Raw genomic sequence first — 57,202 nt, 5'->3', positions numbered from 1 at the left:
ACCCAGCAGGTTGCCTTGCGCGTGCGCGGGCGCGGCGTTGGCGCCACCGATGGCCCTGTCCGCGGGGACTTCGATCTTCAACTTTCGTCTAAACACGAAACGCCGCAGCGCTTCGGCGAACAGCTCGGCGTGGTGGTCGGGCAGCACCAGCCACACGCGGTCCTCGGCCAGCCTGGCCAGCGCGAACACCGCGATCACGCGCCCTTTGGGCGTCAACCACGCGTTCCACTGCCAGCATCCCGGCGCCAGCGCGGCGACATCGTTGGCGAACTGGGCGTGGGCGAAAGCCACGGCATCCGGGCCTTCCAGCGTCACCAGCGCATGGTCGGGCAGGCTGAAAACCGGCGGAGTGGTAGGGGAAAGGTTGTAAGCCAAGGGGGCGAGGATTAAAATTTTGTGCGTTGCGAGACCACCATGATAGGTCAAACACCCCCGACTCCCGACCCCGATCCCGGAACACAGCCGTCCGATACCTCACCGCCGACACCGGGCGAAGGGGCAGCAGACACGGCCGTGCAGAAGGAGATCGGCGGCCGCGACGGGCCCGAGCCCACGCGTTACGGGGATTGGGAAAAGAACGGGCGCTGCATCGATTTCTGAGCAGTGCGCGTAAAGCCAACGCGGTCCTGACCGCCCAGCCGAGACAACGAGCGCAACGCATGGCGACTCCACAACGTCCGCTTTCCCCCCATCTGCAGGTCTACCGTTGGCAGATCCAGATGGTGACCTCCATCCTGCATCGCGCCACCGGCATCGTCCTGGCCGCGGGCGCCCTGCTGATCACGGCGGGGCTGGTGGGGCTGATGATCGGCCCGGATGCCTGGAACTGCTTCACCGGACATGCGGGCGCCTGGTACGGCCAGTTGTTCCTGTTCGGCTGGACCTGGGCCTTCGCCTACCACCTGTGCAACGGCATCCGCCACATCGTGCAGGACTTCGCCATCGGCTACCGCATCGCCACGTTCGTGCGCAACAGCTGGCTGTCGGTGATCGGCAGCCTGGTCATCACCGCCCTGGTGTGGGGCTACGTGCTGCTGGGAGGTGGCGCATGAGCGACTTCCGTACCCCCATCAAGACCGCGCGCGGCCTCGGCTCGGCGAAGACCGGTACCGAACATTTCGTCCACCAGCGCCTGACCGCCCCCGCGCTGGTCGCGCTGACCATCTGGTTCCTGGTGTTCGTGCTGAGCCTGTCCGGCGCCGACTACGTCACCGCCACGGCGGCCATCGCCCAGCCCTGGAACGCCATGCTGCTGGTCGGCTTCCTGGTCGCCATGTTCTGGCACGCCCAGCTCGGCCTGCAGGTCGTACTGGAAGACTACGTGCACAACTCGCTGCTCGCCCTCGCGGTGCAGACCACCGTCAAATTCATCGCCGTGCTGGGCGCCATCGTGAGCGTCTTCGCCGTGGCCCGCATCGCGCTGGGGAACTGAGCCACATGTCCGCTTACAAGATCACCGAACACAAGTACGACATGGTCGTGGTGGGCGCCGGCGGCGCCGGCCTGCGCGCGACCTTCGGCCTGGCCGCCAAGGGCCTGCAGACCGTATGCCTGACCAAGGTCTTCCCGACCCGCTCGCACACCGTGGCGGCGCAGGGCGGCATCTCCGCCGCGCTGGGCAACATGGGCGAGGACGACTGGCGCTACCACTTCTACGACACCATCAAGGGCTCGGACTGGCTGGGCGCCCAGGACGCCATCGAGTACATGTGCCGCGAGGCCATCCCGGCCATCATTGAGCTGGAGCACTACGGCGTGCCGTTCTCCCGCACCGAGGACGGCAAGATCTACCAGCGTCCGTTCGGCGGCATGACCACCAAGTTCGGTGAAGGCCCGCCGGCCCAGCGTACCTGCGCCGCGGCCGACCGTACCGGCCACGCCATGCTGCACACGCTGTACCAGCAGTCGCTGGCGCACGATGCGCGCTTCATGGTCGAGTACTTCGCGCTGGACCTGATCTTCGACGAAGAGGGCGCCTGCCGCGGCGTGCTCGCCCTGGACATGGCCACCGGCACGCTGCACCTGTTCCGCGCCCACGGCGTGGTGCTGGCCACCGGCGGCTACGGCCGCGCCTACTTCTCGGCGACGTCTGCCCATACCTGCACCGGCGACGGTGGCGGCATGGTGATGCGCGCCGGCCTGCCGATGCAGGACATGGAGTTCGTGCAGTTCCACCCGACCGGTATCTACGGCGCGGGCTGCCTGATCACCGAGGGCGTGCGCGGCGAAGGCGGCATCCTGCGCAACAGCAACGGCGAGCGCTTCATGGAGCGCTATGCGCCGCACTACAAGGACCTGGCCTCGCGCGACGTGGTCAGCCGTTCGATGACCATCGAGATCCGCGAAGGCCGCGGCGTGGGCGAGCACAAGGACCACATCCTGCTCGACCTGACCCACCTGGGCCCCGAAGTCATCAACGAGAAGCTGCCCGGCATCGCCGAGAGCGCCCACATCTTTGCCGGCGTGGACGTGACCAAGCAGCCCATCCCGGTCATCCCGACCGTGCACTACAACATGGGCGGCATCCCGACCAATTACCACGGTGAAGTGGTGCGCAAGGTCGGCGACAACCCGGACGCGGTCGTGCCGGGCCTGTACGCGATCGGCGAAGCCGCCTGCGTGTCCGTGCATGGCGCCAACCGCCTGGGCTCGAACTCGCTGCTGGACTTGGTGGTGTTCGGTCGCGCGGTGGCCAACCGCTGCGCCGAGACGATCAAGAGCGGTTCGTCGCACAAGCCGCTGGCGGGCGACGCCTGCGACAAGGCGCTGTCGCACCTGGACAAGCTGCGCAACGCCAACGGCGATACGCCCACGGCGGTCATCCGCGACAACATGCAGCGCACGATGCAGGCCGACGCCGCCGTGTTCCGCACCAGCAAGACGCTGAAGGAAGGCTGCGACAAGATGGCCGACATCTTCTCCAGCTTCCAGGACGTGAAGGGCAGCGACCGTTCGCTGGTCTGGAATTCGGACCTGATCGAAACCTACGAGTTGCACAACCTGTTGCTCAATGCCGTGGCCACGATCAACTCGGCCGAACAGCGCCACGAGAGCCGCGGCGCGCACGCGCACGAGGACTTCCCGGAGCGCGACGACGTCAACTGGCAGAAGCACACGCTGGTCAATGTCGCAGACGACGGCACCTGCAGCTTCGATTCCCGCCCCGTGCACATGTACACGCTCAGCAAGGACGTGGATGTGGTGCCGCCCAAGCCGCGCGTTTACTGAGCCGGGAGACCCGACACATGGCTGAATTTTCCCTCCCGAAGAACTCGCGCATCACCCAGGGCAAGCACTTCCCCGCGAAGGGCGCCAAAAACGTGCGCACCTTCAAGGTGTACCGCTGGAACCCGGACGACGGCGCCAATCCGCGCACCGACACCTACGAGATCGACCTCGACAAGTGCGGCCCGATGGTCCTGGACGCGCTGATCAAGATCAAGAACGAGATCGATCCCACGCTGACGTTCCGCCGTTCGTGCCGCGAGGGCATCTGCGGTTCGTGCGCCATGAACATCGATGGCACCAACACGCTGGCCTGCACCAAGGCCATCGGCGACTGCACCAAGGCGGAAGTGCCGATCTATCCGCTGCCGCACATGGACGTGGTGAAGGACCTGGTTCCGGACCTGACCCACTTCTACGCGCAGTACGCCTCGATCAAGCCGTGGATCCGCACGCAGACCCCGGCACCGCCGGACCGCGAGCGCCTGCAGTCGCCGGAAGACCGCAAGAAGCTGGACGGCCTGTACGAGTGCATCCTGTGCGCCTGCTGCTCGACCAGCTGCCCCAGCTATTGGTGGAACGGCGAGCGTTACCTCGGCCCGGCGATCCTGCTGCAGGCCTATCGTTGGATCATCGACTCGCGCGATGAGGACACGGGTGCGCGCCTGGACGATCTGGAAGATCCGTTCAAGCTGTACCGCTGCCACACCATCATGAACTGCGCCCGCACCTGTCCGAAGGGCCTGAACCCGGCGCTGGCGATCGCCGAGATCAAGAAGCTGATGATGGCGCGTCGCGCCTGACCGCATGGGTGCCGCACCTGTCACGGCGATCCTCTGGCCCGCGGTGGCGATGGCTGGCCTGACCTTCCTGGTGTGGGTCAGGCTGTACCAGTTGCGCCTGGGTGAGATGGCCCGCAAGCGCATCCACGCGCAGGCCTTGGCGAGTGCGGCCGATTCGGTGCGCCTGCTGTCCGATACCCGCGCGTCGGACAACTTCCGCAACCTGTTCGAGTTGCCGGTGCTGTTCTACGCCGGTGTGCTGCTGGCGGCCCACATCGGCATGTCGGACATGGTCTCGCTTGCCCTCGCGTGGGCCTTCGTCGGGTTGCGGGCCGTGCACAGTGCGGTCCACTGCACCTTCAACCACGTCATGACGCGCTTCGTCGCCTATGCGCTGGCGACACTGGTACTGATCGCCTTCTGGGCGCGCCTGGCCTTCGCACTGGCAGCGGCATGAGCGACGATCCCGAACTCAAGCGTATCCGCTGGCGCTGCCGGCGCGGCATGCGCGAACTGGACCAGTTGTTCGACCGTTACCTGGCGCGCTGCTGGGCGACCGAATCCGAACCGCAACGGGTGGTTTTCCTACGCCTGCTCGATTGCGAGGACGATAAGCTCTGGCGCTGGTTCATGGGCTACGAGCACTGTCCCGATGCGGAACTCGCCGCGCTGGTCGAAAGGATCCGTCAACTGCCGGCTTGAGTGGCGTCCCTCGCGCCTGCTGCAGGCGGTGCTGATCCTGCTGGGGGCGCTGGGTGCGGCCTCCGTCCTGGCGAGCGAAATGCCCCGTCCATGGGCCTGGCCTGTCGCGGTCGCGGCGCTGGCCTGGGGCGGATGGCAGGCACGCAGCGAGGGGAGGAGGCCTCGGCGCGCCTTCTGGTTTCCGGGAAACGACCGCCTGCCCACCGTCGACGGTACGCCGATGCAGGACGCGCACGTCCTCTGGCGTGGCCCGCTGGCGTTCCTGCGGTGGCGCGAGGGTGCAGGGCGGCGCTGGCAGCATGCCGCGTGGTGGCCCGATACGCTGCCGGCACAGCAGCGGCGTGAACTCCGGCTTGCTGCGGGCGCCGGGGACGCTGGGCGGCACCGGGGGGATCGGGCACCATAGGCGCATGTTCAAGCCCATCCCCGTCGCCATCGGCCTGCGCTATCTCCGCGCCAAGCGCCGCAACGGTTTCATCTCCTTCATCTCGCTGGCCTCGGTCGTCGGCATCGCGCTGGGCGTGATGATCCTGATCACCACGTTGTCGGTGATGAGCGGCTTCCAGCGCGAGATCCGCGACCGCCTGTTGCAGGCCACCGCGCACGCCACCGTGATGGGGGCGGGCGAGGCCATGCAGGACTGGCCGCATGCCACCAAGATCGCGATGGATGATCCCCGCGTGTCCGGGGCCGCCCCCTTCATCCACGTGCAGGCCATGCTGACCGGCAACGCCGACCCGCAGGGCGCGCTGGTCACCGGCATCCTGCCGGGCGAGGAGCCCAAGGTCTCCGTCATCGGCGACAAGATGAAGGCGGGCACGCTGGATTCGCTGAAGCCGGGCGAGTTCCACATCCTGCTGGGACAGGAACTGGCGGCCTGGCTGCGGGTCGGTGTGGGCGACAGCGTTATGGTGACGACGAGCGAATTGCAGAGCACTGCATTCACCGTGTCTCCAAGGATCAAACGCTTCACCGTCACCGGCATCTTCGCGGTCGGTCACAACGATGTGGACCGCAACCTGGCGCTCGTGCACATGGGCGACCTGCAGCGCGTGCTGCGGATGGGCGAGGGCGTGACCGGCGTGCGCCTGAAGCTGCACGACATGTACCAGTCCTGGGACGTGGCGCGGGATCTCGCGCTGCGGCTGCAGGGGCCGTACCGCATCAGCGACTGGACCAGCGAGAACGCCAACCTCTACCACTCGCTGAAAATGGAGAAGACGGTGATGGGCATCCTGCTGTCCTTCATCATCCTGATGGGCGCCTTTTCGCTGGTGAACTCGCAGGTCATGCTGGTCACCGACAAGCAGGCCGACATCGCCATCCTGCGCACGCTGGGCCTGACGCCGCGCGGCGTGATGCAGGTCTTCATGGTGCAGGGCGTGCTGATCGGCGTGATGGGCACCGTACTGGGCGTGATCGGTGGCATCCTGCTGACGATCAATCTGGAGCACATCCTCGCGGCCATCGAAGCGGTGTTCAACGTCACCCTGCTGCCGTCGGATGTCTACTACATCACGGGCCTGCCCTACGAACTGGATGCGGGCGAGGTGGTGCTGATCGCAACGGTCGCGCTGACCATGAGCTTCCTGGCTACGTTGTATCCCGCGTGGCGCGCCGCCCGCACACAGCCCGCGGAGGCGCTGCGCTATGAATGAGTCCATCCGTTCCGCGGTCATCCACGCCGAAGCACTGGGCAAGACCTACGCCGAAGGCAAGCTGCGCACCCCCGTGTTCGACGGCCTCGAACTGAACGTGCAGCCCGGCGAGACCGTGGCCATCGTCGGTGCCTCGGGTGCCGGCAAGAGCACGCTGCTGCATCTGCTGGGTGGCCTAGACACGCCCACGTCCGGCGAGGTCTACGTGGCCGGCAAGAAGATGTCGTCGCTGTCGGACGCCGCGCGCGGGCAGCTTCGCAATACGTCGCTCGGCTTCGTCTACCAGTTCCATCACCTGCTGCCCGAGTTCACCGCGCTGGAGAACGTGATGATGCCGGTGATGCTGGGCGGCACCGGTGCGGCCGACGCCGCCGCACGCGCGAAGGCATTGCTGGAATCCGTGGGCCTGGGGCACCGCCTCGAGCACAAGCCCGGCGAGCTGTCCGGCGGTGAAAGGCAGCGCGCCGCGGTCGCTCGTGCCCTGGTCAACCAGCCTGCCTGCGTGCTCGGCGACGAACCGACCGGCAACCTGGACGAGAAGACGGCGGCGACGGTGTTCGACCTGATGCTGGAGCTCAATCGCGCCCAGAAGACCAGCCTGGTGCTGGTCACCCACGACCGGCGCCTGGCACGCCGGCTGGACCGAGTGCTCGAACTGCACGAGGGCAAGTTGCGCGAGCTGGCGCCCGACGCAGTGTGAGCGGACGCAGGCTGGTCAGCCGTCCGATGCGTCAGTCGTCCGCACTCACCCCGGCGCGAACGGAGCTAAGCGGCCCGGGAAGCGGATTCGGCTTGAAAGAAGTGCTAGGCGGCATTAGTAAGCGCCGCCGTCCTGTTTAAAGAAGACCAGGTCCTGGCGAATCTTGTCGTGCGCCACGTCCTGAGTACGGGCAAAGCCAATTCGCCCGTCATGCCGAATGGTTGTAGCCCGACGCAAGTAGCCTGCGAGAGCGTCACGCTCGGCAGCAGGGCTGAAGATGATCTGATCGCCCTGCAGTTGCCAAGAGCCTGTCGCCTCTCCGTAGACACCCAAGCAACCCTGCCAGTCGCTAGCAAAGGTCCCATCGGGGCGAAGGGTGATGTATACCAAGCGGCCAAGGCCGTCACCGCTGTAGTAGGTGCCGGCCAATTCACTGTCATGCGTGCGCACGGTTGCATCTGTGGCGCAGCCAGTGAGGAACGCAAGGAGCATCGCTACTACTGCGATTATCTTTGACATTTCGCCTGACACCTGAATTAAGCCGACCCGCGAAGCGGGTTCGGCTTGAATGATTTGTTAGGCGGCGTCCCGGGCAAGCCATGCGCTGATGGGACCAAAGGCCGCCTCAAATGTGGGTACCACCTGCTCTGAGATGAAATCATCGTCCGGGTGTCCATACCAGTACTCAATTACTAAAGCCTTGTCTATGCGTCGGAAGTCAACGGAATGGGACTTCTTGGTACCGAGCGCAAAGAGCAAAGGGGTGGCGCCATCATGTCTGATATAGGCATGGAAGTCGTTTGCCAAGAGCCTATCAGCAATGTCTCTCAGACTAGCCTCGTCGCTACTCTCCATAGCCGCCTAACACCTGAGTTAAGCCGACCCGCGAAGCGGGTTCGGCTTGAATGAATTGTTAGGCCCCAGTACTAGCAACCGGAGCCTCTTTACCGTGATAAGCAGAGTATGCCAATAGTACGTCTGCGGGATCGAGCGGGGCACCGCTAGCCAAGCGGCTGAGAACTGGCCCAAGCCATGTCTTAACCAAGCCATAGTGCTCGGGCCAATCGCCTAGAAGCTCACCAGCAGAGATGCGCGCAGCGTGCGTGTGGTAACCAACACCGGACCACACCCAGAATGGCCGCGCTGGGTCGTCAGGAGCAAAGTCCACTCCGATGAACTCGGAACCCGATACGGTGCGATCTTTTCAATCTCGTGGCTGAGCTTTGTCATGGGGCCTAACACCAGAATTAAGCCGACCCGCGAAGCGGGTTCGGCTTGAATGAATTGTTAGGCCCCAAAGCGAGTCTCTGAGGCCGCTAAAAAATGATCTTGCAGGCTGCCGGAAACCAAGGAGCCTTCATAGGAAAGCTGAAACTCGCCAGCCAGGTTGTCCACCCCAGTCGATCCATCGATCACCCCCAAGATTATGGAGGCTGTGTCAGTGATGACAACTCCGAGAAATGCAGCTATTGCGGCTTGGTCTTGGGGTGCGAGGTGCTGAAAAGCGCGAATAGCTGCCCCAAAGACCGGCGCGGCTTTGTCCGGGTCGTACTTAGAAAGAATCTTTCTATATCTATCCAGATGGGAGCCAAGTAGATCTTTGGCGAGTTCCTCTGCGACTAGCTTGGAAGCATCCATTGGGGCCTAACACCAGAATTAAGCCGACCCGCGAAGCGGGTTCGGCTTGAATGAATTGTTAGGCCGCATGCGTATACCGAGCGAGCGACCTGATGTCTGGCGACAGAAGATTGTCATGCCATTCAATTTCTTCCGCAGCACAAACGATGCCTTGCTTTGGGCGAAGTGCTTGAATGAGCCTATGAAATAGTAAGTTCGTCTTCTCTAGATCTGTCTGTAGCGCGAATGGTCCTGTTGCTGGAAGCTGCACAATAAAGTTGTTGCCTACATGCGGCAATACGCACCCAATATGAGTGGAAAGACTGTAGGCAGCTTCATCTTGGCCGCCTGACCATAGGCTCATTGAGAATCCAAGCTCTGCAATGATGCTGCGATCAATGTCTCTGCGATTCACTCCATTTCTGAGCAGTGCAAGAATTGTGTCAGCTGAAGGAGTGAAAGCCGTTGATTCTGCATCTCTACGAGCGCGCGCTTTTTGGAACCATCGCTCTAGGCCAGCATCCTCTAAAGCGTGAAATGCTACTAGTAGTTGTTGTGCGGCCTCTTCAACAGATGCGGCACGCTGCTCCCAATACAACGCAATGATTACGGGGGTCAATGGATTCATGCGGCCTAACACCAGAATTAAGCCGACCCGCGAAGCGGGTTCGGCTTGAATGAATTGTTAGGCGGCAAGCATGCCATAGCGAATCGACCGAACAAGTGCTAGAGCCCACAGGAGTAGAAGGGGCGATGATGCCAGCAGCCCAAGAGCGCTCTCCCCAAGTCTCCGGCGAATTAAGACGTTGCGAACTCCAAGACCAGCTCCGATCGCGGGCCCAAAGAAGGTGAGGGGCACAATAGTGACTGCCAATAGGTCACTGGATGTGCTGCCGGGAATCAGGTCACCTCGAAGCACCGCGTCTTGCGCCAGCAGCGAGGCAATCGCTGCTAAATAGCCAAGAGCAACGAATAAGATCGGCGATGAGAAGAGCTTCCGTAGGATATGGGGAAGGTTCATTGCCGCCTAACACCGGAATTAAGCCGACTTGGCCGCGTCAGCGGACAAGTTCGGCTTGAATGAATTGTTAGGCCGCACCGAGCGCGCTCCGGATTGCGGCCATTTGCTCATCGGTGTGTCCGACACCTGATAAAGCATCCCAATAAACACCCTCAACTCTTTTGAAATATATCCGGGCCTGTGAGGAGTCCGGCCAGTTAACGAGCAAACCGTCTGTGGTTGGAGTGACTGTAGTGGGGCGGACATTTGGCCTAAGTGGGAGCCATCCCTCCACGGCAAGCTCCGAGTGCTTACTGTGGAAATAAATGGCGGTCACGTACATCTCGCCACGAAGGGGCGAATGATCGAAATGCCAACGACCAGCGACAGTCCAGGCGTTCAGCTCGACTATCTCAACTTGCACCGGTCTCTCCCTGCGGCCTAACGCCTGAATTAAGCCGACCCGCGAAGCGGGTTCGGCTTGAATGAATTGTTAGGCGCCGTTCCGCAGCGCCGTCCATATAAACACGATAGCGAAGCCCACAGGCGGTGATAGTCCAAACAAAACATAGAAGCGATTCTCGCCCGTGCGGGCATCAGGATTTCTACTTATGAAACGAGCCGCAGAAAACGCAGCTGGTAGGCCAATGCCCGTGTACAGCAAGCCAGCCCAGAAGATCGGCACAGCTGCATGTCGGGGGGTTGACTGGGAAGCAATGATGAATCCAGCGGCAAAGGACAACAGCAAGGCGAGCGTCGGTAAAGTTATCAGAGCCTTTGTGAGGCGATCTACTTTCATGCGGCGCCTAACACCTGAGTTAAGCCGACCCGCGAAGCGGGTTCGGCTTGGACGAACTGTTATGCGCGCCAAGGTAAACCCGAAGCCAGCAGCTCGCAACGGGGTGGGCAGAGTGGGGAGCACGGACAAAGCATCCGAAGGCACGGAGCAGGTCGAGGCCAGCAAGGGCCGAAGCCAACAGCGCCGCCAATCCGTAAGCCATGAAGCCATCCTTGTGCCGAGCGGCGCGAACGTAATGCGTCCGAAGCCGAGTGAAGCGAAGCCGGGAGGCGCGAGCGAACCTGGCAGGTCAGCGACCGATCAACGCCGAAGTCTGTGATGCGGCAGGAATCGCAGCACCACCGAAGCCGACAACACCAACACACCTACCCACGCATAACGCCAGAATTAAGCCGACCCGCGAAGCGGGTTCGGCTTGAATGAACTGTTAGGCGCCAACCGAGGCGCCTGGGATAAACGCTAAGCAGAGAACAGAGGTGGCGAACCACGCCACGCACCCGACGGCCCAGTACTTGAAAGGTGCATCTCTGACCGCGGCGACCCACAGGTTAGCTGACGCGGCAACGCCGAGCCAAGCGAGTGCAATGTGCGAAGCCAAGGCGGGCACAAGATACGACAGAACTAGAGCCCCAACTGGCTGGAGCAATAATGCAGCGAGACGAACGCGATACTTGCTCAGGGCAGCCCGAAAAGGAAGTGGCGGAGTGTCATTGAAGATTGCCATTAGGGCCTAACGCCTGAATTAAGCCGACCCGCGAAGCGGGTTCGGCTTGAATGAATTGTTAGGCCTCAAGCTACACCCGCGGCTTGCGTGCGACAAGCCAGATGCCGAGGGCCAAAAAGGCCACGCCGACTGCGACGTGAAGTAATAGCTGGCCAGTCTGAGGTGGCGCCCCAAAAGGATCTGAGTCATTGGCTAGCTGCACGCCTTGTGGATCAGCAAGGGCCAATAAACCAAAGATCACGACACCTAGGCCGAGTGCGGAAACCAAGTAGCCGATTGCCCTGACAGAAAATCTCATGGTGCTTGCTCTTGAGGCCTAACACCAGAATTAAGCCGACCCGCAAAGCGGGTTCGGCTTGAATGAATTGTTAGGCTGCACCCAGCACCTCTGACCATACCGCAGGCGCGAGGGCCAGCACGAGAACGATAGTAGGTCCGACTGCCGCAGCGAGCCACAGGGGAATGCGCTTATGCCGATAGACCGCAACCGCAGCCAGCATGCTCCCCAAGATGACCGCTCCCCAGAAAATTGAATTGCCTCGGGCAAGCGGGGCGTCGGGAAATACAAGGCGAACCGTAAGGTAGAGGATCAAAGGCGGCACTACTAGTCCGGAAGCAAACGCCGTGAACGAATGGCCGAAGCGCCAAGCTCGAGGGACAGCTGAGGGCGTCGCTTGTGGAGGCTGGTACGGATTTCTCATGTGCAGCCTAACACCTGAATTAAGCCGACCCGCGAAGCGGGTTCGGCTTGAATGAATTGTTAGGTGCCAGTCGATCGCTTGTAATCAAGCGAAGTACAAAGCACCCACCCTTCAACTCCATTGGCTGTGCGAACGTAGCACGCCCAATAGTCCTTGCCATAAGCATCGTGTAGAACGTTGACACTAGCGCCGCGACTCAACGTTACGAGAGGAACTTGAGCCGGGTGATTGATTGAGCCCTCATATGCGGCCATCTCCTCAGAGCCGAAAACACTGGCCTGCTCGATCGCGCGTGATGAAACGCCGTTGGAGCAGCCGGCGAGAGTGGCAACCAAGCAAGCAGCCGTTGATTTTATAACCTTGCGATTGGCTTGCATGGCACCTAACACCTGAGTTAAGCCGACCCGCGAAGCGCGTTCGGCTTGAACGAACTGTTATGCGCGCCAAGGTAAACCCGAAGCCAGGGGCCCGCAACGGGTCTGGGAAGACAGGGGGCGCGGAAGAAGCCTCCGTCAGCACGGAGCAGGTCGAGGCCAGCAAAGACCGAAGCCAGGAGCGCCGCCAATCCGCAAGCCATGAAGCCATCCTTTGCCGAGCGGCGCGAACGCGATACGTCCGAAGCCTACTGAAGCGAAGCCGTGTGATGAGACCAGCCCGGCTGCGTCAGCGACCGATCAACGCCGAAGCCAGCGTCGGAGCGGAATCCAGCACATTACCGAAGCCGACAACACCAACACACTTACCCACGCATAACACCGGAATTAAGCCGGCCCGCGAAGCGGGTTCGGCTTGAATGAATTGTTAGCCCCCACACACGATCTACCAAATTGGCTCACGGCGAATCGGATACTCAATCATGAGAGCGGGGACAGTGACTTGTTGTGCGTTACTGATAGGAACGAGCAATGGTAAAGAGTACTCAGTGCTGGTGTAGGCGGAAACTGAAACTTGGCTAAGCGTTTCATCGCACTCGTCGCCCCATAGAAGCGAGTGCCCAGAGTAAGTGTCGAACCAGACCGGTATCGAGTATTTCCCGTTGCGATCGGTCAAAGACATGGCTGGCCCACCCGGTACGGAGTGGGCCAGCCATGATGCTCCGACCAAGGCGCCGGACACAGGGGCACCATCAGAATCAAGAGCCACCCCTGTAACAAGGAATAGTTGCGTCGCGCACTTGGCAGAAGCTCCAGGAGAAAAGGCAACTAAAAGTAGGAACGCAATGATTGCTCGCATGGGGGCTAACACCTGAATTAAGCCGCGCCGCGAAGCGGCGTCGGCTTGAATGAATTGTTAGCGGGCATAAGTGCGCCAGTGAAGCACCCGCTGTCCATCTGCCCTGACACCAACGAACGTAAAGTCTGTTGCATCGGCCGGGCATTTATAGAAAGCATAAGACTCGCGGAGCTCCTTTTCGTTTGGCCACCAGCGGCGCTGGATGTAAGCCGGGACGGTGCCTTTGAAATCTGTCGGAATGCAGCTTTCTGGAAGCGACAGCGAGTCTCTACTAGGGATTGAGAAAGACAACTCACTGGCATTTGAGTCAATGTTGTGGGTCTCCTGGAGATTGATGGCGTCCGAAGGCAGCCAGCGGGGAATCCATCCTTTCTCCAAGTAGCCGCTATCAATGACTTCTTTGGCTGTTGAGTAAGAAGCGTCGGTTGTCTCCCAGAAGCAACCAGAAGTAAGCAGGCAAGTTACGGCAATCAATGACTGGCGGAAGTGTTTGCTCATGCCCGCTAACGCCTGAGTTAAGCCGCGCCGCGAAGCGGCGTCGGCTTGAACGAACTGTTAGACCTGAGCGGATAGCCGATCCAGAGGGGCATAGAAGATATCCAGCTGTTCTTTGGGGCATCTGGAAGAAAGATCAATTGGCAGCATTTGTTCGCTTGTAGGATTTTTACGCGCAACATGTACAACCACTGATATGAGTTTGGACGTCTCAAGATTGAAAAGGAGGCTGAACTTTGGAGCCGGCCATGATCCGGGATCTACTCCAGGATCGAAGAACGAAACATTGAGGTAAGGCGGAAGTGTCGATCTGGTGTGGTACCAAGAAGCTGATGCTCTGACTTCACTCATCGAGCGAGACGCGATGATTGCAGATGCGCAAGACGGAACCACGGTGTTGACACCAGAAACACTAAGCTCTATAGACTCAATATAGGAGTTCTCAGGTGTCCTTTTGAAGTTTACGTTTAGCTTTGCAGGGGCATAAGCGTCGGGAAGGCCCTCAAGCCTGCCGTCCTGCTTGATGTCGATCTGCCTGTCTTGATGGGCCTGTGCACTAGCACTTGCCGCAATGATCAGAAGCGTAACAAGTCGGCAAGCTCTCATAAGGTCTAACACCTGAGTTAAGCCGACCCGCGAAGCGGGTTCGGCTTGGACGAACTGTTATGCGCGCCAAGGTAAACCCGAAGCCGATGGTCCGCAACCGGGCGGGCAGAGTGGGGAGCACGGACAAAGCATCCGCAAGCACGGAGCAGGTCGAGGCCATCAAAGGCCGAAGTCGAGAGCGCCGCCAATCCGAAAGTCATGAAGCCGTCCTTGTGCCGAGCGGCGCGAACAAGGTGCGTCCGAAGCCGATTGAAGCGAAGCCGGGGAGCGCGAGTGAGTCGGACAGATCAGTGGCCGATCAACGCCGAAGTCGATGGCGTGGCGGCATCCAGCACATCACCGAAGCCGACAACACCAACACACCTACCCACGCATAACACCAGAATTAAGCCGACCCGCGAAGCGGGTTCGGCTTGAATGAATTGTTAGACCTGCCAGCCGTGGGGCTGGAGCCCTCAAAGTGAAACTCTACCGGAACCTGGTGGCGGCAGGCTTGCTCTCGCAACGGATAGCGCCACTCTGCTACAGCAGAAAGAATGGCGTCGTTGTAGCCAACTGGCTTGCCGCGACTGCGTCCGATCGGTTGCCACTCCGCAGAGACAATGACTGGGGATTGCACATGCCCGTTAGGCCGAATGACAAAGGCGACTTGGGCTTTGCCAGAAAACTCGTTGTGTAGCCGGGGTGGCAGCCTAGGTACAACCGTAGCTGTAGGGGCAAGCTCGGATGAGCAGCGTGGGAGCGGCGCAGCCGCAGCGCACGCGCACAGCGCGATGCCGAGAGAAAAAACCACTGAGCTGTAGATTTCTCTCATGGCAGGTCTAACACCTGAATTAAGCCGACCCGCGAAGCGGGTTCGGCTTGAATGAATTGTTAGGTCTTGAGTGCACCATAAGTCAGCCCGGAAAGCACGAAGACCAAGAAGATTGTGGCCGCAACGTAGAGTAGCCGAAAACAGCTATCTCCTAGCGCATTGAGATGAGCGTCGTCGATCTCTCGATAGGCACGCTGTGTGACGAATCTGGTCGCCGGAGCGGAAAGGGAGGGCTCGGAGAGTGAGTCTGGCGCGATCTTGGCCCAGGTGCTCGGGTGCCTTTGCCGCAGGTAGCTGTTTAAGCGGCTAGAGCAATGGATGGATGCCGCGAATGCAGGCAGCACCGCGAGCGCGGAAAGCAGGAATACGATGCCCACGAAGGTTTCCATCAAGGCCTAACACCTGAGTTGACCGGACCCGCCATGGGTCCGCTCCGACGCCGATGATAGCCGGATCCCTGCCGAAGACGCGGGCCCCGATGCGGGTTCCGGTTGAACGACTAGTTATGCGGCAGCGGTCCGGATGCCTGCAATGCGGAGCGTCACTCCTGGCCATGCCTGCTACCTGAAACCCCTCCGCGGAAGCGCCCGGTAAAAGCGGCTGACCGGAGCACCGCAAGCCCCGGCTTGTGGCGCGCCGGTTGCGCCGCTTTTGTAGCAGGTGAGCGAAGCGGCTGACAATCGGAAAGCGGCGCGCAGTGATGTCAGACCTTGCCCATGCCAAAGGGATCTGATTCCGCCCTGCCGTATAACACCTAGTAGACCCCAAAAAGGGGTAATAGCGCCGAGTATTCAGGTCGTGCCGGTGGGCGTCAATCGGGGTTTTCCTATGCGAGTTCAGTGCCTTGCCTGATGGCGGGTGTTGCCGGCGGGTGCGAGCGTGGGGGCGTTATTCGCAGGGAATGCGGCGGTCATGGAATATCAGCCGAAGGTCGGGGCGGTATCGGAGGCGGGCGAGGGCGGGGTACGTGGGCGCTTGTTGGAGGACGTTGTCCGGCGTTTGCGGGTCGGTCACTACAGCTTGCGTACCGAGCGGGCATATCTGGGATGGATACGACGGTTCATCCTGGCCAATGGGACACGTCATCCCCGTGAGTTGGGGGCGACGCACGTCGAGGCGTTCCTGACCGGTCTGGCGGTGGAGGGGCACGTGGCGGCCAGCACCCAGAACCAGGCCCTGTCGGCCATCCTGTTCCTCTATCGCGACGTGCTGGGCATGAAGCTGGCCTGGATGGACGACGTGGTACGCGCCAAGCGGCCGCGGCGTATTCCCACGGTCCTGTCGCGAACCGAAGTGCGCACGTTGCTGGCCAACATGGAGGGGCGCATGGCGGTGCTGGCGCGGCTGCTGTACGGCACCGGGATGCGGCTGATGGAAGGCGTCCGCCTGCGGGTGAAGGACGTGGATTTCGCCCGCAACGAGATCACGGTGCGGGAGGGCAAGGGCGGCAAGGATCGCCGGACCGTGTTGCCGGCGTCGCTGGTGCCGGCGTTGCAGGCGGAGGTGGAGCGCGTACACGTCCTGCACCAGTGCGATCTCGGGCGGGGCGCGGGCGAGGTGTGGCTGCCGCATGCGCTGTCGCGCAAGTATCCCAAGGCGTCAAGGGAACTCGGGTGGCAGTACGTGTTCCCTGCGCGGAACTTGAGCCTGAACCCGCGCGATGGCCGGTGGCGGCGGCATCACCTGGACGAGGCGATGCTGTCGCGGGCGCTGAAGCGTGCGCAGCTTGCCGCGGGCATCAACAAGCCGGTGACGGCGCATACGCTGCGCCATTCCTTCGCCACCCATCTCATCGAAGCAGGCTACGACATTCGCACCGTGCAGGAACTGCTGGGGCACAAGGACGTCGCCACCACCCAGATCTACACCCATGTCCTGAACCGCGGCGCGGGCGCGGTGCTCAGTCCGCTAGACCGCTGACATGACGGCCGCCGCCCGTCCGGCACGATATCCGCTGCCGCCTTTCGGCCTGACATGTACCGCAGCGGTCTTGCTGGGCATGGTGGCTCTGCTGTGGTCTCCTGTACTGCCTCCGGTCGCCGTTCTGTGGGTCGGGCTGGTCGCAGGGATAGGTGGCTGGTGCGCAGGCGCACGTTGGCGTTGGACGGGGGCGATGCTGGCGGGGGGGGCCTGGGCTGGCCTGCATGCCACGTGGAGCTTCAGTGCGCAGTTGCCGCTCGCCTGGGAGGGGCGCGATGTCATCGTCAGTGGACGCGTGGTGGGCTTGCCGGAACCGCAGGCCCGGCGCACGCGCTTCCTGCTGCGGGTGGACGATGCCGACACACAGCCGGCGCCGCTGCGCGGGAAACTGGTCCGGCTGGCGTGGTACGACGACTTCGGTGCCGAGGTGGCCGGTCCCCGCACACGGCTGGGTGCGGGCGAACGCTGGCGGCTGCAGGTGCGCGTGCGTGCGCCGCGGGGATTGGCCAATCCGGGCGGGATGGATGCCGAACGCCATGCGTTGGCGCTGCGTATCGCGGCGACCGGTTACCTCCGCAATGCCGCGCTGGCGCGAGAGCTCGCGCCGCCACGCGGGATCGACGCCTGGCGCGATGCCATGTCCCATCGCATCGCGCGGGAAGTACGCAGCGACGCGGCCCGCTTCGTGCGCGCCCTGGCACTGGGCGACACGCGGGCACTGGACGATGCGGACTGGCAGGTCCTGCGCGCCACGGGCCTGACACATCTCATCGCGATCTCCGGATTCCATGTGGGGCTGGTGGCAGGCGGCTGCGCCCTGATCGGGACCGGACTGTGGTGGCTGTTCCCGGCGCTCGCCCGATGGGTGCCACGTCCGCAGGTGGCCGGCGCGATGGCGTTGGCAGGCGCGGTGGCCTATGCCACCGCCGCCGGGTTCGCGTTGCCGACGGTGCGCACGGTGCTGATGATCGCCGTGGTGGTGCTGGCCCGTCTGGCGCGCCGCCATGTGCGCCTCGTGGACGTGCTCGCGCTGGCGATGCTGGCCGTCCTGGTGTTCGACCCGTTGTCGCTGCTGGCGGCCGGGTTCTGGCTCAGCTTCGGCGGCGTGGCCTGGCTGGCCTGGTGCCTGCCTGCGTCGATGCATTGGGCGAAGGCGTTCCTGCCCGCGCGGGCGGTGGCCACGATAGGCCTGCTGCCGTTCACGGCGGTGCTGTTCGGGCAGACGTCGCTAGCAGGGCCGGTGGCGAATCTGGTGGCGATCCCGTGGTGGAGTCTGGTGGTTGTTCCGTTGGCCTTGCTGGGAACGGCACTGGATACGGTTCATGCGGGGGCAGGCGCGTGGGCGTGGCAGGCCGCGGCCGCGTGTTTCGGGCCCACCTGGCGCCTCTTCGAGGTCGTGGCCGCCCATCCCCACGCCCTGCACTGGTTGCCCGAAAGTCCGGCCTGGACGCTGTGGCTGGCGCTGGCCGGTGGGTTCTGGCTGCTGATGCCGCGCGGCGTGTCGGGCAAGGCATTGGCCGTGCTGCTGTGGCTGCCGCTGGTGTGGCCGGATCGCGAGCGGCCGCGCGCGGGCGAGGTGGAACTGGTGGTGATCGACGTGGGGCAGGGGTTGTCGGCGCTGGTGCGTACCTCGCGCCATGCGTTGCTGTTCGATGCCGGCCCGGCGGTCGAGGACGGATTCGATGCCGGCGAACGGGCCGTCGTGCCGGCCCTGAGAGCGCTGGGCGTGACGCACTTGCACGCCCTGGTGGTCAGTCATGGCGACAACGACCATGCGGGCGGGGTGGATGCGGTGCGCGACAGCCTGTCGGTGCGTACCGTGCTGTCGCCGCTGGGCAGTGGGGTGCCGGCGCGGGCGCCCTGCGTGGCCGGCGCCGCCTGGACGTGGGACGGGGTGCGTTTCCGGTTCCTGCATCCAGGGCGCTACTTCCCCTACCTGGGCAACGAGGCCAGCTGCGTGCTGAAGGTGGAAACGGCGCACGGCAGCCTGCTGTTGCCCGGCGATATCGGCGCCATCGTCGAACGCGGGCTGGTGCATCGCGACGCGGCATCGCTGCGTGCGGACGTGGTGGTGCTGCCGCATCACGGCAGCGCCGGTTCGTCCGATCCGACCTTCGTCGCCGCCACGTCTCCCCGGCTGGTGCTCAACTCCAGCGGCGCCGGCAACCGCTTCGGTCATCCGCGGGCGCCGGTGGTCGCACGCTGGCGCGCCCGCGGCAGCGAACTGCTGGATACGCAGTCCAGCGGTGCGCTGCGGGTGTGGGTGGGCGCGGACGGGCTGCAGGTGCGTGAACGGCGTCACGACCGGCCGCGCTGGTGGGACGCGGTGCGGCGCCAGCGGGCCGGTGGGCTATCCTATCGGCCGGAAGAGGAACGGCCCGATGCGCCGGAGGACTGAACGTGCTGGAACTGGTGAAGGCCGGCGGTTGGCCGATGATCCCGCTGCTGCTGCTCGGCGTGCTGGCCCTGGCCATCGTGGTGGAACGTTTCTGGTCGCTGCGTCGCAAGGAGATCCTGCCGCCGGGACTGGGCGAAGAGGTCCGCGCCTGGGCCACCCGCGGCCAGCTGGAACCGGCCCATATCGACTCGCTGCGCCGCAACTCGCCGCTGGGTGAGCTGCTGGCGGCGGCGCTGGACGTGCGCAACAGGCCACGCGACCAGATCCGCGAGCGCATCGAGGACACCGGTCGCCACGTGGTCCATCGGATGGAGAAGTTCCTCAACGCCTTGGGCAGCATCGCTTCGGCGGGGCCGCTGCTGGGGCTGCTGGGCACCGTGGTCGGCATGATCCAGATGTTCCTGGGCATCCAGGACAGCGGCGTGGGCGACGTCAACGCCCTGGCGGGCGGCATCGGCAAGGCGCTGGGGTGCGCGGCGGCGGGCATGATCGGGGCCATCCCGGCGCTGCTGTTCCACCGCTACTTCCGTGGCCGGGTCACCGGTTACGTGATGGAGATGGAGAAGGAGGCCACGGCGCTGGTGGATGCGCTGGAGGCCCGCCATCCGCGCCCGGTGGTGCGCCCGTCCGGCGCGGCCGCCGCGGCGCCGGCGCCGACCAGCGCCTGAGGCGCCGCATGCGCATCCGCGACGACCGCGCGCAGGAAGAGCCCGAGATCAACCTGGTGCCGTTGATCGACGTGATCCTGGTGCTGATCATCTTCTTCGTCAGCACCACCACCTTCGACGCCCGCTCGATGCTGCAGCTGCAGCTGCCCAGTGCCGCGGGCGAGCCGGTGGCCGCGCAGGTGAAGGCGCTCAGCGTGCTGGTCAATGCCGATGGGCGCTACTTCGTCGATGAACACGAAGTGCTGCGGCCCGACATAGATGCCCTCAAACAGACCCTGCAGCAGGTCGCCGGCAGCGATCGCAGCCGGCCCGTGCTGCTGCGCGCCGATGCGCGCACGCCGCACCAGGCCGTGGTGACCGCGCTGGATGCGCTGGGCCAGCTGGGCTTCCGCAAGGTCAACATCGCCACCGCGCCGGAGGCGCAGAAGTGAGCGGAACCGATTCGCCATGGAAGGTGTATACCCGGCTGCTCGGGTTCGCCAGACCGTACCGGGGGCTGCTGCTGCTGGCCGGAGTCGGCATGCTGCTGGAGGCGGGCGCCGGCGGTGCGTTCGCCAAGTTGATGGAAAGCGTGGTCGACGAGACCTTCATCAAGCGCGACGAAGCCAAGAGCCTGCTGCTGCCCGCCTACATCGTGGGCCTGTTCGTGATCCGCGGCGTGGCCGGCTACATTACCGACATGGGCATGGGCAAGGCGGCGCGCAGCATCGCGCGTGATTTCCGTGTCGAGGTGCTGGGCAAGTACCTGCGGCTGCCCGGCCTGCGCTTCGACACCGAACCCGTCCCGTCGATGCTCGTGCGCCTGGGATCGGACAGCGATCAGGTGGCGCAGGCGGCCGTGGACGCGATGAAGGTGATGATCCAGCAGTCGCTGCAGGTCGTCGCGATGCTGGCCGTGATGCTCTACACCAGCTGGCAGGTGACCATCGCCATCCTGCTGATGGCACCACCCCTGGCATGGATGATGGACCGGGTGGCCAAGCGATACCGCCGCATCAGCCACCGCATCCAGGAGAGCGGGGCGGAGATGATGCAGGCCGCCGACCAGACCCTGTCCAACCAGCAGGAAGTGAAGATCTACGGCGCCCAGCGGACCGAACTGAAGCGCTACGCCGGGCTGGCGGACACCAACCTGAAGCTGGCGATGAAGGTCGAGGCCACGCGCAGCATTTCCTCGGCCATGGTGCAGCTGATGGGCGCGGTGGGCCTGGCGCTGCTGCTGTTCTTCGCCGGTCGCGAGGCGATGGCCGGGCGCCTGACGGCAGGGGGGTTCGTATCGTTGATGGTGTCGATGATGGCCATCATTCCCGCACTGAAACAGCTGACCAACGTGCAGAACATGCTGCAGCGGGGCGTGGCATCGGCGCAGCGCCTGTTCACGGTGCTGGACGCGGACGACGAGCAGGATCACGGCACCCGCCCGCTGGACCGCGCGAAGGGCGTGATCGAATTCCGCGACATCACCGCGCGTTACCCCGGCCAGAGCCGTCCCGCGCTGGAGGGCATCCACTTCACCGCGCGGCCGGGGACCGTCACCGCCATCGTCGGCCGTTCCGGCAGCGGCAAATCCACGCTGATCAAGCTGATACCGCGCTTCTACGAGGCAGAATCAGGCCAGATCCTGCTCGACGGCCATCCCCTGCAGGACTACCGTCTGGCCGACCTGCGCCGGCAGATCGCGCTGGTGGGGCAGCAGGTGATGCTGTTCGACGGCACCGTCGCCGCCAATGTGGCGTACGGCGAGCTGCAGGGCGCGCAGGCCGGCGCCATGGAAGAGGCGGTGCGCGGCGCCAACGCGATGGAGTTCGTCAGCGAGCTGCCGGAAGGGCTGCACGCGCCGATCGGCCACAAGGGTGGGCGCCTGTCCGGTGGCCAGCGGCAGCGCCTGGCGATCGCGCGCGCGATGCTGAAGGACGCGCCCATCCTGATCCTGGACGAAGCCACCGCCGCACTCGACAACGAATCCGAACGGCTGGTGCAGAACGCACTGCAGAAGCTGATGCCCGACCGCACCACGCTGGTCATCGCCCACCGCCTGTCCACCATCGAGCATGCCGACCAGGTGCTGGTGCTGGACCAGGGTCGCCTGGTCGAACAGGGGACCCACGGCGAACTGCTTGCACGTGGCGGCCTTTACGCGCACCTGTACCAGATGCAGTTCCGCGAGGGCGAGGCGGGGTGAGCAGGCGCACGATGCCGCAACCTCCGGGCTACTGGTTCGGCAACGCACCCGTGCCGGCCTGGGCACGCGCGCTGGCGGGCGTGTACGGTGCCGTCATCGCCCTGCGTCGCCGGCTCTACCGGATGGGCGTGCTGCGCCGCCACCGTGTCGGTGTGCCGGTCATCGTGGTGGGCAACATCATCGCCGGGGGCACCGGCAAGACGCCGCTGACCATCGCGCTGGTGGAGCGGCTGCGGGCCGCGGGGTTCCGCCCCGGCGTGGCCAGCCGCGGCTACGGGCGCGGGAACGAAGCGCAGGCACGCTGGGTGGACGCGGGCACGCCGGCCAGCGAAGGCGGCGACGAGCCCGTGCTGATCGCACGCCATACCGGGACCCGGGTGCGCGTGGATCGCGATCGGGTGGCGGCGGCGAAGGCGTTGGTCGCAGCCGGGTGCGATGTCGTCATCTGCGATGACGGATTGCAGCACTACCGCCTGCGGCGCGATATCGAGATCGAGGTGATCGATGGTGCGCGCCGTTACGGCAACGGTCGCCTGATGCCGGCCGGCCCCCTGCGCGAGCCGGCCGCGCGCGCGGCAGAGTGCGACTTTCGCGTGGTCAACCTGCCGGACACCGAAGGCGCCGCGGGATTCGGTGAGTGGCCGCTGCACCTGCAGGCCGACGATGCGCTGCCGTTGCGCGGCGGGCGGCCCAGGCCGTTGTCCGCGTTCGCGGGTCAGCGCGTGCACGCGGTCGCCGGCATCGGTCATCCAGCGCGCTTCTTCGCCATGCTGCGCCGCCACGGCCTGGGCGTGGTGCCGCACGCCTTCGCCGATCACCATGCCTATCGCGCCGAGGATTTCGAGTTCGGCAGCGAACTGCCCGTACTGATGACCGAGAAGGACGCGGTGAAATGCGCGACGTTCGCCAACGGGTGGTTCTACAGCGTGCCGGTGGCGGCCAAGCTGCCGGAAGCCTTCTGGATCGCGTTGCTGGAACGGCTGGCGGAGGCGACGGCCGCCCGGGCCGGCAAGGCCTGAATCCCTTCCTTTAGTGAGTGTTGCCCGATGACCGATTTCATCGTCGCCATTCCCGCCCGGCATGCCGCCTCGCGCCTGCCCGGCAAGCCGCTGCGCCTGCTCGGCGGCACCCCGCTGGTCGTGCACGTGGCCAGGCGCGCGCTGGCGGCCGGCGCGCGCGAGGTGTGGGTGGCCACCGACGACACGCGCATCCGCGACGCCCTGCTGGAAACGGGGGTACGCGTGGCGATGACGTCCGAACGGCATGCTTCCGGCAGCGACCGGCTGGCCGAATGCGCCGACATCGCCGGGTGGGCGGACGACACCATGGTGGTGAACCTGCAGGGCGATGAGCCCTTCGCGCCGCCGGCAGGGATCCGCGCCGTGGCCGATACGCTGGCATCCAGCGGCGCCGACATGGCCACGCTGGCGGTGCCCGTCGAGGACGCGGCGACGCTGTTCGATCCGAATGCGGTCAAGCTGGTGCGCGCCGCGAACGGCGACGCGCTGTACTTCAGTCGCGCGCCCATCCCCTGGCATCGCGACGCCTTCGCGCAGTCCCGCGATGCCTTGCCCGAGGGTCAGTGGCTGCGCCACATCGGCATCTACGCCTATCGCGCCGGTTTCCTGCGCCGGTTCGCGGCCATGCCGCCGGGCAGGCTGGAGCAGGTGGAGTCGCTCGAACAGCTGCGGGTGCTGGAAGCAGGGCATCGCATCGCGGTGTCCCTGACCCCGGCGCCGTTTCCGCCCGGCGTGGACACGCCGGAGGACCTGGCGCGGGCGGAAGCGATCCTGCAGGCGCAGGCGTGAAACTGCTGGTCGTCTGCCTGGGCAACATCTGCCGGTCGCCAATGGCCGAGGGCGCATTGCAGGCGCGCCTGGCGGCGTCGCCGCTGGCCGGCCGGGTGCAGGTGGATTCCGCCGGCACCGGCGGCTGGCATGCCGGCGAACCGCCGGACAGGCGCGCCATCGCCTGCGCCCGCGGCCATGGCGTGGACATCGCGGGGCAACGGGCGCGCCAGCTGCACGCCGCCGACTTCGAGGCGTTCGACTGGATCCTGTGCGCCGACCGCGCCAATGTCCGCGATGTCCTGCGCTTGGCACCCGCGGCACGCCGCGAGCGCGTCGCGCTGCTGCTGGAATGGGCCGGCATCCGGGCCGGAGGCGAGGTGCCCGACCCCTACACGGGTGGGCCGGACGACTTCCAGCGGGTCTGGCGACTGGTCGATTCGGCCGCACAGGCGGTCGTGGCCCGGCTCGCTGCCGGTTGAGACTTGGGCATAATCACGGAAGATGACGGACATGACCCTGGCTCCTGAACTGCCGCGCAGCCTGCAATGGCTGAACGCGCCCGCGACCACGCTGCACGAGCAGCGCGGGCGCATCGTCGCCCTGGCGTTCGTCAATGGCGCTTCGGCCTGGTGTGCGCAACGGCTCAACGACCTGGCCGTGCTGCAGGCGCGTTACCTGGGCCGCCTGCAGGCGCTGGCCATCCACGTCCCGCGCTTCGACAGCGAGCGCGAACCGCAGGCCGCGCTGAAGCGGCTCCGGCGGCACGGCAATGGGCTGCCGCTGGCGCACGATGCCGACTGGGTGGCCTGGCAGCGTTTCGGCGTTGACGCCTGGCCCACTGTCCTGCTGATCGATGGCGAAGGCCACGTGCGTCATCGCGCGGTGGGCGCGGAAGGCCTGGCCGAGCTGGAGCGGCAGATCGCCCGTCTGTGCGACGGCCTGCATGCGCCGCCGGACGACGACCTGCGTGCCTTTCGCGAGGCCCACCCGGAGCCGCGGATGCCCCTGTGCTTCCCCACGGGACTGGTGGCCACGCCGGATCGCCTGTTCGTGGCCGACACCGGCCATCACCGTGTGCTGGAGTGCAACCATCAGGGCCGGGTGATCCGCCAGTTCGGCATGGGTACGCCGGACCTGGCCGACGGCGAACTGAACCACGCCGCGTTCCGTCGGCCCCATGGGCTGGCGCTGGTGCGCGAGTCGCTGTACGTCGCCGACACCGGCAACCACGCCCTGCGCCGCATCAACCTGCCCACCAGCACGGTGGACACGCTGTGCGGCAACGGACGCGCGGGCGAGCCCGCCGAAGGCGTGGTGGTGGCGCCGCGCGATGTCGCGCTGAACCAGCCGCAGGCCCTGGTGGTCAACAACAACCAGGTGTTCCTGGCGATGGCGGGCGACAACCGCATCTGGAGCTACGACCTGGGGACGCGCGAGATCCGTGCCCGCGCCGGCTCGGGCCAGCTGGACGTGCGTGACGGCAGCGGGCCGATGGCCGCATTCGCGCAGCCCGCCAGCTTGGCCGCCGTGCTGCAGACGCTGTACGTGTGCGATGCGGCCGGCTCGGCGATCCGTTCGATGCAATTGCGCGGGGACGTCGTGCAGACGCTGATCGGGCAGGGCGCTTGGACCTTCGGCGCCGACGACGGTCCGCGCGATCGCGCGCGCCTGCAGCATCCGCAGGCCATCGCGCTGGGGCCCGATACGCCGGTCATGTGGATCGCCGACAGCGGCAACGGCAGCCTGCGCACGCTGCGGTTGGGCGGCGGCGAACTGGCGACGGTCGCGCTGCCGCGCGCGCTGCACGGGCCCGCGGGTCTGTCGGTGGCCGCGGGCGCGGTGTGGATCGCCGAAACCGATGCCCATGCGGTGCTGCGCTACGATATCGCCACCGGCGAACTGAGCCACGTGCCCATCGACGAATGAGCGGCAGTCCCCAGGCGGAATTCGACGGCAAGGCCTTCGCGGCCGCGCTGAACACGGCACCTGGCGTGTACCGCATGTATGCGGCGGACGACACGCTGCTGTACGTGGGCAAGGCCGGCGCGCTGCGCAAGCGCGTCACCAGCTACTTCAACAACTCGCCTAAGTCGCCGCGCATCCAGTCGATGCTGTCCCAGGTGGCGCGCATGGACGTGACGGTCACCCGCACCGAGGCCGAGGCGCTGCTGCTGGAGAACCAGCTGATCAAGTCGCTGACGCCGCGCTACAACGTGCTGCTGCGCGACGACAAGAGCTATCCGTATGTGCTGCTCACTCGCGAGGAATGGCCGCGCATCGCGTTCCACCGCGGCGCGCGCGCCGTGCCGGGGCGCTACTTCGGCCCGTACCCCAGCGTCACCGCGGTGCGCGAGACGCTGAACCTGATGCAGAAGCTGTTCCGCATCCGCAACTGCGAGGACAGCGTGTTCCGCAACCGCTCGCGGCCCTGCCTGCAGTACCAGATCGGGCGCTGCAGCGGGCCGTGCGTGGGCCTGGTGGCCGAGGCCGACTACGCCGAATCGGTCCGCCAGGCCACGCTGTTCCTCGACGGCCGCAGCGACGAACTGACCCGCGAACTCGGCGCCGCCATGGAGCAGGCCAGTGCCAGGCTGGAATTCGAGCAGGCCGCGCGCCTGCGCGATCTGGTGGCGTCGATCCGCACGCTGCAGGCGCGCCAGTACGTGGACGGCCACGCCGCCGACCTCGATGTGCTGGCCTGCGCCATGCAGGGCAGCCAGGCCTGCGTGCTGCTGCTGGCGTTCCGCGACGGCCGCAACCTGGGCACGCGCACCTTCTTTCCGAAGACCAATGGCGAGGACTCGGCCGCGGAGGTGCTGGGCGCCTTCGTGTCGCAGTATTACGCCGAGCAGCCGGCGCCGCAGGAGATCGTCCTCGACCGCGAAATCCCGGACGCGGAGCTGATCGAGCACGCACTGGCCGCGTCGGCCGGACGCAAGGTCCAGCTCAAGTGGAACGTGCGCAGCGAACGCGCCGGCTACCTGGACCTGGCCAGGCGCAACGCCGAGATCGCCTTGGCGACCGAACTGACCAGCCGCAACGCGCAGACCGCGCGCAGCGAAGCGCTCAAGGACCTGCTGGGCCTGTCCGAGGTGGCCAAGCGCATCGAGTGCTTCGACATCAGCCACACGATGGGCGAGGCGACGGTCGCCTCGTGCGTGGTGTTCGATGCCAACGGTGCCGTGCGCTCCCAGTACCGTCGCTACAACATCACCGGCATCACGCCGGGCGACGACTTCGCCGCCATGCATCAGGCCATCGAGCGCCGGTTCCGGCGCGCGGTGGAGGAGGGGGGCGTACTGCCCGACGTCCTGCTGATCGACGGCGGCGCGGGCCAGTTGGCGCAGGCGCAGGCCGCGCTGGCCGACCTCGGCGTGGCGGGGGTGACCCTGGTCGGCGTGGCCAAGGGTGTGGAGCGGCGTGCCGGCCACGAGGCGCTGGTGCTGCCCGATGGGCGTGAACTGCGGCCGGGGGCGGCATCGCCGGCGTTGCAGCTGATCCAGCAGGTCCGCGACGAGGCGCACCGCTTCGCCATCACGGGTCATCGCGGCAAGCGGCAGAAGGCCCGCATGACCAGCAGGCTGGAGGACATCCCCGGCATCGGCCCGCGCCGGCGCGCCAGCCTGCTCAAGCACTTCGGCGGCCTGGCGGGCCTGAAGGCCGCCGGTGCCGATGAGATCGCGCGGGTGGAGGGCGTGAACGCCGCGCTCGCCGAGCGAATCTACGCTAACCTGCACGGACTGCCGTCCCCTGAGGCAGGAGCCGAGTAAGCCCGCAATGAAGTTGACCGTTCCCACGTGGCTCACCTTGCTGAGGATCGTGCTGATCCCGGTGCTGGTGCTGGTGTTCTACCTGCCGTATTCGTGGACCAACTTCGCGGCGGCCTTCATCTTCGTGCTGGCGGCGGTCACCGACTGGCTGGATGGCTGGATCGCGCGCCGCTACCACCTGTATTCCGCGTTCGGCGCCTTCCTCGACCCGGTCGCGGACAAGCTGATGGTGGCCGTCTCGCTGTTCCTGATCGTGCAGGACACCCCGACCATGTGGATGGCGATCTGGGCCGCGGTCATCGTGGGGCGCGAAATCGCCGTGTCCGCATTGCGCGAATGGATGGCCGAACTCGGCCAGCGCGCCACGGTGAAGGTGGCGGCGCTGGGCAAGATCAAGACCATCGTGCAGATGGTGGCGCTGTCCTGCCTGCTGTACGCGTCCACCCCTGGCCGGCAGGCGCTGGAGGATATCTGGATGGGCCGCTGGGTCTTCCTGCTCGGGGACTGGCTGCTGGCGATCGCCGCCCTGCTGACCTTGTGGTCCGGCATCCAGTACCTGCTCGCGGCGTGGCCGATCCTGCGCGAAGGCGAAAAAAAGACGGTTGACAGACCCGAACAACACGCTACAATTTCGTCTCTCTCGACGCGGGAATAGCTCAGTTGGTAGAGCACGACCTTGCCAAGGTCGGGGTCGCGAGTTCGAGTCTCGTTTCCCGCTCCAGATTCGCTTCGCAAGAAGCAACGACACAACCCCGCATGCGGGGTTTTGTTTTGCAGGCGCCTTGAAAAAGCGCCTGGATTGCGCCAGTCTGGCGCGGTCGCCATCGGCCTGGTGGCAGAGTGGTTATGCAGCGGACTGCAAATCCGCGTACGCCGGTTCAATTCCGACCCAGGCCTCCAGTACCAGGAAGACGCAACCGCGTCCTCCACGCGGGAATAGCTCAGTTGGTAGAGCACGACCTTGCCAAGGTCGGGGTCGCGAGTTCGAGTCTCGTTTCCCGCTCCATGTCCGCTTCTCCGGAAGCACGTCGAAGCCCCGCATGCGGGGCTTCGCTGTTTCCGGCGCCCGGAAGGGCGCCGCTTTCCAACGCGGTGCGAGTGAGGCAGGCTATCCGCGTGCCCGGATGGCGAAACTGGTAGACGCATCGGACTTAAAATCCGCCGGCCGCAAGGCCATGCCGGTTCGATTCCGGCTCCGGGCACCAGTTCGCCGATGCGCTCAGCGCGGCGGCCGCTTCTCTTCCTCGCGCACCTTCTTGCGCACGAACATCGCGACCGCGAAGGCGATCCCCACCATCACGATGCTGCCGCCGATGGCAAGCCAGCCCACCGGTTCCATCAGGATTTCGCGCAGGACAGGATGCATGTCGGTATCTCCCCGGTTGTGGTGGCGCCAACCTCGCACCCCGGGCGAGGCGGGGCATTGATCAGGATCAAACCCCTGCACCAGACGATCCGCGCCCGCGGCATGCGGTCGCAGGGCATCGCATAGAATCGGGGCAGGCCAACGGGAGACAGACGATGCAGCGATACCTCGCCTACGGCGCCACGCTGCTGCTTGCGGTGACGATGCTCGTGCTGGCCGCGTTCTGGCCGGTCGCCTGGTGGGGCGTGGCGGTCTTCGGCGCCCTGGCGCTGCTGGGGACGTGGGACCTGCTGCAGACCCGCAGCACGCTGCGCCGCAACTATCCGGTGCTGGCGCACTTCCGTTACGGACTGGAGTCGGTCGGCCCGGAGATCCGCCAGTACTTCATCGAGGGCGATACCGCCGAAGTGCCGTTCTCGCGCCAGCAGCGTTCGCTGGTGTACCAGCGCGCCAAGGGCGTGATGGACGTGGTGCCGTTCGGCAGCCAGCAGGACGTGTATGGCGTGGACTACGAATGGATCAACCATTCGATGGCACCGACGCACGTGGATTCGCACGATTTCCGCGTCGTCATCGGTGCGGCCTCGGCGCAGCCGTATTCGGCCAGCGTGTTCAATATCTCGGCGATGAGCTTCGGCGCGCTGTCGGCCAACGCGGTGCGGGCGCTGAACGAGGGCGCGCGGCGGGGTGGTTTCTACCACGACACCGGCGAGGGCTCGATTTCGCCGTATCACCGGGAAAAGGGCGGCGACCTGGTCTGGGAGATCGGCTCCGGCTACTTCGGCTGCCGTGACGGGCAGGGTCGCTTCAGCGAGGAGCGCTTCGTCGAAAACGCATGCTCGCCGCAGGTGAAGATGATCGAGCTGAAGCTGTCCCAGGGGGCCAAGCCCGGCCACGGCGGCGTGCTGCCGGCGGCGAAGGTCAGTGCCGAGATCGCGGCCACCCGCGGCGTACCCATGGGGCATGACTGTGTGTCGCCGGCGACGCATTCGGCGTTCTCCACGCCGGTCGGGCTGCTGCAGTTCATCGCGCGCCTGCGCGAACTGTCCGGTGGCAAGCCGACCGGCTTCAAGCTGGCCATCGGTCACCCGTGGGAGTGGTTCGGCATCGCCAAGGCCATGCACGAAACCGGCCTGCTGCCGGATTTCATCGTGGTCGACGGTGCGGAAGGCGGCACTGGCGCGGCGCCGGCGGAATTCATCGACCATGTGGGCGTGCCGATGCACGAGGCGCTGCTGCTGGTCCACAACACGCTGGTCGGGCTGAACCTGCGCGACCGCGTGCGCGTGGGGGCGGCCGGCAAGATCATCAGCGCCTTCGACATCGCCCGCACAATGGCGATGGGGGCGGACTGGTGCAATGCCGGGCGCGGTTTCATGTTCGCCCTGGGCTGCATCCAGTCGCAGAGCTGCCACAACGACCGCTGCCCCACGGGGGTGGCCACCCAGGACCCGGCACGCTGGAGGCACCTGGACGTGGCCGACAAGTCGGTGCGCGTGCAGCAGTTCCACGACAACACCCTGAAGGCGCTGCGCGACATGCTGTGCGCGGCGGGTCTGGAACATCCCCGGCAACTGGGGCCGGAACACATCCTGCGCCGCGTGTCGCCCATCGAGGTGCGATCGCTGGCGTCCCTCTACCGGTTCCTCGAGCCGGGCGAACTGCTGGACCGGGTGCCCTCGCACGCGGTGTTCCGGGACTTCTGGGCCGAGGCACGCAGCGACGCGTTCGCGCCGCCGCGTCGGGTCAGCGCCCTGTGCGATACCAAGGACCGCTGAGCCCGAGGGTGCGTTGACCGCATCCCCGGTCCCCGTTTATCATGCGCGCCCCGACGAATTCGGGCGGTTAGCTCAGCGGTAGAGCACTGCTTTCACACGGCAGGGGTCACAAGTTCGAAACTTGTACCGCCCACCATATAAGCCCCTGATATTTAGGGGTTTTTTGACACAAAGGCCACCTTAAACGGGTGGCCTTTGTGTTTTCGTCCTGCAAGGGTCCTGCAACGGGTGAATTGCGGGCCCTTCTGGCCTGCGGTGCAGGCTGGTTTGCGCTCCCGCCTTCCCCTAATGTGAACGGCATAGGGGACATTCAGTGGGCTAGGGTGCCCAGGGAGACAGGGATGACCGGAAACAGAGCATTGGGTCGCGGAGCGCTGTTCGTCGTGATCTTGGTCGGACTGGGCGTGACCTGCTGGCGAACGCGCGCACTCGGTTTCGCTGAGGCGACGCAACTGTGGTCTGCCGTGGGAACCGTGGGTGCGGTGGCGGTCGCACTTGCGCTAGCTTTCTTGCAGACCGGCAAGGAGCGGCGTGATGAGGCCAAGAGAGCAGCCGCCGCAGCGATTCTCCTTAGTGGCGATATCTACAACCTTCGCGCGGCCATGAGTTCAGTGGTTGACCACGCCGAGCAAGTGAAGCAAAACCCGTTCGGCTATGGGCAATGGCTGAGTGGCGTATCCCACTACCTGAAGAACTATCCCCCTGTAATTGCGGACAAATACTTGCCGTTTGTGGGAGACCTCCCGCCGGATGCGTTGTTCGATTTGACGATTGCGGATAGATGGCTCGCCAACTTTAAGAAACGCTATGCCTTCGATGAGGGCGTAACGCTACTGGAAGTCGCGAACGGATTTAGCGTGATGATTGACGAAATCGTGGCGGGCTACCGGGTGGTAGTTTCGGCAACTGACCGACTTCATCCGCTCTCACAGGTGCCCGGGCGCGCGCCTTGGAACGCCAACGCACCGTCATGGGCTGTGCCGCCCGAATTGGAAGAATGAGAGGTCGGCGATGGCGAAGCTAAGTACGGATCGGGAAATTCTGCATTGCATCTACGAAATGTACGCGGCGGACTTTCGCGCCAATCAGAAGATGCCGGACGATGACGTCGGGAACCGAATCTATCTGCCAATAGATGTGCGGGCTGTAGCTTCAAAGCTGGGGGATGATCCGCACGTACTTTTTGGGCGTCTGTACTATCACCTTGCCCATGAGTACGGATACAAGAAGGATGACGGAGCAAGGGTCGATCTATTCGCTTTCAAGATCGCCGATCAAATGCATTGCATAAATTATCCTTATCTTGCAGCGATTCTCTCGGATCATCTGTCACAGCACACTGAGAATACAAAAGCATTCTGGTTGTCAATCGCAGCGCTAATCGTCTCCATAGTATCGGCGCTAGCAACTGTCTTGCCGATGTTGAGCGAGTAACAAAGAAAGGCCCCGGTAGCACCTTGGCGCACTACCGGGGCCTTTACCCAACTTGGCCTTGACCACCTTGGGCATGGTGCAGTTTCACGACTCCTAAGTCGGTTCTGCTGGTGCGGTTTTTGTCGCTGCGGCACTCACACCTAATCCGCTTGGGGCACCGTGTTCTAGTCGTTGCGCACCACCGTCAGCTTGGGCGGTGCCTGTCGCGTTGCGAACTTGCTGCGACCGCCACGCGCGATCTTCCGTGCGTTTTCTTTCGTCGTCTCTTTCTTCCCCGTCTCGCCCATGCGGGCGTGCATGTAGGGCATGAGCTTGAACGCTGCATCTGCCCGGACAGCGATAGGCAGGCCATCTAGGTTCATCACGTCCAGCAGGAACGACTTAGGGTCGGTGTACTTGCCACGCGGCATAGTCGGAGCGCCGGTCTTCGTATCCACGCCAGGCGTGACCTTCGTGGCCGCTGCAATGGCCTTGCGGACCGCCGGATGCTTGGCCAACCGATCACCGGCCTGCGCCGCGCTGCCAGGCGCGTAGCCGGCTGCGATGGCGGCATCCCGGTTTGTGCATCCCGCCACCTTGTGCGTCACGAACGCCTGCTGCTTTTTGGTCATTGCGGTCATGTTTGTTGAACCTTCAATGGGGTTTTAATCTCTGAATGAGGGAACGTCCGGTCTAGACGTCAACTGAAACCCAGTGATTTCCGTCAACTGGCCTGTGGTGTAGGTGTAGCGTCAACGCGCCGCGCTGGCAGGTTCTCCAAGCGCCGCGCCTCTTCCGGGTCCATCACGCCACTCTCAATCATGGTCTTGTAGAACTCGGCGCGCTCAGTGGCAGTGCCACGCAGCAGAGCGTCAACAGCGTGTTCCGCATAGAAGCGTTGGCGAGCAATGGGGCCAAGCATCTGCTGCGAGATAGCCGACTCCCACAGCGTCAGCCAACGCGTCAGGCTGAACTTCACGAACTGCGCTCCTAGGCTTTCCACGTTGTTGTAGCTGGCCTGTTCCAACGTCTGCACGAGGATGGGCGGCACCCGGAACATGCGGCACACTTCGGTCACGCTGAAGTTCATGGCCTCCAACCATTGCGCGTCTTCGTTGGACAGTCCGATGTTTTCCAGCTTCAGGCCACGCACGCCCATGATGAGCGTCTTGCCCGCGTTGGCCGGTGTGGAGTAGTTCTCCATCACGCCACGAATCGCCGTCATCTGTTCGGTGGTCAGGTCGCTCTTGCCATCGTTGTAGAGAACAGATGCCGGGCGCGCGCCACGCCCAAAGCTGGCAGCGCCATGCGTCCGCAGCGACAGCGCCAGGCCCAATGCCTCACGGGCGATGGTCACGCGGGACTTGCCGACAATGCTGGCCGGGTCCGTGCGATCGCGCAGGTGCAAGACCTCATCGGCCAGCAGCCGGACCGGGTGGCCCTTGTCGTCGGTGTAGTCGTAGCGATAGCGGCCACTGTCCAGCTTCACGATGGACATGCGGCCAGGATGCAGCGGGTGCAGCGCCGTCACTTCGCCCGCGCCGTTGAACTCCTTACGGGCGTAAGCGTTACCCCACAGCAGGACGGTGGCGGTCTGCGACTCCCGGAACTCCATGCCCGTCTGATAGTCATTCGGGCGTTCCAGCACGCGAGACAGCCAATGGTTATCTGCACGCTCCCGGCTGCCGTCGTCGTTGCGACGGTACGTGTGCAGCGGCAGGCAGGCCGTGGATTCGCTCAGGGCCTGCACACAGGCGAAGACGGTAGAGATTGACTCAGCGCTGCGACTGTCCACGTATGCGCCCGCTACTGTGTTGTTGCCACCATTTGCCAGGGCGTTCCAGGAAGGGTCTTCAGCACGGCGCTCAGTGCGGCCGCGCAACATGTCCAGGATTTTCATGGGCGGCAGGTCTCCAACCAGTAATGCAGCAGTGAGCGTTGGGCGTCAGGGCGAAGGCTGCGCAGGTTCACGGTGGTGTCCGCGTAAGCCGGACGGCTCTGGACGATGGACACTTCATCCAGCACCACATTGCGCAGTTCGCGCGTATCGCCGTTCCAGTGGTCGCCACCGGCCGGCACGTTGAAGGCAAAGGAACAGCCGCCCAGGTCGCCACGCTGCGCCAACGCGGCCAGGTCACGCCCGGCTTGTGTGTCGGGCAGTTCCAGCGAGAACGCCAGGCCCGTGTCGTCCTCTGCCAGCGTCAGCGTGCCGCTACGCGTGCGGCCCAACACTCGGCTGTAGTCGTGGTCCGCCAGCGCCAGGATGTCAGCACCGGAGGCCAGCGAGGCCGCGAAAGCTCCCCGCCGGATGATTTCGGTGAAGTCACCGATGGTGGTGGGGCTGTCGAACTTGGCGATATAGCCCGTCAGCTTGCGGCCGTTGGCGGTCACGCCGGCCGTGGCACGTTTCTCGATGGTCATGGGCGTCTCCAAAGATGCAGCCCGCCACATGGACGGGCTGCACATTGCTGGCAGTTACAGGGCGATGTCGGAAGCGACAACGAACGCCTGCGGGTGACGCACCGCCACGTCCACGGTGGACATCGCGCGGACCAGCACGCCGCCGCGACCGTAGGCCGGCTGGGCGTAGGGGTTCACCAGGATGTCAATCTCGGACCACAGGCCAAGCAGCACCTGCGACCAGTCGCCCAGGATGGCAATGCCGGCGTCCGGGTCAGGCGTGGTGTTGTTGGGAACCTGATTGGTGCTGTAGGACTGGATGCCCGCCATGCGGCCTTCGTCGTTCAGCAGGTAGATGCCCGTACCGGTGGACTTCTCCGTGCCGGCGAACTTGGCCGCGACGCTGGGATTGAACAGCCAGGACGACGCGTCCACGTTCGCCAGTTCGGCCTTGGCCTTCATCGCCAGCACGTTCGCCCAGTTGAGCGTTGCGAGGTTCGCGGTCTGGATGCCGACGGTGGACAGCACGCCCGTGGGTTCGTTGGCACCGCCGCCCTTGATGAGCGCCGAGTCGATGGCCTGAGCCAGCACGGCCGCGAAGTCATCGCGCACCAGCTGTTCCACGTCCGGGCTGGACTGCATGATGAGCTGGCGCGACAGTTCGGTCACGCCGCCGGCATGCTTCGGCGACAGGGTGATGTTGGACGGGTTCACGTCCGAATCCGGCACCGCGCCGTTCTCGGCCACCCAGCCAACGGACACGCCGGTGCCGTGCTTGGGGATGGTGACGTTGCCATGCAGGCCGGATAGCACCCGCACGCCCAGGCGACGCGCCAGCAGACGGTTACGCAGCGGCTGGATGTAGAGGTCCGCCCGGTGATCGGTCGGCACCAGTTCCGGCGCGGTGCCGGTGGTGTTGACGCGACGTTCCAGCGCGGACATCGGCACGAACACACCCTGCGCCTTGCGGCCGGTGCGGCGTTCGGTTTCCTGCGCGTATTCCAGTTCCGCACCGGACAGCGCGCGGCCCTCAACGCCAGCCTGCAGGACGCGCATGATGGACACGCGGCCTTCCAGGGCGGCGATGGTGTCACCACCGTTGCCGGCAACGACAGTCACGCCAGCGGCGCGGCGCTCCTGGTCGTCAACGAACTGTTGGCGGGACTCGGCCGCTTCCAGGTCGGTGATTTCACCTTTGAGCTTGTCGAACGCGGCCGATTCATCGGCGGTGAGGTTACGGTTTTCCGATTGGGCCTTGGCGAGCATCGCGCGCTGTTCGGCCACCTTGGCAGCTTTGCGCTGCCGGATTTCTGCGAGGGTCATAGCTAACTCCGGGTTGTGTTTGGGACAGTCCCGGTTGCCCATTGAATGGGGTTGCGGCGTGATGTAAAGCAATACGTCTTGCGACTCGTGGCGCACCCCTCGCGATAGCTGCGGCAATCGCGGCGAGGGATGAAACTGCGCGAACTCAGTAGCCGGACACGTCCAGCATCAGGCATCGTCCGGGGATGCTCACGGCGGCGGGCATGGTGTTGTCTGCGTGGTACGCCTGAAAGTTCGCCGATGTCATCGTCACGACGTTGGCCGCGACCTTCCAGTAACCCCAAAAGTTGTAGCTCCACCAATCCACGTCCCCAGGAATGGGCGACTGATTGACGTTGCGGTTGGCTGCTGCACGGTTGAGCGTGGCAACCGCGTAGGTCTTTCCGGCGGATAACGTGGTGCTATTGGTGTCGGTGCCGTTAGTGCTCGGCACTCCTTCAAACTGACCCGCAACGCGCATGTAGCGATGGCCCGCATGAAAGACAATCTGCCCGGCCGCATTCCTCACCTCAAAACCCTGCGAAGCCACGCCAGGATTGGGCGGAGTGAAAACGTAGTAGCTCACCACCTGTCCGGCCGCGCCCTTGGCGCTTACCGCGATTTCTGCCGTATCGCCTGAGAAGCTTCGAACATAGGCGTATGCCCCGGCGGCATGACTGACTGCAACGATGGGATAGCCGGTAAGCCCTGTTAGCGTGATGGTCGCGTAAGAAGTATCCAGCACCGTCACGCTAGTGGTGACCGTTCCCTTACTGTGAAACGCATAGTTGAAGAACGTATCGTCTATCTGGATGTGTCCAGATTCATTGCGTACAAGGAAATAGGAAGACATCACCACACTCCCGTGATTAGAACAACATCGACTGCGGTGGCCCCCGGAAGCAACGCCCCAGGAGAATAGGAAAGCAGGTTGCTGCCGTTGACGGTCACGGTGGGTGCGTAGCCGGTAAGCTGGCTGCCAGGCGTGTACGCCGAACCCGTGTACCAAAAGGGTCGGCCTTCAGGCAGTTGAATGCTTCCGCTCGCGCCAGCCGGTATGGTGCTGATTGAAACGATGCGGGTCAGACTGTCCGTAACGTCTAGGACAATCTGGCCCGCTGCATCGCGAACTTGGAAACCTTGTGGCATTGGCTGTTCCTCCTGCGTTGTAATTTGGTGGTAGGTAACAAGTAGCAGGTAACAAGTGGTTTTTGGCTGGAGCTACAGGACATAAGGCATGTGTTTGCTCTCCAACTACTCTCTCTTATATAAATCCTGTTACTTGTTACCTTTTAGGGTTGAAAGCCTTGTGGCATAAGGGTTTGTCCAGGTAACAAGTGAGGTAACGAGTTGTCCAGTTGTGACCTCACATCCTCTGGCGTGAGTTCAACGCCATCCTTAACCCATACCCGCAACGTCTCACCGCGCCACTTCACCTGCTTGTCCAGCTTGGAGTAGCCAAGCCGGGCCAGCATGAAAGTCAACGCCGTGGTCTTCGGTACGTCATAGCCGCCCGTTGGCGCGCGCTGCGTGAGCAGCCGGCTCAGGTGAGCCGTTGAAACAACCTTGTCTGTGATTCCCGCGCCACCTTCGGCAATGATGGATTCAACGACGCTCTCAACGTCGTCTTTGCTGCTAGCCATCATCCGGCGCTTCTCAGGTGTCACCGGTGCGGAGCCATTGACGTCGAACGTCGCCGGAATGCTGACGCTTAGGAACCATGCCCGCAGTTCGCCTGCACAGTGATTCTTAGCGTGATCAATTGCATCCGTGCGCGATTTCCAGCCGGCGGCGTCCAAGCCGCAGTAGGTGAGCATTTCGTCAAGCGACGACCACGGAGTAAACACCACCATCCATCGTCTATCGGTCCTTTCCAACGGGATCGCGTCGTTGTGGTTGGTGTTTGCCCAATGGTTGGTGGTGTTGTACGCCTGGTAGGGCTTGGCACCTTTTGGATTGATGTCAACGATGTTGTTGCTGATAAACTCCTTCATAGAGTTATACAGTTGATGCCGCAGCTTTCCGGTCAGCATGATCTCTTCGATCACGTTGACCGCGCCGCGAACACTCCAGTCCGTGAAGTTGCCGCTGTTGGCAATGTTGCTGTTACTGGTGGTGCTGACATTGCGGTAGCCCATTGCAGCGCGAAGGACAGCAGCTGCTAAGGTTTTCCCGTCACCGTGGACTCCCTTCAGGATCGGACTCCACCTGATTTTCACGCCAGGCTTTTGCACGTTGTGCGCCATCCAGCACAGTAGGTTGTGATAGACGTCCACGCGACGACCGCACATATCAAAAAGCAAAAGTTGAAACTGCCTAATTCCCTCTTCGCCGCGCGGAGTGGGTGGCGACTCGGCGGGAAGCGACGTAGGCGAATACAGATTGGCGTAGCTCACGCCATCCCAGGTATAGAACGGGCCGCAGTCGGGGCGATAGCCCACGCGCTCCACGATGGGCATGGACCAGAACTGTGTGCAGCGTTCAGCGGCGCTCAGACGCCTTCCCGATTCGCCAACGGGCATCCTGCGGCCGTACGCAATGTCGAAGCTGCGAAGCGACATGAACTCCGCGTTCTCCGTATTGAAGAATGCGTCTTGCGATGTCACCCAGCAGTAGGGCTTTGCCCAGTCAGGCAATTCGCCGTCCGTGCGTGTCAGCGCGGGAGGGAACAGCAGCGCGCGCAACTTGCTGATTGGGACTTCGTTGTCGGCGAACTTTAGCTTGCGGTGGACGGCCTTGACGATGCTCTCTTGCAGCGCGCCAGGAATGCCCGCCTGTTGGATGCTGGGAATTACCGTGTTGTGTAGCTCGCTGTCGTCTGCGTCTCTGACCCATTCGATGAGCGCTCTGACGCGCGCGAACGTTTCATCTGATAGACGTTGAGCTTCCACCACCGTCACCAGCGATGAGCCGCTATTTGAATCTGTCATTGCCGATCCTTGAAAGAGCTTTTGAGACTCCCCGGCCAAGGTGGAGGGATCGGTGTTACTGCTTCGGTGGGATGTACATGGAGACCAGCGACCACATACCGTGGAAGTGCTCGGCACGCTCTTCGTGGTCATCGCACAGTGTTCCGTGGACGAATAGCGCACGGGCGGCGGTCAGTTCGCGCGGCTCATCAGCCATGACTTGCGCAGGAACCTGCCACCAGCACACGGTTGCGTTGTGCCAACAAGCAACAATGTCATTGCGACTGACATGCGGATACTCACGGCACAGGCTTGCTATGACGCGGGGATCGGGTTCAGGGCGCATTGTTTACCCCCGGATAGAACGCCCTACACAGCGTGTCGATGTTGCGACGGTAGATTTCCTTGTAGTACGCGTCAGGAACCAGGCCGTACAGCGCGAAGAGTTGCGCCACAGCTTCGCGCTCACGCGCGGGCAGCCTTTCCAGGCGGTCGGCGTATGCAACCCCGCCCTCTACCCAGCGCGCGATTTCAGCGTCAGGGGCATGGGGGAGAAGCAACCGGATGCGCTCGTGGATATCCATTAATGGACCTCCCGCGTTGTCAGCCAATCCCGGTAGAGCGTCGTGACGTGAGCATCGCACGCCGCGTATTCGGCAGCGTCTCCGCTTTCCAGTCCTTCCAGCAGCAGTAGCACGGATGCCTTGGCTTCGTCGGGGATCGCTTCGCCGGGAAGTTGTTGGTACATGAGCGAGACTTTTGCAAGCGCCAGCCCGACGTGGAAAATCTTGCGGTGCGTCGGGCACCGCATCTTTTCTTCCAGGAAGTCGTGCAGCTTCGGTGGCAGCAGTTTGTCATTCATGGTCACGCCCTCCGACGCTGCTGCTTGCGCTCGGCTTGTGCGCGTTCCGGCGTGCGGCGCTCATCGGGGTTGCGCGCCATGTAGCGCACCGGACGGCCGGCGTCGCTCTCAGACGCCAGGAAGGCCAGCCATTTCTGTGCGGCGGCAGGAGTTGCGAAGCGCTTGCGGCCGATCACCACGGTGGCAAGGTCGCCGCACGCAATCGCGCGGTCAACGTTGCTCAGTGACTGGCCGGTGATGGCCGGCAGTTCCAGCCGGCTAAACATGAGTTTGTTCGTCATTGCTGCACCCCGTGGTGAGTGTCTGGCGACAGGTCGTCTCCAGTGGGGTGCATTCTGTTTGCGGGCGTTCGGCCTGTATTCCCGCGATGTTTGAAAGATCGCGGTAGTCAGCTAGCCCTCAGTCACTCCGGCCATTTGCATCGCAACTAGGTACGTGTTGGTTCGCTGTTTCTTGTGCTTGTAGAACCAGTCCTGCGCAGTGGTCTTTCCTACGTCGCATGTGGCTCCGGCGGCTTCAAAAATTCCGGCGTCGATGGGCGTTCCTTGTGCATGCAGGCGCAGCACTTCAGCAATTACGTAGATTGCTTTGCTTCCTTCGCTTTGCACTGCGTCTTGGCGTTGGCCTTTCGCGCGTTGCACGCCAAAGGCTTCATCCAATGTTCTGACTTCGAAGTTCCGATAAGCAGCTACTGCGCGGGTTAGCGCGCTTGCAAGCCATGTGGGCATCGCCACGCCAAGCGTTGCGGCAGTCGATACAGCTTCAAGCAATGCGTCACCGTCACCGCGTTCTACGCTGTCACGGAAACGCTCCACCATTGCCATGCGCAAGTCTTCAGCATTCATAGGAATTCAACCTTTGCCAGCTTTTCGCGGGCTGCGCCGTGGACAAGGTGGCCGTAGTGCTTTTCGATCATCGCTAGCGATGTGCCTGCCAGCTTCGCCACCGTCAGCAGGTCCATGCCGCCAACGATGGCGTCAGTGATCCAGCAGTGGCGCAGCGTGTACAACACCACGCCGTCCGGCATGTCTGCTGCCGTGGCCGCTTGCCGCACTTGATCTGCCCAATCGTAGTGTTGCCACTCGGTGCCACCATTGGTGAAGAGGTGCGCGGCGGGCAGCTTCCCCTTAGCCAATCGGTCAAAGAGCGCCTTGGCAGCGGGGGAGAGGGGCACGGTGCGGGTATGGCCCTTCGTGCGGAAGGTCACGGCCGCGTGGCGGGCGTCGTAGTCACGCCGCAGCACCGCCGCCGGGTCGCCAGGACGGCAGCCGGTCAGCGCGATGCACTCCATGACGTTGCGGATGTCATCGCCAGCGTGGGCGAGTAGGGCGCGGCGCTGGTCCCGGTCTAGGTAGAGTTCGCGCCGGGTGCCTACCTTTTCATAGGGTTTGACGTTGGCCCACTCAATCACGCGGTCAGGGGACACCTTCCGGCGCTCCACCGCCCGGTTGAGGGCGGCCACCAGTACCGTGCGCATCCGGTTGACGCTGGCCTTACTGAGCGGCTTGGCGGTGGGCGGTCGGCCCTTCCGGGTGGGGAGTTCGGCCAGGTCGCCGCGTTCCACACGGTCACGCCAGTCCTCAACGTCGTCCTGCGTCAACTTGGCTAGCCGCACCTTACCTATACGGTCGGAATAGACGGTGCGCTCAAACCGGCGCTCTGCGTCGCCGGCCGTGGAGGTCCGGCCGTCCTTCAGTAGAGCGGCCACGTAGTCACGGCAGGCGTCCGCTACGGTGTCCGTGGTGGTCTTCGGGGTAGGGGTGCCATGTTCGGCAGCGGTCGCCAGTTGGGATAGCGCCTGAGTGCGCGCCATGTCCAACGTCATCACTGGAAACGTGCCAATGATTCGCTCTTGTCCACGCCCCCAGGTGATGGCCCATGTCTTCGCGCCTGTTGCGTTTACGCGCAGCAGCAGGCCGGGCACCTTCGCATCACGCAGGCGGTACAGCTTGCCCGTGGCTCTGGCGTCTTTGACACTCTTCTCAGTGAGCGATTCCCGCGTGACCTTAGGCAAAGGTAGTCTCCGTCCTGCAACCGTCCTGCAAAATACAGGAAAACGCGACGCGTCGCAAAACGTCGCTACCTTATAAAAACAGTAACTTAGGTGTAAGTTCCTGAATTTTATTTTGCCTTTACAACCTTCACACGGCAGGGGTCACAAGTTCGAAACTTGTACCGCCCACCAGTTCCAGCGAAAAGCCCGGCCTCGGCCGGGCTTTTTCGTGTCTGGCGTCCGCCGCCGGGGCCTGCCTGCGGCCCGGCCGGCGCAGTCCCGCGCGAACACGCGTTCCATGGCGCCATAAGTGCTTGTTTCCGCGACTGAAAAAGCCGGTCGGGCACGTCCGTTGTGATACCCTCGGCAGGTTGCAGAACCCGCCGGAATCCCCGCCTGTCGCTGCCTCGCCGGCCCACGCCGGCTAGGCCCGTTTGGGCCCGGATCCAGGCCCGAGACAACCAAAGAAACCCGGAACCCGAATGGCCGATACCGCCAAGGAAATCATCCCCGTCAATCTCGAAGACGAGATGCGCCGCAGCTACCTGGATTACGCCATGAGCGTGATCGTGGGGCGCGCGCTCCCGGATGTCCGCGATGGCCTGAAGCCCGTCCACCGGCGCGTCCTGTTCGCGATGAACGAACTGGGCAACCACGCCAACAAGCCGCACGTGAAGTCCGCCCGCATCGTCGGTGACGTGATCGGTAAGTACCACCCGCACGGCGACCAGTCGGTGTACGACACGCTGGTGCGCATGGCGCAGCCGTTCTCGCTGCGCTACATGCTGGTCGATGGCCAGGGCAACTTCGGTTCGGTCGACGGCGACTCCGCGGCCGCGATGCGTTACACCGAAGCGCGCATGGCCAAGCTCACCCATGAGCTGCTGGCCGACATCGACAAGGAAACCGTCGATTTCCAGCCCAACTACGACGAGAAGGAACAGGAGCCGACGGTCCTGCCGACGCGCTTCCCGAACCTGCTGGTCAACGGTTCGGCCGGCATCGCGGTGGGCATGGCCACCAACATCCCGCCGCACAACCTGTCGGAAGTGGTCAACGGCCTGATCGCGCTGATCGACAACCCCGAACTCGACGTCGACGGGTTGATGCAGTACATCCCCGGCCCCGATTTCCCCACCGGCGGCATCATCAACGGCACCGCCGGCATCATCGCCGGCTACCGCACCGGCCGCGGCCGCGTGCGCATGCGCGCCAAGGCCGACATCGAGGTCAACGATGACAACGGCCGCGAGTCGATCATCGTCACCGAGATCCCGTATCAGGTGAACAAGGCCCGCCTGATCGAGAAGATCGCCGAGCTGGTGAAGGAAAAGAAGCTCGAGGGCATCAGCGAGCTGCGCGACGAGTCCGACAAGGACGGCATGCGCATCTACATCGAGGTCAAGCGCGGCGAGTCGGCCGAGGTCGTCCTCAACAACCTGTACCTGCAGACGCCGATGGAATCGGTGTTCGGCATCAACATGGTCGCCCTGGTCGACGGCCGCCCGCAGCAGCTCAACCTGAAGCAGATGCTGGAGGCGTTCGTGCGCCACCGCCGCGAAGTGGTGACCCGCCGGACCATCGTCGAACTGCGCAAGGCGCGCAGCCGCGCCCACATTCTGGAAGGCCTGACGGTCGCGCTCGCCAACATCGACGAGATGATCGAGCTGATCAAGACGTCGGCCAACCCGCAGGAAGCGCGCGAGCGCATGCTGGCCAAGACCTGGGAGCCGGGCCTGGTGGGCGCGCTGCTGGCGGCCGCCGGTGCCGAGGCCTCGCGTCCGGAAGACCTGCCGGCCGCCATCGGGTTCGTCGATGGCCGCTACCAGCTCAGCGAGGCGCAGGCCACGCAGATCCTGGAAATGCGCCTGCATCGCCTGACCGGCCTGGAGCAGGAAAAGCTGACCGAGGAATACCGCCAGCTGTTGGAGACCATCGCCGGCCTGATCCGCATCCTCGAAAACCCCGACGTGCTGCTGCAGGTGATCCGCGACGAACTGCTGAACGTCAAGGCGGAATTCGGCGACGAACGCCGCAGCGAGATCCGCCACAGCGAGGAAGACCTCGACATCCTCGACCTGATCGCGCCGGAAGACATGGTGGTGACGCTGTCGCACGCCGGTTACGCCAAGCGCCAGCCCGCCAGCGCCTATCGCGCGCAGAAGCGCGGTGGCCGTGGTCGCAGCGCGGCGGCGACGAAGGAAGAGGATTTCATCGACCAGTTGTGGCTGGTCAACACCCACGACACGCTGCTCACCTTCACCAGTAGCGGCAAGGTGTTCTGGCTGCCGGTGTACCAGTTGCCGGAAGCGGGCTCCAACGCGCGTGGTCGCCCGATCATCAACTGGATTCCGCTGGAACCCGGCGAGAAGGTCCAGGCCGTGGTGCCGGTGCGCGACTACGAGGAAGGCAAGTTCGTCTTCTTCGCGACGAAGCACGGGACGGTCAAGAAGACCCCGCTCACCGAGTTCGCCTTCAAGCTGGCGCGCGGCAAGATCGCCATCAACCTGGACGAAGGCGATGCGCTGGTCGGCGTCGCCCTGACCGATGGCGACCGCGACGTGATGCTGTTCGCGTCCAACGGCCGCGCAGTGCGCTTCTCCGAGTCGCTGGTCCGCGCGATGGGCCGCACCGCCACCGGCGTGCGCGGCATGCGCCTGGTGGCGGGCGCGGGTGCGGGTGGCGAGGGGGACCAGGACGGGGGGGAGGCTGGCGATGCCGACGGCGTGCCCTCGATCCCCGAAGCAGGCTCCGAGGTCGTCAGCCTGGTCGTGGTGGATGGCGACGGCGACATCCTGACCGCCAGTGAGCGTGGCTACGGCAAGCGCACACCGGTGGCGGACTACCCGCGCAAGGGGCGTGGCACGCGCGGTGTGATCGCGCTGAAGACCACCGAACGCAACGGCCGTCTGGTCGGTGCCATCCAGCTGTCCGACCACCACGAGGTCCTGCTGATCTCGGACGGCGGCACCCTGGTGCGCACCCGCGCAGCGGAAATCTCGCAGGTCGGTCGCAACACCCAGGGCGTCACCCTGATCCGTCTGTCCGACGGCGAAACGCTGCAGGCGGTCGAACGCCTGGATGCCTCGCTGGACGAGGACGAGGCGGGCGACGGCATGGCGGCGACGGGTCCCGCTCCGCCGGAAGCGGTCGACACGCCGCCGGAGGCCTGATCGACGGATGACATGAAAGTGCGCGGGTGTTGACCCCGCCACTTTCACTCCTGCGTTCTATACTGCCGGTACGACCACGGCAGGGAACGGCACATGGGATCGGCAACTCGCAACACCCGAAACGCGCGCACCCGCTGGATGCGCGCGTTTTTCATTGGCCTGATCGCAGCGGCCGCACTGGCCGGCTGCAAGCGCAACGAATCCGGGCAATTGCCCGAAGCCAGCGGCGAGCCGATCAAGGCGCAGGCCACCAAGGTGGAAGGTTTCGCCCTGGTCGGCGCCTATCCCGACCAGCATGACGGCGACCTCGCCATCGCGCTGGAATTCAGCCGTCCCTTGGTCAGCTCGCAGGACTTCGATGCGTTGCTGGTGGTGAAGGACGCCAACGGTGCCGTGGTGAAGGGCAGCTGGGTGCTCGACGACAAGGGTCTGGTGCTGCGCTTCCCCTCGGTGGAGGCGGCAAAGGACTACGAAGTCACCCTGAAGGCCGGCCTGTCCGCCGCCGACGGCACGCGCCTGGGCAAGGACGACACCCGCAAGGTGCACACCGGCGAACTCGATCCGGCCGTGGGCTTCGCCTCGCAAGGCAGCGTGCTGCCGGCGCGCGAAAGCCGGGGCCTGCCCGTGGTGTCGATCAATGTGCCGGAAGTGGACGTGGAATTCCTGCGCGTCAGCGAGAAGCAGCTGCCGAAGTTCTTCGCCGAGTACCAGCGCGGCGGCCGCCGGGGCAGCTGGGACCTGGACAGCGAGTACGGCGACAGCACGCCGCTGGGCAAGCTGGCCGAACCCGTCTACCTCAACCGCTTCGTGCTGGGTGGCAAGCCCAACGAGCGGGTGCTGACCTATCTGCCGATCCAGGACATCCGCGAACTGCAGGATCCGGGTCTGTACTTCGCGGTGATGAAGCGCACCGGCAAGTTCGCCGGCGAGTTCGAGACCGCCTTCTTCACCGTCAGCGACATCGGCCTGCACACGCGCGCCTACAAGGACAAGCTGTTCGTCCACACCGCGTCGCTGCAGGACGGCTCGGCCACCGGCAGCGTGGAACTGAAAGTGCTGGATGCACGGGGCGAAGCCGTCCTGGCCGGCAAGACCGACGGCAATGGCAACGCGTTGCTGAACTACACCCTGGATGCCGGTCATGTGCTGGTCGCCACGCGCGGCAAGGACGTGTCCATGCTGCCGTTCAACCAGCCGGCGCTCGACCTGTCCGAGTTCGCCGTGGCCGGTCGCGAGCAGGCGTGGTTCGACGTGTTCGCATGGTCCGGGCGCGACCTGTACCGCCCGGGCGAAACGGTGCGCATCTCCGCGCTGCTGCGCGACAACGACGGCAGGCCGGTACCGGCGCCGAAGCAGGGCGGCGGCCAGCCGGTGTTCCTGCGCCTGAAGCAACCGGACGGCAAGGTGTTCCGCGAGACGCGCCTGCAGCCCGGTGCGCAGGGCTATTTCAGCTTCGAGCAGGCGATCCCGACGGAAGCGCCGACCGGGCGCTGGCAGGTGGAGTTCCGCACCGACCCGGCCAGCAAGGAGGCGGTGCAGGGCATGACGCTGCGCATCGAGGAGTTCCTGCCCGAGCGAATGAAGCTGGACCTGGACGCGGCGCAACCCGTGCTGAAACCGGGCGAGGCGCTGAAGCTCAAGGCCACCGCGGCCTACCTGTACGGGGCACCCGCCAGCGGCAACCGCTTCACCGCCAAACTCGCCGTCGCGATCGAGCAGCATCCGCTGGACCAGTTGCCGGGTTACTTCTTCGGCGACCCGACGATGGAGCTGCCGAAGGACGCGAAGGACATCATCGACACCACGCTGCCCGAGAACGGTGTGCTGCAGGAAGACATCGCGCTGCCCGCCGAGGCCAAACCGCGCAGTCCCATCGCCGCCATCGTGTCCGGCAGCGTCTACGAGACCGGCGGCCGCACGGTGAACCGCACGCTGAAGCGCGTGCTGTGGCCGGCGAATGCGCTGGTCGGCATCCGCCCGCTGTTCGACGACAAGGACGGCGCCGATGCGAATGCCAACGCCGGCTTCGAAGTGGTGCGCGTCGATGCGGGTGGCAAGCCGCAGCCGGGCAAGGGGCTGAAGGCCACGCTGGTGCGCGAGCTGCGCGACTACCACTGGAACTACGACGAGGACGGTGGCTGGGATTACGACTTCACCCGCCGTTTCGAGAACAAGGACACGCGCACGCTGGACGTGGGCGCGGGTGCATCGAAGATCGATTTCCCGGTGGAGTGGGGCGAATACCGGCTGGACGTGTTCGATCCTGCCACTGGCCTGACCACGCGCTACCCGTTCCGCGCCGGCTGGAGCTGGGACGACCAGAACCGCGGACTGGATGCGCGCCCCGACAAGGTCAAGCTGGCGCTGGACAGGACCGGCTACAAGGCCGGCGACACGCTGAAGGTGACCGTCACGCCGCCGCATGCGGGCAAGGGTCTGCTGATGGTCGAGAGCGACCGCATGCTGTACGTGCAGGCGATCGATGCCAAGCCGGGCAGCACGTTCTCCATTCCGGTGACCAAGGACTGGGAACGGCACGATGTCTACGTCACCGCGCTGGTGTTCCGTGGCGGTTCGGCCCCCAGCAAGATCACGCCTGCACGCGCCGTCGGCGTGGTGCATGTGCCGATGGATCGTCGCGACCGTCGTGTCGCCGTCGGGTTGTCGGTACCGAAGCAGATGCGACCGGAACAGAACCTGCCGGTCACCGTCAGCGTGCCCGAGCTTGCGGGACAGCTGGCGCACGTCACCGTGTCCGCGGTGGACGTGGGCATCCTCAACATCACCCGCTTCCCGGTCCCGGATGCGAACGCGCAGTTCTTCGCGCAGCGCCGGTTTGGGGTCGATGCCTACGACATCTACGGGCGCGTGATCGAGAGTTTCGAAGGCGGCAGCGCGAAGATCCGCTTCGGCGGCGACATGGCATTGTCGGCCTGGCCGCAGGCGAAGCGGCCGACCTCGCGTGTTCAGACCGTGGACCTGTTCTCCGGGCCGGTGAAGCTGGACGGCAAGGGCAATGCGCGCGTCGCGCTGAAGGTGCCGGACTTCAACGGTACGTTGCGCGTCTCGGCGCTGGTGTACTCGGACACGCGTTACGGCAACCGCGATCGCGAGACCGTGGTACGCGCGCCGATCGTGGCCGAGGCCAGCCTGCCGCGCGTGCTCGCACCGGGCGACAGGAGCACGGTGACGCTGGACGTGCAGAACTTCACCGGCAAGGCCGGCGTGTTCAAGGTAATGGTGAACGGTGAGGGTCCGCTCGACATCGGCGAAGGCAGCAGGACCACCGACCTGGCGGTGGACGCCAAGCGCACGCTGACATTCCCGGTCACGGCGGACGAGGGCTACACCACGGCGAAGGTGCGCGTGCGCGTGGAGGGCAACGGCTTCAAGGTCGACCGCCGCTACGACGTGCCGGTACGTGCGGGCTGGCCGGCGGTGCTGCGCTCGCGCACGCAGGTGCTGGACAGCCTGGCGCCTGTGGAGATGGGCGCGGGCTTTGCCGATGGGCTGATGCCGGGCTCGGTGACGGCGCGGATGACGGTCAGCGCGCTGCCGCCGATCCCGTTCGCCAGTGCCCTGAAGGGTGCGCTGGAATACCCATACGGCTGCGCGGAACAGACGACCAGCAAGGGCTATGCGGCGCTGGAACTGGATGACGCCACGGCGAAGATGCTGGGCATCGACGGTCTGGACGCCAAGAAGCGTCGTGAGCGCATGGAGGGCGCGTTCGGGCGCCTGGCCTCGATGCAGGTTTCCAACGGTCACTTCTCGATGTGGGGCGACGACGACTACGTCAACCCGGGCCTGACGCCGTACATCGCCGAGTTCCTGCTGGACGCGCGCGAAGGCGGCTTCGCCGTGCCGGACGCGGTGCTGCAGAAGGCACTCACGCGCCTCAACGAGGATTTGCTGGCCGGTGGCGCGCAGTTCTACGGTTACGACCGGCGCGACCACCTCAAGTTCGCCAACCAGGCGTACGCAGGCTACGTGCTGGCACGCGTGAACCGGGCGCCGCTGGGTACGCTGCGCGCGTTGTACGACAACGAGCGCGGCAAGAGCTTGACCGGCTTGCCGCTGGTGCACCTGGGCATCGCGTTGTCGCTGCAGGGCGACAAGACGCGGGGCGCCAAGGCGATCACCGAAGGCTTCGCCAGGACCGGCGACCGGCCGGATTACCTGGGCGACTACGGCACGAAGCTGCGCGACGACGCCCTGATGATCGCGCTGGTGCACGAACGCAAGCTGGCCAAACCGGAGTTCGACCGTCGCGCCATCTCGTTGGGGCGTGAACTGGATGCGCGCCGCAACAGCGGCTGGCTGTGGCTGAGCACGCAGGAGCAGGTGGCGCTGGCGCGCCTGGGCAAGGCGCTGATGGTCGACCAGAAGAAGCTGGTGTCCGGCCAGTGGAGCATCGGTGGTGATGCGGAAGCCGTCGCACCGGTCCGCCTGTTCGGCCGCAGCGTCGACCACGCCGCGCTGGCCCGTGGCCTGCGCTTCGTGCCCGAGGGTTCGCCGCCGCTGTACGCCTCGCTGGACGTGGCCGGCATCCCGCGCAGCGCGCCGGCGCCGGACAATCGGCAGATCGGCATCGAGCGTCGCTACTACACGACGGATGGCAAGGAGTGGAAAGGCGGCACGCTGAAGGAAGGCGAGGCGCTGATCGTCCGCGTCGGCATCACCGCCAACGTCGCCATGCCGGATGCGCTGTTCACGGACCTGTTGCCGGCGGGGCTGGAGATCGAAAACTTCAACCTGGGCGACGCCAAGCAATGGGCCGAAGTCGTGTTGGATGGCATCGCCATCAGCGACCGTGGCAGCGCCGCGGACGTCAAGCACGAGGAGTTCCGCGACGACCGCTACGTGGCCGCTCTGAAACTGGATCGTGGCGACACCGCCAAGGTGTTCTACCTGGTCCGCGCGGTGACGCCCGGTACCTACACCGTGCCGCCGTCGTTGGTGGAGGACATGTACCGGCCGGACATCCGCGGTGTCGGCAAGGCCTCGCCGGCGACGATCACGGTGGTACAGCCGTGATGTTTTCCTTCTCCCCGCACGCGGGGAGAAGGGCCGCATCCATGGTCGCCGTGGGAGCGACGTGAGTCGCGACGGGATTGCCTATGAACCTCATCGCGACTGACGTCGCTCCCATGGCCCTACGCAGCGCGACAACCCTCCATGCAGAAGCGACGTTTCCCCGAGCTGTTGACCTGGCTGCGCTGGGCCACCGTCACCGTGCTTGTTGCGCTGCTGGTCCTCGATTTCTGCTTCCCGCCCCCATTGCCCAAGACACGCGACACCAGCACGCTGGTCGTCGCGCGCGACGGCACGCCGCTGCGCGCCTTCGCTGACCGCGACGGGGTCTGGCGCTATCCCGCGTCGCCGGACACGGTGTCGCCGCTCTACCTGCAGGCACTGCTGAACTACGAAGACCGCTGGTTCTGGAAGCACCCCGGCATCAACCCCTGGGCGCTGATGCGCGCGGCCGGCCAGTTCGTCCGCCATGGACGGGTAGTTTCAGGCGGTTCCACGCTGACCATGCAGGTGGCGCGCATGCTGGACCGGCATTCGCGCACGCCATGGGGCAAGGCCAAGCAGATGCTGCGCGCCATGCAGCTGGAAGCGCATCTGTCCAAGCGCGAGATCCTGACGCTCTATCTGGAGCGCGCACCGTTCGGTGGCACCATCGAAGGCGTGGACGCGGCCAGCTGGGCCTATCTGGGCAAACCTGCGTCGCGGCTTTCGCATGCCGAAGCCGCCCTGCTGGCGGTGCTGCCGCAGTCGCCCAGCCGGCTGCGCCCCGACCGTCATCCGGACGCGGCCAGGGTGGCACGCGACAAGGTGCTGCAACGCATGGTTGATCTCGGCGTGTGGTCGAAGGCGCAGGTCGACGACGCCCGTATCGAGCCTGTCGTCGCCCGCCGCCTGCAGGCGCCCCTGAGCGCCGCGCTGCTGGCCGAACGCCTGCGCCGCCAGCAGCCGCGCGCGCCGCGCATCACGTCGACCCTCGACGCGGGCCTGCAGCGCACGCTGGAAGAGCGCGTGCAGGGCTACTTCTCCTCCTGGCCCGCACGCACGTCCGCGGCACTGCTGGTGGTCGACAACGCCACGATGGAGGCGCGTGCGTACGTCGGCTCGGTGGCGTTCGCTGATCGCGAACGGCTGGGGCATGTGGACATGGTGCAGGCGTGGCGTTCACCCGGCTCGACGCTGAAGCCGTTCCTGTACGGCCTGGCGCTGGACGATGGGCTGATCCATTCCGAAAGCCTGCTGGTCGATGCGCCGCAGTCGTTCGGCGGCTACCGGCCGGGCAACTTCGACGCCGCCTTCAACGGCCCGGTCAGCGCGGCCGATGCGCTGCGGCTGTCGCTCAACGTGCCGGCGGTGGACCTGCTGGATCGCGTGGGGCCGGCGCGGTTCTCCGCGCGACTGGCGAACAACGGCTTGACGCTGCGCTATCCACGCGGCGCGCAGCCCAACCTTTCGCTGATCCTCGGCGGTACCGGTGCGCGGCTGGAGGATCTGGTGGGTGCGTATGCGGCGCTCAATCGAGGTGGCCTGTCGGGCCGCGTCCGCTACACGGCGCAGGATCCTTCGTCCGATCGGCGCCTGCTGTCGCCCGGCGGTGCGTGGATCATCCGCGAAATACTGGAGGCGCACCCGCGCCCCGGTTACGGCGGCGGCGTGCTGGACACCGGCAGCCGGCCCCGCGTGGCGTGGAAGACCGGTACCAGCTATGGCTTCCGCGATGCCTGGGCTCTGGGCGCGACGCGGCGCTACACGGTAGGCGTGTGGGTGGGCAGGCCCGACGGCACGCCCTTGCCGGGGCAGTACGGCGCGGTGACGGCGCTGCCGTTGATGTTCGAAGTGATCGACAGCCTGCCGCGCGGGCAGGGCGATTCGGGTCCGACCCCTCCTCCCGCCGAGGTGGCCGAGCACGCCATCTGCTGGCCGCTGGGCACCCAGGCGGAAGCGGAAGCGCCGCAACTCTGCCAGCGCAGGCGCGATGCGTGGACACTGGGTGGCAATGTGCCGCCTACATTCGCAGAACGCGACGCACGCCTGTGGAGCGCCGGCCGCGAGCGGTTCGAGGTGGATGCGCGGACCGGTCTGCGTCTTTCCGGCGAGTGCGCGCGCCCGCATGACGTGCGCAGTACGGAGATCTCGCGCTGGCCGGCATTGGCGTCGCCGTGGCTGCCCGCGCGCGAGCGGGCGGCGTCGCGGCTGCCGCCCTTGTCCCCGGACTGCCAGCCCGACGGTCGCGATGCGGTCGAGGAACTGCGTATCGAGGGGCTCAACGATCTTGCCACGCTGGCCCGCGCGCCCGGCAGCGAGCATGGCGTCCGACTGCAGTTGCGCGCACTGGGCACCGATGCGCGCGTGCAGTGGTTGCTGGATGGCCGCTGGATCGCGGAGACGCGGGGTGCGCAGGCGTTCCAGCAGGATTTCACCGAGACCGGCACACACCAGCTCACCGCGCTGGCCGACAGCGGCGCATGGACGCGGGTGCGGTTCAACGTGTTGCGGTAGGGCGGCAGAAAGCACGCAATCTTGTAGGCGCGGGCCGTGCCCGCGATGCTTTTCCGCAGCATTGGCGAAAGGCATCGCGCCCGAGGGCGCTCCTACAGGACACGCGGTGAGAGGCGCGTTGACTCAGCCGATCTGTTCCAGCACGTGCTCCGCACCGGAAACCTTGTACTCGCCGGGCGCTTCCACGAAAACGTTCTTGACCACGCCGTCTTCCACGTACAGCGCGAAGCGCTTGGCGCGGATGCCCATGCCATAGGCGCTGGCGTCCATTTCCAGGCCGAGGGCCTTGGCGAGGTCGGCGTTGCCGTCGGCCAGCATCTGCAGGCCATCCGGCACATGCTGGGTCTTGCCCCAGGCCTGCATCACGAACGGATCGTTGACCGACACGCAGAACACCTCGATGCCGCGGCTGCGGAAGTCGTCGAAGTGCTGCACGTAACTGGGCAGGTGCTTTTCCGAGCAGGTGGGGGTGAAGGCACCGGGGACGGCGAACAGCACCGCCTTGCGGCCATCGAACAGCGTGGTGGTGTCCACCGTCTCGACCCCCTCGCGGATGCGCTTGAGGGTCACCTCGGGAATGCGTTCGCCAACCTGGATGCTCATGGGGGTGCCTTGTGTGGACGGAAACTGAATGCAGTGTAGCGCGTCCCCGTGGCCGGCCCGTGACGATCTTGAAAGACGTGCGGGCGAGCCTATGTTCCGCTCATCGGCGACGGTACGCCCGGCGCCATTTCCAAGAGGAGATACCGACATGAGCATCGTGCAGTACAACCCGTGGGGCAACGCCCGTGGCCTGCAGGACGAGATCAAGCAGGTCTTCGACCGTTTCCTGGGCGAGGCCGACGCCGACCAGTCCAACGTGGTGACCAGCCAGTGGGCGCCGCGCGTGGATATCCGCGAGGACAACGACCGTTTCGTGATCCTGGCCGACATTCCGGGCGTGGACCCGAAGGACATCGAGATCCACATGGACAAGGGCATCCTGACCCTGCGCGGCGAACGTGCGGCGGAGAAGAAGGACGAGGGCACCCGCTGCTCCCGCGTCGAGCGCGTCTACGGCACCTTCTCCCGCCGCTTCTCGCTGCCCGACAGCGCCAATCCCGACGGCATCCCCGCCACCGGCAGGCACGGTGTGCTGCAGATCGACATCCCCAAGAAGCCCGAGACGACGCCGCGCCGCATCCAGGTGCAGTGACTGCCGCGGCCCGTCGCCGACACGGCGGGCTGGCGGGCGGAGCGATAGAATCGGCCCGTGGCGCCCGCGTCGCGGGCCTTTTCTTTCCGGACGCCCTGCCTGCAGGGTGTCCGCGTGATCGTGCGGAGATCCCATGCAGTTCAAAGACTATTACGCGGTGCTGGGCGTGGAGCCTTCCGCGGGCGATGCCGAGATCAAGACGGCCTATCGCCGCCTGGCCCGCAAGTACCACCCGGATGGCAGCAAGGAGCCCGGCGCCGAAGAGCAGTTCAAGGCGGTCAACGAGGCCTACGAGGCCCTGCGCGACCCGCAGAAGCGTGCGGCCTACGACCAGCTGCGGGCGCGCGGCTACCGGCCGGGCGAGGAGTTCCGTCCGCCGCCCGATTTCGGGCGCGGTGGTCCCGGCGCGCAGGAGTTCGATTTCGAAGAGATCTTCGGCGGTGCCGGTGGCGGCAGCGGCGGATTCAGCGACTTCTTCGAGGGCCTGTTCGGCCGGCGCGGCCGGGCGGAGGCACCTTCGCAACGGGGACCGCAGGGACCGCGCGACTCGCGCGCCAAGCTGGCGGTACCGCTGCAGGCGGTGCACGACGGCGGCAGCGTGCGGGTGAACGTCAATGGGCGCCAGCTCGACGTGCGGGTGCCGACCGGCGTCAAGCCCGGGCAGGTGATCCGTCTGGCCGGGCAGGGCAGCCAGGGTGGCAACCTGCTGCTGGAGGTGGAGTACGCGCCGCATCCGCAGTTCGAAGTGGATGGCCGCAACATCATCCACGTGCTGTCGCTGACGCCCTGGCAGGCGGCCTTGGGTGCCACGCTCAGCGTGCCCACCCTGGGCGGTGCGGTGGACCTGAAGATCCCGCCGGACTCGGATACCGGCCGCAAGCTCCGCCTGCGCGGACGCGGCCTGCCCGGCACGCCGCCCGGCGACCAGATCGTCGAGCTGGAAGTCACCGCGCCGCGCGCGGACACCGACGAGCAGCGCAAGGCCTACGCCGCGCTGGGCAAGGCGTTCGGAAACGCGTAAGGCGACACGTGGCCCCGTTTCCGCGGCTTCTCGGAGGGTGGCGAAAATTTCGCCATGGATCTTGACAGGCCCGCCGTTCAAGGCGGACACGCGGTTATCCACAGATTCGTGCACGCGTCATCCACATCCGCTGTGGAAAACCCGCTCGTCCGCAACGGCGCTGACGCCATCCGATCCCTGAAAGCACCACGCCACCCGAAGGTGGCGTGGTGGGCAACCGGTAAATGGCGACTTCGTGGAACTCAGCGCGCCTGTCGGGGTGCGGTTGCCGCTTCCGGCGCGGTCAGGCCACGCTTCTCCAGCAGCGGCTCGATCTTCGGATCGTGGCCGGCGAAGTCGCGGAACAGCTTCATCGCATCCTGGCTGCCGCCCTGCGACAGCAGGGTCTTGCGGAAATGGTCGCCATTCTCGCGCTTCAGGCCGCCGTTGTTCTTGAACCATTCCACGCTGTTGGCGTCCAGCACTTCCGACCAGATGTAGGCGTAGTAGCCGGCCGAATAGCCGCCCATGATGTGGCTGAAGTAGGGCGTCTTGTAGCGCGGCGGCACCGGCTTGTAGTTGATGCCGTCCGCGGCCAGCGCATCGGCTTCGAACTTCATCACGCCCGCCGCATCCGGTACCTGGTCGGCGGTGATCTGGTGCCAGCGCTGGTCCAGCATCGCGGCGCCCAGGTACTCGGTGGTGGCGAAGCCCTGGTTGAACTTGGACGCGGCGATCACCTTGTCCAGCAGCGCCTGCGGCATCGCTTCGCCGGTCTTGTGGTGCTTGGCGTAGTTGGCCAGGACCGACGGCCAGTCGGCCCACATCTCGTTGACCTGGGACGGGTACTCGACGAAGTCGCGCGGCACGCTGGTGCCGCTGAAGTACGGGTACTTCACGTCGGAGAACATGCCATGCAGCGCGTGGCCGAACTCGTGGAACGTGGTGGTCACTTCGTCCCACGTCATCAGCGTGGGTTCGCCGGCCGGCGGCTTGGGCACGTTCAGGTGGTTGGCGACCACCGGCTTGTCGCCGGTCAGGCCGGACTGCGACACGTAGGAGTTCATCCACGCACCGCCGCGCTTGGAGTCGCGCGCATAGGGGTCGAAGATGAAGATCGCCAGCTGCGAACCGTCGGCGTTGAACACGTCGTAGGTCCACGTGTCGGCGTGGTACTTCGGCAGGTCGGTGCGCTCCTTGAACGTCAGGCCGTACAGCTGGTTGGCGGCGAAGAACACGCCGTTCTCCAGCACGTTCTTCATCTCGAAGTACGGCTTGAGCTGGGATTCGTCGAAGTCGTACTTCGCGGCGCGGACCTTTTCGGTATAGAACGCCCAGTCCCACGGCTCGAGGGCGAAGGTCGGCTGGCCCTTGGCCTTCTGTTCCTGGTCGATCATCGCCTGCAGGTCGGCGGCTTCGCGCTTGGCGTTGGCCACGGCGGCCGGTGCCAGCTTGCCCAGCATCGCGTTGACGGCTTCCGGCGTGCGTGCGGTCTGGTCTTCCAGGCCGTACGCGGCGTGGTTGGGATAGCCCAGCAGCTTCGCGCGATCGGCACGCAGCTTCATGATGCGCGAGACCAGCGCGGTGGTGTCGAACTCGCCGCCGCGGCTGCCGCGCGCGACCGAGGCCTCGTGCAGACGCTGGCGCAGGGCGCGGTTGGTCAGCTGCGACTCCGGCGGCTGGCCGGTAGTGTTGAGCAGGGTCAGCACGTACTTGCCTTCCAGGCCGCGCTTCTTCGCGACTTCGGCGGCGGTGGCGATCTGCGCTTCGGTCAGGCCGTCGAGCTGCTTCACGTCGTCGACGACGACCGCCGAGGCGTTCACTTCCTTCAGCACGTTGTCGCTGAAGGTGGTGCCCAGCGACGCCAGCTCACCGTTCATTTTCTTCAGCGTCGCCTTGTCGGCGTCGTTGAGGTTGGCGCCGGAGCGCACGAAGCTGGTGTGATAGCGCTCGATCAGGCGCACGCCCTCCGCGTCCAGGCCCAGGTCGTTGCGCTGGTCGTACAGCGCCTTGATGCGGGCGAACAGCTTGGGGTTCAGGCTGATGGCATCGCCGTGGGCGGCGAACTTCGCCGAGTAGTCCGCGCGCAGCTTGTTGCGCGCATCATTGGTGTCCGTGCCGACCAGGTTGAAGAACACGGTGGTGGCGCGGTCCAGCACCTGGCCGCTCTTTTCCATCGCGATGATGGTGTTCTCGAACGTGGGCGCGGCCGGGTTGTTGGCGATGGCGTCCATCTCCTTCAGCTGCTCGGCCATGCCGGCGTCGAAGGCGGGTGCGAAGTCGCTGTCCTTGATCTTGTCGAACTGAGGGTAATGCAGCGGCAGCGGGCTTTCGGCGAAGAAGGGGTTGGCGGCCTGGGCGGCCTGGGTGGCCGGCGTGGCGGCCTGGCTGTAGGCGGGCATGGCAAGTCCGAGGGTCGCGGCGAGCGCGATGGCGAGACGGGTGGTCATGAAGCACGACATCCTGACGGGTAGATTCCTGTCTCTTATACCCATCT

At 65.0% G+C, this 57,202-nt stretch carries 48 protein-coding genes and 5 tRNA genes (1 of these 53 cut by a window edge); 33 read left to right on the top strand and 20 right to left on the bottom strand.

Annotated elements, in window-relative coordinates; translation table 11 throughout:
* Positions 1-375: the 5' end (the start) of a CAF17-like 4Fe-4S cluster assembly/insertion protein YgfZ gene (gene ygfZ / locus CSC76_RS06140; protein WP_238394889.1), read on the bottom strand. The gene continues 489 nt to the left of window position 1, outside the view; 375 of the gene's 864 nt are visible here — the first part of the coding sequence; it begins with the start codon at positions 373-375; its stop codon lies off the left edge, out of view.
* A 39-nt stretch (positions 376-414) separates the two neighbouring features.
* On the opposite strand from ygfZ, the gene CSC76_RS19240 reads away from it, so the two are divergent.
* From CSC76_RS19240 to lolD, 9 genes are all read left to right on the top strand, one after another.
* Positions 415-600, top strand: a complete 186-nt coding sequence (locus tag CSC76_RS19240) for a DUF1674 domain-containing protein (protein ID WP_162109210.1) — start codon at positions 415-417, stop codon at positions 598-600.
* Positions 601-659: 59 nt separating this feature from the next.
* The gene (gene sdhC, locus CSC76_RS06130) at positions 660-1,052 is read left to right on the top strand and encodes a succinate dehydrogenase, cytochrome b556 subunit (RefSeq protein ID WP_162109208.1); all 393 of its coding nucleotides are present in this window, start codon (positions 660-662) and stop codon (positions 1,050-1,052) included.
* Positions 1,049-1,432 carry a succinate dehydrogenase, hydrophobic membrane anchor protein gene (sdhD, locus tag CSC76_RS06125; protein ID WP_162109206.1) on the top strand — a complete coding sequence of 128 codons (384 nt, stop codon included), beginning with the start codon at positions 1,049-1,051 and terminating at the stop codon, positions 1,430-1,432. The genes sdhC and sdhD overlap by 4 nt, the downstream gene beginning before the upstream one ends.
* Before the next feature lie 5 nt (positions 1,433-1,437).
* Positions 1,438-3,228, top strand: a complete 1,791-nt coding sequence (gene sdhA, locus CSC76_RS06120) for a succinate dehydrogenase flavoprotein subunit (RefSeq protein ID WP_162109204.1) — start codon at positions 1,438-1,440, stop codon at positions 3,226-3,228.
* Positions 3,229-3,245: 17 nt separating this feature from the next.
* Positions 3,246-4,028, top strand: coding sequence for a succinate dehydrogenase iron-sulfur subunit (locus CSC76_RS06115; RefSeq protein WP_162109202.1), 783 nt, complete (start codon positions 3,246-3,248; stop codon positions 4,026-4,028).
* 4 nt (positions 4,029-4,032) lie between these two features.
* A complete protein-coding gene (locus CSC76_RS06110; protein WP_162109201.1) occupies positions 4,033-4,464 on the top strand; it encodes an MAPEG family protein in 432 nt (143 codons plus the stop codon).
* Positions 4,461-4,709 (top strand): FAD assembly factor SdhE, encoded by a 249-nt coding sequence (locus tag CSC76_RS06105; RefSeq protein WP_162109200.1) that lies wholly within the window; start codon positions 4,461-4,463, stop codon positions 4,707-4,709. The genes CSC76_RS06110 and CSC76_RS06105 overlap by 4 nt, the downstream gene beginning before the upstream one ends.
* Positions 4,710-5,119: 410 nt before the next feature.
* A complete protein-coding gene (locus CSC76_RS06100; RefSeq protein ID WP_162109198.1) occupies positions 5,120-6,367 on the top strand; it encodes a lipoprotein-releasing ABC transporter permease subunit in 1,248 nt (415 codons plus the stop codon).
* Positions 6,360-7,067 carry a lipoprotein-releasing ABC transporter ATP-binding protein LolD gene (gene lolD / locus CSC76_RS06095; protein ID WP_162109196.1) on the top strand — a complete coding sequence of 236 codons (708 nt, stop codon included), beginning with the start codon at positions 6,360-6,362 and terminating at the stop codon, positions 7,065-7,067. Before CSC76_RS06100 ends, lolD begins: the two co-directional genes overlap by 8 nt.
* Before the next feature lie 114 nt (positions 7,068-7,181).
* Here the strand turns inward: lolD and CSC76_RS06090 are convergent, their stop codons facing one another.
* The 5 genes from CSC76_RS06090 to CSC76_RS06070 all read right to left on the bottom strand — a co-directional run bounded on the left by CSC76_RS06090 (position 7,182) and on the right by CSC76_RS06070 (position 15,445).
* Entirely contained in the window at positions 7,182-7,586 is a 405-nt protein-coding gene (locus CSC76_RS06090) for a hypothetical protein (protein WP_162109194.1), read from the bottom strand.
* Positions 7,587-8,354: 768 nt separating this feature from the next.
* Positions 8,355-8,705 carry a hypothetical protein gene (locus CSC76_RS06085; RefSeq protein ID WP_162109192.1) on the bottom strand — a complete coding sequence of 117 codons (351 nt, stop codon included), beginning with the start codon at positions 8,703-8,705 and terminating at the stop codon, positions 8,355-8,357.
* Positions 8,706-8,763: 58 nt separating this feature from the next.
* Positions 8,764-9,312: an Imm52 family immunity protein gene (locus tag CSC76_RS06080; protein WP_162109191.1), complete on the bottom strand. Its 549-nt coding sequence runs from the start codon at positions 9,310-9,312 to the stop codon at positions 8,764-8,766.
* A gap of 3,886 nt (positions 9,313-13,198) precedes the next feature.
* Positions 13,199-13,639 (bottom strand): YbbD-related protein, encoded by a 441-nt coding sequence (locus CSC76_RS06075; protein ID WP_162109189.1) that lies wholly within the window; start codon positions 13,637-13,639, stop codon positions 13,199-13,201.
* Positions 13,640-15,115: 1,476 nt separating this feature from the next.
* Positions 15,116-15,445 carry a hypothetical protein gene (locus CSC76_RS06070; RefSeq protein WP_162109187.1) on the bottom strand — a complete coding sequence of 110 codons (330 nt, stop codon included), beginning with the start codon at positions 15,443-15,445 and terminating at the stop codon, positions 15,116-15,118.
* A 523-nt stretch (positions 15,446-15,968) separates the two neighbouring features.
* On the opposite strand from CSC76_RS06070, the gene CSC76_RS06065 reads away from it, so the two are divergent.
* The 15 genes from CSC76_RS06065 to CSC76_RS05995 all read left to right on the top strand — a co-directional run bounded on the left by CSC76_RS06065 (position 15,969) and on the right by CSC76_RS05995 (position 28,989).
* On the top strand, positions 15,969-16,976 hold the full coding sequence (locus CSC76_RS06065; RefSeq protein ID WP_162109185.1) for an integron integrase: 1,008 nt from the start codon (positions 15,969-15,971) through the stop codon (positions 16,974-16,976).
* Position 16,977: 1 nt separating this feature from the next.
* Positions 16,978-19,374, top strand: coding sequence for a DNA internalization-related competence protein ComEC/Rec2 (locus CSC76_RS06060; protein ID WP_162109183.1), 2,397 nt, complete (start codon positions 16,978-16,980; stop codon positions 19,372-19,374).
* Between the two features lie 2 nt (positions 19,375-19,376).
* Complete coding sequence (locus CSC76_RS06055; protein ID WP_162109181.1) at positions 19,377-20,042, top strand: MotA/TolQ/ExbB proton channel family protein; 666 nt, start codon at positions 19,377-19,379, stop codon at positions 20,040-20,042.
* An 8-nt stretch (positions 20,043-20,050) separates the two neighbouring features.
* Positions 20,051-20,473 (top strand): ExbD/TolR family protein, encoded by a 423-nt coding sequence (locus CSC76_RS06050; protein WP_162109180.1) that lies wholly within the window; start codon positions 20,051-20,053, stop codon positions 20,471-20,473.
* A complete protein-coding gene (msbA, locus tag CSC76_RS06045) occupies positions 20,470-22,224 on the top strand; it encodes a lipid A export permease/ATP-binding protein MsbA (protein WP_162109178.1) in 1,755 nt (584 codons plus the stop codon). The genes CSC76_RS06050 and msbA overlap by 4 nt, the downstream gene beginning before the upstream one ends.
* An 11-nt stretch (positions 22,225-22,235) precedes the next feature.
* Positions 22,236-23,243, top strand: coding sequence for a tetraacyldisaccharide 4'-kinase (lpxK, locus tag CSC76_RS06040; RefSeq protein WP_379605372.1), 1,008 nt, complete (start codon positions 22,236-22,238; stop codon positions 23,241-23,243).
* 27 nt (positions 23,244-23,270) lie between these two features.
* The gene (gene kdsB, locus CSC76_RS06035; RefSeq protein ID WP_162109175.1) at positions 23,271-24,032 is read left to right on the top strand and encodes a 3-deoxy-manno-octulosonate cytidylyltransferase; all 762 of its coding nucleotides are present in this window, start codon (positions 23,271-23,273) and stop codon (positions 24,030-24,032) included.
* Positions 24,029-24,493: a low molecular weight protein-tyrosine-phosphatase gene (locus CSC76_RS06030; protein WP_162109173.1), complete on the top strand. Its 465-nt coding sequence runs from the start codon at positions 24,029-24,031 to the stop codon at positions 24,491-24,493. The genes kdsB and CSC76_RS06030 overlap by 4 nt, the downstream gene beginning before the upstream one ends.
* 31 nt (positions 24,494-24,524) lie before the next feature.
* Complete coding sequence (locus tag CSC76_RS06025; RefSeq protein WP_162109171.1) at positions 24,525-25,940, top strand: NHL repeat-containing thioredoxin family protein; 1,416 nt, start codon at positions 24,525-24,527, stop codon at positions 25,938-25,940.
* Positions 25,937-27,784: an excinuclease ABC subunit UvrC gene (gene uvrC, locus CSC76_RS06020; RefSeq protein WP_162109170.1), complete on the top strand. Its 1,848-nt coding sequence runs from the start codon at positions 25,937-25,939 to the stop codon at positions 27,782-27,784. Before CSC76_RS06025 ends, uvrC begins: the two co-directional genes overlap by 4 nt.
* Positions 27,785-27,791: 7 nt before the next feature.
* Positions 27,792-28,439: a CDP-diacylglycerol--glycerol-3-phosphate 3-phosphatidyltransferase gene (gene pgsA, locus CSC76_RS06015; RefSeq protein ID WP_162109168.1), complete on the top strand. Its 648-nt coding sequence runs from the start codon at positions 27,792-27,794 to the stop codon at positions 28,437-28,439.
* Positions 28,430-28,505, top strand: a tRNA-Gly gene (locus tag CSC76_RS06010). The genes pgsA and CSC76_RS06010 overlap by 10 nt, the downstream gene beginning before the upstream one ends.
* 105 nt (positions 28,506-28,610) lie before the next feature.
* Positions 28,611-28,684, top strand: a tRNA-Cys gene (locus CSC76_RS06005).
* A gap of 30 nt (positions 28,685-28,714) precedes the next feature.
* A tRNA-Gly gene (locus CSC76_RS06000) sits at positions 28,715-28,790 on the top strand.
* A 112-nt stretch (positions 28,791-28,902) separates the two neighbouring features.
* Positions 28,903-28,989 (top strand) — tRNA-Leu (locus CSC76_RS05995).
* Positions 28,990-29,003: 14 nt separating this feature from the next.
* Here CSC76_RS05995 and CSC76_RS05990 read toward each other — a convergent pair.
* Positions 29,004-29,150, bottom strand: a complete 147-nt coding sequence (locus CSC76_RS05990) for a hypothetical protein (protein ID WP_162109167.1) — start codon at positions 29,148-29,150, stop codon at positions 29,004-29,006.
* A 155-nt stretch (positions 29,151-29,305) separates the two neighbouring features.
* On the opposite strand from CSC76_RS05990, the gene CSC76_RS05985 reads away from it, so the two are divergent.
* From CSC76_RS05985 to CSC76_RS05970, 4 genes are all read left to right on the top strand, one after another.
* Positions 29,306-30,928 (top strand): FMN-binding glutamate synthase family protein, encoded by a 1,623-nt coding sequence (locus CSC76_RS05985; RefSeq protein ID WP_162109165.1) that lies wholly within the window; start codon positions 29,306-29,308, stop codon positions 30,926-30,928.
* 61 nt (positions 30,929-30,989) lie between these two features.
* A tRNA-Val gene (locus CSC76_RS05980) sits at positions 30,990-31,064 on the top strand.
* Positions 31,065-31,269: 205 nt separating this feature from the next.
* Positions 31,270-31,929 (top strand): hypothetical protein, encoded by a 660-nt coding sequence (locus tag CSC76_RS05975; RefSeq protein ID WP_162109164.1) that lies wholly within the window; start codon positions 31,270-31,272, stop codon positions 31,927-31,929.
* 10 nt (positions 31,930-31,939) lie between these two features.
* A complete protein-coding gene (locus tag CSC76_RS05970; protein WP_162109162.1) occupies positions 31,940-32,362 on the top strand; it encodes a hypothetical protein in 423 nt (140 codons plus the stop codon).
* Between the two features lie 164 nt (positions 32,363-32,526).
* Here CSC76_RS05970 and CSC76_RS05965 read toward each other — a convergent pair whose 3' ends face one another.
* The 11 genes from CSC76_RS05965 to CSC76_RS05915 all read right to left on the bottom strand — a co-directional run bounded on the left by CSC76_RS05965 (position 32,527) and on the right by CSC76_RS05915 (position 41,828).
* Positions 32,527-32,982 (bottom strand): terminase small subunit, encoded by a 456-nt coding sequence (locus CSC76_RS05965; RefSeq protein WP_162109161.1) that lies wholly within the window; start codon positions 32,980-32,982, stop codon positions 32,527-32,529.
* Positions 32,983-33,065: 83 nt separating this feature from the next.
* Positions 33,066-34,241, bottom strand: coding sequence for a phage portal protein (locus tag CSC76_RS05960; RefSeq protein ID WP_162109159.1), 1,176 nt, complete (start codon positions 34,239-34,241; stop codon positions 33,066-33,068).
* On the bottom strand, positions 34,238-34,762 hold the full coding sequence (locus tag CSC76_RS05955) for an HK97 family phage prohead protease (RefSeq protein ID WP_162109157.1): 525 nt from the start codon (positions 34,760-34,762) through the stop codon (positions 34,238-34,240). Before CSC76_RS05955 ends, CSC76_RS05960 begins: the two co-directional genes overlap by 4 nt.
* A gap of 54 nt (positions 34,763-34,816) precedes the next feature.
* Positions 34,817-36,064: a phage major capsid protein gene (locus CSC76_RS05950; RefSeq protein WP_162109155.1), complete on the bottom strand. Its 1,248-nt coding sequence runs from the start codon at positions 36,062-36,064 to the stop codon at positions 34,817-34,819.
* A gap of 145 nt (positions 36,065-36,209) precedes the next feature.
* Positions 36,210-36,896: a hypothetical protein gene (locus CSC76_RS05945; protein WP_162109153.1), complete on the bottom strand. Its 687-nt coding sequence runs from the start codon at positions 36,894-36,896 to the stop codon at positions 36,210-36,212.
* A 439-nt stretch (positions 36,897-37,335) separates the two neighbouring features.
* Complete coding sequence (locus CSC76_RS05940; RefSeq protein ID WP_162109151.1) at positions 37,336-38,973, bottom strand: primase-helicase family protein; 1,638 nt, start codon at positions 38,971-38,973, stop codon at positions 37,336-37,338.
* A 314-nt stretch (positions 38,974-39,287) separates the two neighbouring features.
* Positions 39,288-39,536, bottom strand: coding sequence for a hypothetical protein (locus tag CSC76_RS05935; RefSeq protein ID WP_162109149.1), 249 nt, complete (start codon positions 39,534-39,536; stop codon positions 39,288-39,290).
* A complete protein-coding gene (locus CSC76_RS05930) occupies positions 39,536-39,814 on the bottom strand; it encodes a hypothetical protein (protein WP_162109147.1) in 279 nt (92 codons plus the stop codon). Before CSC76_RS05930 ends, CSC76_RS05935 begins: the two co-directional genes overlap by 1 nt.
* Positions 39,815-39,816: 2 nt before the next feature.
* Positions 39,817-40,095, bottom strand: a complete 279-nt coding sequence (locus tag CSC76_RS05925; protein WP_162109146.1) for a hypothetical protein — start codon at positions 40,093-40,095, stop codon at positions 39,817-39,819.
* Positions 40,096-40,206: 111 nt separating this feature from the next.
* A complete protein-coding gene (locus CSC76_RS05920) occupies positions 40,207-40,659 on the bottom strand; it encodes a hypothetical protein (RefSeq protein ID WP_162109145.1) in 453 nt (150 codons plus the stop codon).
* Entirely contained in the window at positions 40,656-41,828 is a 1,173-nt protein-coding gene (locus tag CSC76_RS05915) for an integrase family protein (protein WP_162109142.1), read from the bottom strand. Before CSC76_RS05915 ends, CSC76_RS05920 begins: the two co-directional genes overlap by 4 nt.
* A 461-nt stretch (positions 41,829-42,289) precedes the next feature.
* Between CSC76_RS05915 and gyrA the strand changes: the two genes are divergently transcribed.
* The 3 genes from gyrA (at position 42,290) to pbpC (ending at position 52,510) form a co-directional block, all read left to right on the top strand.
* On the top strand, positions 42,290-44,980 hold the full coding sequence (gene gyrA, locus CSC76_RS05910; protein ID WP_162109141.1) for a DNA gyrase subunit A: 2,691 nt from the start codon (positions 42,290-42,292) through the stop codon (positions 44,978-44,980).
* 138 nt (positions 44,981-45,118) lie between these two features.
* Positions 45,119-50,017, top strand: coding sequence for an alpha-2-macroglobulin family protein (locus CSC76_RS05905; RefSeq protein ID WP_202923493.1), 4,899 nt, complete (start codon positions 45,119-45,121; stop codon positions 50,015-50,017).
* Positions 50,018-50,158: 141 nt separating this feature from the next.
* Positions 50,159-52,510: a penicillin-binding protein 1C gene (gene pbpC / locus CSC76_RS05900; protein WP_162109138.1), complete on the top strand. Its 2,352-nt coding sequence runs from the start codon at positions 50,159-50,161 to the stop codon at positions 52,508-52,510.
* A gap of 123 nt (positions 52,511-52,633) precedes the next feature.
* Here pbpC and CSC76_RS05895 read toward each other — a convergent pair whose 3' ends face one another.
* Positions 52,634-53,113 carry a peroxiredoxin gene (locus CSC76_RS05895; protein ID WP_162109136.1) on the bottom strand — a complete coding sequence of 160 codons (480 nt, stop codon included), beginning with the start codon at positions 53,111-53,113 and terminating at the stop codon, positions 52,634-52,636.
* A gap of 148 nt (positions 53,114-53,261) precedes the next feature.
* On the opposite strand from CSC76_RS05895, the gene CSC76_RS05890 reads away from it, so the two are divergent.
* Together CSC76_RS05890 and CSC76_RS05885 are read left to right on the top strand one after the other, a co-directional pair.
* Complete coding sequence (locus CSC76_RS05890; RefSeq protein ID WP_162109135.1) at positions 53,262-53,705, top strand: Hsp20/alpha crystallin family protein; 444 nt, start codon at positions 53,262-53,264, stop codon at positions 53,703-53,705.
* 133 nt (positions 53,706-53,838) lie between these two features.
* Positions 53,839-54,726, top strand: a complete 888-nt coding sequence (locus tag CSC76_RS05885; protein WP_162109133.1) for a DnaJ C-terminal domain-containing protein — start codon at positions 53,839-53,841, stop codon at positions 54,724-54,726.
* A 242-nt stretch (positions 54,727-54,968) separates the two neighbouring features.
* On the opposite strand, the gene CSC76_RS05880 is transcribed toward CSC76_RS05885, so the two are convergent.
* Positions 54,969-57,155: a M3 family metallopeptidase gene (locus tag CSC76_RS05880; RefSeq protein ID WP_162109132.1), complete on the bottom strand. Its 2,187-nt coding sequence runs from the start codon at positions 57,153-57,155 to the stop codon at positions 54,969-54,971.
* Positions 57,156-57,202: the final 47 nt, after the last annotated feature.

Origin of the sequence: Pseudoxanthomonas mexicana (assembly GCF_010093385.1) — a bacterium.
In the GTDB taxonomy this organism is placed as follows: Bacteria; Pseudomonadota; Gammaproteobacteria; order Xanthomonadales; family Xanthomonadaceae; genus Pseudoxanthomonas_A; species Pseudoxanthomonas_A mexicana.
The sequence above is the reverse complement of the archived record's forward strand: the minus strand, read 5'-3'. Positions and strand labels throughout refer to the sequence as shown.

What these genes read in the sequence shown, in the direction of transcription:
- CSC76_RS06110 (WP_162109201.1), top strand. Translation starts at nt 4,033, where the DNA reads ATGGGTGCCGCACCTGTCACGGCGATCCTCTGGCCCGCGGTGGCGATG.
- CSC76_RS06115 (WP_162109202.1), top strand. Translation starts at nt 3,246, where the DNA reads ATGGCTGAATTTTCCCTCCCGAAGAACTCGCGCATCACCCAGGGCAAG.
- CSC76_RS05940 (WP_162109151.1), bottom strand. Translation starts at nt 38,973, where the DNA reads ATGACAGATTCAAATAGCGGCTCATCGCTGGTGACGGTGGTGGAAGCT.
- CSC76_RS05920 (WP_162109145.1), bottom strand. Translation starts at nt 40,659, where the DNA reads ATGAATGCTGAAGACTTGCGCATGGCAATGGTGGAGCGTTTCCGTGAC.
- CSC76_RS06085 (WP_162109192.1), bottom strand. Translation starts at nt 8,705, where the DNA reads ATGGATGCTTCCAAGCTAGTCGCAGAGGAACTCGCCAAAGATCTACTT.
- CSC76_RS05975 (WP_162109164.1), top strand. Translation starts at nt 31,270, where the DNA reads ATGACCGGAAACAGAGCATTGGGTCGCGGAGCGCTGTTCGTCGTGATC.
- CSC76_RS05970 (WP_162109162.1), top strand. Translation starts at nt 31,940, where the DNA reads ATGGCGAAGCTAAGTACGGATCGGGAAATTCTGCATTGCATCTACGAA.
- CSC76_RS06075 (WP_162109189.1), bottom strand. Translation starts at nt 13,639, where the DNA reads ATGAGCAAACACTTCCGCCAGTCATTGATTGCCGTAACTTGCCTGCTT.
- CSC76_RS05935 (WP_162109149.1), bottom strand. Translation starts at nt 39,536, where the DNA reads ATGGATATCCACGAGCGCATCCGGTTGCTTCTCCCCCATGCCCCTGAC.
- CSC76_RS06070 (WP_162109187.1), bottom strand. Translation starts at nt 15,445, where the DNA reads ATGGAAACCTTCGTGGGCATCGTATTCCTGCTTTCCGCGCTCGCGGTG.
- sdhC (WP_162109208.1), top strand. Translation starts at nt 660, where the DNA reads ATGGCGACTCCACAACGTCCGCTTTCCCCCCATCTGCAGGTCTACCGT.
- pbpC (WP_162109138.1), top strand. Translation starts at nt 50,159, where the DNA reads ATGCAGAAGCGACGTTTCCCCGAGCTGTTGACCTGGCTGCGCTGGGCC.
- CSC76_RS05890 (WP_162109135.1), top strand. Translation starts at nt 53,262, where the DNA reads ATGAGCATCGTGCAGTACAACCCGTGGGGCAACGCCCGTGGCCTGCAG.
- CSC76_RS06080 (WP_162109191.1), bottom strand. Translation starts at nt 9,312, where the DNA reads ATGAATCCATTGACCCCCGTAATCATTGCGTTGTATTGGGAGCAGCGT.
- sdhD (WP_162109206.1), top strand. Translation starts at nt 1,049, where the DNA reads ATGAGCGACTTCCGTACCCCCATCAAGACCGCGCGCGGCCTCGGCTCG.
- CSC76_RS06090 (WP_162109194.1), bottom strand. Translation starts at nt 7,586, where the DNA reads ATGTCAAAGATAATCGCAGTAGTAGCGATGCTCCTTGCGTTCCTCACT.
- CSC76_RS05945 (WP_162109153.1), bottom strand. Translation starts at nt 36,896, where the DNA reads ATGTCTTCCTATTTCCTTGTACGCAATGAATCTGGACACATCCAGATA.
- CSC76_RS05965 (WP_162109161.1), bottom strand. Translation starts at nt 32,982, where the DNA reads ATGACCGCAATGACCAAAAAGCAGCAGGCGTTCGTGACGCACAAGGTG.
- CSC76_RS06025 (WP_162109171.1), top strand. Translation starts at nt 24,525, where the DNA reads ATGACCCTGGCTCCTGAACTGCCGCGCAGCCTGCAATGGCTGAACGCG.
- CSC76_RS19240 (WP_162109210.1), top strand. Translation starts at nt 415, where the DNA reads ATGATAGGTCAAACACCCCCGACTCCCGACCCCGATCCCGGAACACAG.
- CSC76_RS05950 (WP_162109155.1), bottom strand. Translation starts at nt 36,064, where the DNA reads ATGACCCTCGCAGAAATCCGGCAGCGCAAAGCTGCCAAGGTGGCCGAA.
- gyrA (WP_162109141.1), top strand. Translation starts at nt 42,290, where the DNA reads ATGGCCGATACCGCCAAGGAAATCATCCCCGTCAATCTCGAAGACGAG.
- CSC76_RS06100 (WP_162109198.1), top strand. Translation starts at nt 5,120, where the DNA reads ATGTTCAAGCCCATCCCCGTCGCCATCGGCCTGCGCTATCTCCGCGCC.
- sdhA (WP_162109204.1), top strand. Translation starts at nt 1,438, where the DNA reads ATGTCCGCTTACAAGATCACCGAACACAAGTACGACATGGTCGTGGTG.
- CSC76_RS05960 (WP_162109159.1), bottom strand. Translation starts at nt 34,241, where the DNA reads ATGAAAATCCTGGACATGTTGCGCGGCCGCACTGAGCGCCGTGCTGAA.
- CSC76_RS05895 (WP_162109136.1), bottom strand. Translation starts at nt 53,113, where the DNA reads ATGAGCATCCAGGTTGGCGAACGCATTCCCGAGGTGACCCTCAAGCGC.
- CSC76_RS05985 (WP_162109165.1), top strand. Translation starts at nt 29,306, where the DNA reads ATGCAGCGATACCTCGCCTACGGCGCCACGCTGCTGCTTGCGGTGACG.
- lolD (WP_162109196.1), top strand. Translation starts at nt 6,360, where the DNA reads ATGAATGAGTCCATCCGTTCCGCGGTCATCCACGCCGAAGCACTGGGC.
- CSC76_RS05905 (WP_202923493.1), top strand. Translation starts at nt 45,119, where the DNA reads ATGCGCGCGTTTTTCATTGGCCTGATCGCAGCGGCCGCACTGGCCGGC.
- CSC76_RS06060 (WP_162109183.1), top strand. Translation starts at nt 16,978, where the DNA reads ATGACGGCCGCCGCCCGTCCGGCACGATATCCGCTGCCGCCTTTCGGC.
- CSC76_RS05885 (WP_162109133.1), top strand. Translation starts at nt 53,839, where the DNA reads ATGCAGTTCAAAGACTATTACGCGGTGCTGGGCGTGGAGCCTTCCGCG.
- CSC76_RS05930 (WP_162109147.1), bottom strand. Translation starts at nt 39,814, where the DNA reads ATGAATGACAAACTGCTGCCACCGAAGCTGCACGACTTCCTGGAAGAA.
- lpxK (WP_379605372.1), top strand. Translation starts at nt 22,236, where the DNA reads ATGCCGCAACCTCCGGGCTACTGGTTCGGCAACGCACCCGTGCCGGCC.
- CSC76_RS05925 (WP_162109146.1), bottom strand. Translation starts at nt 40,095, where the DNA reads ATGACGAACAAACTCATGTTTAGCCGGCTGGAACTGCCGGCCATCACC.
- kdsB (WP_162109175.1), top strand. Translation starts at nt 23,271, where the DNA reads ATGACCGATTTCATCGTCGCCATTCCCGCCCGGCATGCCGCCTCGCGC.
- CSC76_RS06065 (WP_162109185.1), top strand. Translation starts at nt 15,969, where the DNA reads ATGGAATATCAGCCGAAGGTCGGGGCGGTATCGGAGGCGGGCGAGGGC.
- uvrC (WP_162109170.1), top strand. Translation starts at nt 25,937, where the DNA reads ATGAGCGGCAGTCCCCAGGCGGAATTCGACGGCAAGGCCTTCGCGGCC.
- pgsA (WP_162109168.1), top strand. Translation starts at nt 27,792, where the DNA reads ATGAAGTTGACCGTTCCCACGTGGCTCACCTTGCTGAGGATCGTGCTG.
- CSC76_RS05955 (WP_162109157.1), bottom strand. Translation starts at nt 34,762, where the DNA reads ATGACCATCGAGAAACGTGCCACGGCCGGCGTGACCGCCAACGGCCGC.
- CSC76_RS05880 (WP_162109132.1), bottom strand. Translation starts at nt 57,155, where the DNA reads ATGACCACCCGTCTCGCCATCGCGCTCGCCGCGACCCTCGGACTTGCC.
- CSC76_RS05990 (WP_162109167.1), bottom strand. Translation starts at nt 29,150, where the DNA reads ATGCATCCTGTCCTGCGCGAAATCCTGATGGAACCGGTGGGCTGGCTT.
- CSC76_RS06050 (WP_162109180.1), top strand. Translation starts at nt 20,051, where the DNA reads ATGCGCATCCGCGACGACCGCGCGCAGGAAGAGCCCGAGATCAACCTG.
- CSC76_RS06105 (WP_162109200.1), top strand. Translation starts at nt 4,461, where the DNA reads ATGAGCGACGATCCCGAACTCAAGCGTATCCGCTGGCGCTGCCGGCGC.